The 56216-nt window shown below is 64.5% G+C and carries 51 protein-coding genes, 1 rRNA gene and 1 pseudogene (1 of these 53 running past the window's edge); 22 read left to right on the top strand and 31 right to left on the bottom strand.

Going from position 1 to position 56216, the window contains the following annotated elements:
• The 3 genes in view from AC0Z2B_RS10670 to AC0Z2B_RS10660 are tightly spaced (at most 17 nt apart) and all read left to right on the top strand, a layout consistent with a single transcriptional unit that may run on beyond the window.
• Positions 1-215 carry the 3' portion of a COX15/CtaA family protein gene (locus AC0Z2B_RS10670; protein ID WP_476296566.1) on the top strand. Its footprint begins 835 nt before the window's first position, so 215 of the gene's 1050 nt are visible here — the last part of the coding sequence; its start codon lies beyond the left edge, outside the window; the stop codon is at positions 213-215.
• A gap of 17 nt (positions 216-232) precedes the next feature.
• The gene (cyoE, locus tag AC0Z2B_RS10665; RefSeq protein ID WP_473005004.1) at positions 233-1129 is read left to right on the top strand and encodes a heme o synthase; all 897 of its coding nucleotides are present in this window, start codon (positions 233-235) and stop codon (positions 1127-1129) included.
• Entirely contained in the window at positions 1126-1758 is a 633-nt protein-coding gene (locus tag AC0Z2B_RS10660) for an SCO family protein (RefSeq protein WP_416421724.1), read from the top strand. Before cyoE ends, AC0Z2B_RS10660 begins: the two co-directional genes overlap by 4 nt.
• 85 nt (positions 1759-1843) lie before the next feature.
• Here AC0Z2B_RS10660 and AC0Z2B_RS10655 read toward each other — a convergent pair whose 3' ends face one another.
• From AC0Z2B_RS10655 to AC0Z2B_RS10645, 3 genes are all read right to left on the bottom strand, one after another.
• Complete coding sequence (locus tag AC0Z2B_RS10655; RefSeq protein ID WP_476296564.1) at positions 1844-2617, bottom strand: MetQ/NlpA family ABC transporter substrate-binding protein; 774 nt, start codon at positions 2615-2617, stop codon at positions 1844-1846.
• Positions 2618-2678: 61 nt separating this feature from the next.
• Positions 2679-3350 carry a methionine ABC transporter permease gene (locus AC0Z2B_RS10650; protein WP_416421726.1) on the bottom strand — a complete coding sequence of 224 codons (672 nt, stop codon included), beginning with the start codon at positions 3348-3350 and terminating at the stop codon, positions 2679-2681.
• Positions 3350-4357, bottom strand: a complete 1008-nt coding sequence (locus AC0Z2B_RS10645; RefSeq protein WP_416421727.1) for a methionine ABC transporter ATP-binding protein — start codon at positions 4355-4357, stop codon at positions 3350-3352. The genes AC0Z2B_RS10650 and AC0Z2B_RS10645 overlap by 1 nt, the downstream gene beginning before the upstream one ends.
• A gap of 258 nt (positions 4358-4615) precedes the next feature.
• On the opposite strand from AC0Z2B_RS10645, the gene katE reads away from it, so the two are divergent.
• Positions 4616-6754 carry a catalase HPII gene (gene katE / locus AC0Z2B_RS10640; RefSeq protein WP_476296561.1) on the top strand — a complete coding sequence of 713 codons (2139 nt, stop codon included), beginning with the start codon at positions 4616-4618 and terminating at the stop codon, positions 6752-6754.
• 80 nt (positions 6755-6834) lie between these two features.
• Here katE and AC0Z2B_RS10635 read toward each other — a convergent pair whose 3' ends face one another.
• From AC0Z2B_RS10635 to zur, 4 genes are all read right to left on the bottom strand, one after another.
• Positions 6835-7545, bottom strand: coding sequence for a PA5502 family lipoprotein (locus tag AC0Z2B_RS10635; RefSeq protein ID WP_416421729.1), 711 nt, complete (start codon positions 7543-7545; stop codon positions 6835-6837).
• An 85-nt stretch (positions 7546-7630) separates the two neighbouring features.
• Complete coding sequence (gene znuB / locus AC0Z2B_RS10630) at positions 7631-8413, bottom strand: zinc ABC transporter permease subunit ZnuB (RefSeq protein ID WP_416421730.1); 783 nt, start codon at positions 8411-8413, stop codon at positions 7631-7633.
• Positions 8406-9197, bottom strand: a complete 792-nt coding sequence (znuC, locus tag AC0Z2B_RS10625) for a zinc ABC transporter ATP-binding protein ZnuC (protein ID WP_476296559.1) — start codon at positions 9195-9197, stop codon at positions 8406-8408. The genes znuB and znuC overlap by 8 nt, the downstream gene beginning before the upstream one ends.
• Positions 9197-9679 carry a zinc uptake transcriptional repressor Zur gene (gene zur / locus AC0Z2B_RS10620; RefSeq protein WP_473005007.1) on the bottom strand — a complete coding sequence of 161 codons (483 nt, stop codon included), beginning with the start codon at positions 9677-9679 and terminating at the stop codon, positions 9197-9199. The genes znuC and zur overlap by 1 nt, the downstream gene beginning before the upstream one ends.
• Before the next feature lie 66 nt (positions 9680-9745).
• Here zur and AC0Z2B_RS10615 point away from each other — a divergent pair, with 66 nt between their 5' ends.
• Complete coding sequence (locus AC0Z2B_RS10615; protein WP_476296556.1) at positions 9746-10669, top strand: zinc ABC transporter substrate-binding protein; 924 nt, start codon at positions 9746-9748, stop codon at positions 10667-10669.
• A gap of 98 nt (positions 10670-10767) precedes the next feature.
• Here AC0Z2B_RS10615 and AC0Z2B_RS10610 read toward each other — a convergent pair whose 3' ends face one another.
• Together AC0Z2B_RS10610 and AC0Z2B_RS10605 are read right to left on the bottom strand one after the other, a co-directional pair.
• Positions 10768-11718 (bottom strand): homoserine kinase, encoded by a 951-nt coding sequence (locus AC0Z2B_RS10610; RefSeq protein ID WP_476296554.1) that lies wholly within the window; start codon positions 11716-11718, stop codon positions 10768-10770.
• Positions 11719-11776: 58 nt separating this feature from the next.
• Entirely contained in the window at positions 11777-12067 is a 291-nt protein-coding gene (locus AC0Z2B_RS10605) for a DUF2782 domain-containing protein (RefSeq protein WP_476296552.1), read from the bottom strand.
• A gap of 74 nt (positions 12068-12141) precedes the next feature.
• On the opposite strand from AC0Z2B_RS10605, the gene polA reads away from it, so the two are divergent.
• Positions 12142-14907 carry a DNA polymerase I gene (gene polA / locus AC0Z2B_RS10600; protein ID WP_476296550.1) on the top strand — a complete coding sequence of 922 codons (2766 nt, stop codon included), beginning with the start codon at positions 12142-12144 and terminating at the stop codon, positions 14905-14907.
• 319 nt (positions 14908-15226) lie between these two features.
• Here the strand turns inward: polA and yihA are convergent, their stop codons facing one another.
• The gene (gene yihA, locus AC0Z2B_RS10595) at positions 15227-15859 is read right to left on the bottom strand and encodes a ribosome biogenesis GTP-binding protein YihA/YsxC (protein WP_416421737.1); all 633 of its coding nucleotides are present in this window, start codon (positions 15857-15859) and stop codon (positions 15227-15229) included.
• Positions 15860-16090: 231 nt separating this feature from the next.
• On the opposite strand from yihA, the pseudogene AC0Z2B_RS10590 reads away from it, so the two are divergent.
• The 7 genes and pseudogenes from AC0Z2B_RS10590 to AC0Z2B_RS10560 all read left to right on the top strand — a co-directional run.
• Positions 16091-16234: pseudogene (locus tag AC0Z2B_RS10590) on the top strand (hypothetical protein); the annotation flags it as partial.
• The gene (locus AC0Z2B_RS10585; protein WP_476296548.1) at positions 16234-16842 is read left to right on the top strand and encodes a c-type cytochrome; all 609 of its coding nucleotides are present in this window, start codon (positions 16234-16236) and stop codon (positions 16840-16842) included. The pseudogene AC0Z2B_RS10590 and the gene AC0Z2B_RS10585, both read left to right, overlap by 1 nt.
• Before the next feature lie 156 nt (positions 16843-16998).
• Positions 16999-17649: a thiol:disulfide interchange protein DsbA/DsbL gene (locus AC0Z2B_RS10580; RefSeq protein ID WP_476296546.1), complete on the top strand. Its 651-nt coding sequence runs from the start codon at positions 16999-17001 to the stop codon at positions 17647-17649.
• Between the two features lie 13 nt (positions 17650-17662).
• The gene (locus AC0Z2B_RS10575) at positions 17663-18541 is read left to right on the top strand and encodes an endonuclease/exonuclease/phosphatase family protein (RefSeq protein ID WP_476296544.1); all 879 of its coding nucleotides are present in this window, start codon (positions 17663-17665) and stop codon (positions 18539-18541) included.
• A complete protein-coding gene (locus AC0Z2B_RS10570; RefSeq protein WP_476296542.1) occupies positions 18538-20595 on the top strand; it encodes a diguanylate cyclase in 2058 nt (685 codons plus the stop codon). The genes AC0Z2B_RS10575 and AC0Z2B_RS10570 overlap by 4 nt, the downstream gene beginning before the upstream one ends.
• A 223-nt stretch (positions 20596-20818) precedes the next feature.
• Positions 20819-21595 (top strand): N-acetylmuramoyl-L-alanine amidase, encoded by a 777-nt coding sequence (locus AC0Z2B_RS10565; RefSeq protein WP_416421742.1) that lies wholly within the window; start codon positions 20819-20821, stop codon positions 21593-21595.
• Positions 21596-21674: 79 nt separating this feature from the next.
• Positions 21675-23294 (top strand): EAL domain-containing protein, encoded by a 1620-nt coding sequence (locus AC0Z2B_RS10560; protein WP_476296540.1) that lies wholly within the window; start codon positions 21675-21677, stop codon positions 23292-23294.
• On the opposite strand, the gene AC0Z2B_RS10555 is transcribed toward AC0Z2B_RS10560, so the two are convergent.
• On the bottom strand, positions 23291-25078 hold the full coding sequence (locus tag AC0Z2B_RS10555; protein ID WP_476296538.1) for a KinB sensor domain-containing domain: 1788 nt from the start codon (positions 25076-25078) through the stop codon (positions 23291-23293). The genes AC0Z2B_RS10560 and AC0Z2B_RS10555 overlap by 4 nt on opposite strands.
• Positions 25075-26421 carry a sigma-54-dependent response regulator transcription factor AlgB gene (gene algB / locus AC0Z2B_RS10550; RefSeq protein WP_416421745.1) on the bottom strand — a complete coding sequence of 449 codons (1347 nt, stop codon included), beginning with the start codon at positions 26419-26421 and terminating at the stop codon, positions 25075-25077. Before algB ends, AC0Z2B_RS10555 begins: the two co-directional genes overlap by 4 nt.
• A gap of 211 nt (positions 26422-26632) precedes the next feature.
• Between algB and AC0Z2B_RS10545 the strand changes: the two genes are divergently transcribed.
• From AC0Z2B_RS10545 to AC0Z2B_RS10520, 6 genes are all read left to right on the top strand, one after another.
• Positions 26633-27484 (top strand): BON domain-containing protein, encoded by an 852-nt coding sequence (locus tag AC0Z2B_RS10545; protein WP_476296536.1) that lies wholly within the window; start codon positions 26633-26635, stop codon positions 27482-27484.
• Positions 27485-27727: 243 nt separating this feature from the next.
• Positions 27728-27946 carry a hypothetical protein gene (locus tag AC0Z2B_RS10540; RefSeq protein ID WP_476296534.1) on the top strand — a complete coding sequence of 73 codons (219 nt, stop codon included), beginning with the start codon at positions 27728-27730 and terminating at the stop codon, positions 27944-27946.
• 69 nt (positions 27947-28015) lie between these two features.
• Positions 28016-28180 carry a DUF1328 domain-containing protein gene (locus AC0Z2B_RS10535; protein ID WP_027981030.1) on the top strand — a complete coding sequence of 55 codons (165 nt, stop codon included), beginning with the start codon at positions 28016-28018 and terminating at the stop codon, positions 28178-28180.
• A 5-nt stretch (positions 28181-28185) separates the two neighbouring features.
• Complete coding sequence (locus AC0Z2B_RS10530) at positions 28186-28656, top strand: Ivy family c-type lysozyme inhibitor (protein WP_473005017.1); 471 nt, start codon at positions 28186-28188, stop codon at positions 28654-28656.
• 741 nt (positions 28657-29397) lie between these two features.
• On the top strand, positions 29398-30726 hold the full coding sequence (gene gltP / locus AC0Z2B_RS10525) for a glutamate/aspartate:proton symporter GltP (protein ID WP_476296531.1): 1329 nt from the start codon (positions 29398-29400) through the stop codon (positions 30724-30726).
• Between the two features lie 103 nt (positions 30727-30829).
• Complete coding sequence (locus tag AC0Z2B_RS10520) at positions 30830-32071, top strand: nucleoside recognition domain-containing protein (protein WP_476296529.1); 1242 nt, start codon at positions 30830-30832, stop codon at positions 32069-32071.
• Here AC0Z2B_RS10520 and AC0Z2B_RS10515 read toward each other — a convergent pair.
• The 19 genes from AC0Z2B_RS10515 to AC0Z2B_RS10425 all read right to left on the bottom strand — a co-directional run bounded on the left by AC0Z2B_RS10515 (position 32041) and on the right by AC0Z2B_RS10425 (position 52748).
• Positions 32041-32661 carry an ABC-type transport auxiliary lipoprotein family protein gene (locus AC0Z2B_RS10515; protein ID WP_476296527.1) on the bottom strand — a complete coding sequence of 207 codons (621 nt, stop codon included), beginning with the start codon at positions 32659-32661 and terminating at the stop codon, positions 32041-32043. The genes AC0Z2B_RS10520 and AC0Z2B_RS10515 overlap by 31 nt on opposite strands.
• Positions 32658-33575, bottom strand: a complete 918-nt coding sequence (locus tag AC0Z2B_RS10510) for an MlaD family protein (RefSeq protein WP_416421752.1) — start codon at positions 33573-33575, stop codon at positions 32658-32660. The genes AC0Z2B_RS10515 and AC0Z2B_RS10510 overlap by 4 nt, the downstream gene beginning before the upstream one ends.
• 1 nt (position 33576) lies before the next feature.
• Positions 33577-34347 carry an ABC transporter ATP-binding protein gene (locus tag AC0Z2B_RS10505; RefSeq protein WP_416427509.1) on the bottom strand — a complete coding sequence of 257 codons (771 nt, stop codon included), beginning with the start codon at positions 34345-34347 and terminating at the stop codon, positions 33577-33579.
• Positions 34348-34376: 29 nt separating this feature from the next.
• On the bottom strand, positions 34377-35522 hold the full coding sequence (locus tag AC0Z2B_RS10500) for an MlaE family lipid ABC transporter permease subunit (protein WP_476296525.1): 1146 nt from the start codon (positions 35520-35522) through the stop codon (positions 34377-34379).
• A gap of 483 nt (positions 35523-36005) precedes the next feature.
• Positions 36006-37025: a DUF5924 family protein gene (locus AC0Z2B_RS10495; protein WP_476296523.1), complete on the bottom strand. Its 1020-nt coding sequence runs from the start codon at positions 37023-37025 to the stop codon at positions 36006-36008.
• A 69-nt stretch (positions 37026-37094) separates the two neighbouring features.
• On the bottom strand, positions 37095-38483 hold the full coding sequence (locus AC0Z2B_RS10490; protein ID WP_416421755.1) for a M16 family metallopeptidase: 1389 nt from the start codon (positions 38481-38483) through the stop codon (positions 37095-37097).
• Between the two features lie 61 nt (positions 38484-38544).
• The gene (locus AC0Z2B_RS10485) at positions 38545-40203 is read right to left on the bottom strand and encodes a Na/Pi cotransporter family protein (protein ID WP_416421756.1); all 1659 of its coding nucleotides are present in this window, start codon (positions 40201-40203) and stop codon (positions 38545-38547) included.
• Positions 40204-40537: 334 nt separating this feature from the next.
• The gene (locus tag AC0Z2B_RS10480; RefSeq protein WP_476296520.1) at positions 40538-41287 is read right to left on the bottom strand and encodes a TerC family protein; all 750 of its coding nucleotides are present in this window, start codon (positions 41285-41287) and stop codon (positions 40538-40540) included.
• A gap of 64 nt (positions 41288-41351) precedes the next feature.
• Positions 41352-42659, bottom strand: coding sequence for a CitMHS family transporter (locus AC0Z2B_RS10475; RefSeq protein ID WP_476296518.1), 1308 nt, complete (start codon positions 42657-42659; stop codon positions 41352-41354).
• A 288-nt stretch (positions 42660-42947) separates the two neighbouring features.
• Positions 42948-44909, bottom strand: a complete 1962-nt coding sequence (locus tag AC0Z2B_RS10470) for a DUF7844 domain-containing protein (RefSeq protein ID WP_476296516.1) — start codon at positions 44907-44909, stop codon at positions 42948-42950.
• Entirely contained in the window at positions 44906-45226 is a 321-nt protein-coding gene (locus tag AC0Z2B_RS10465; protein WP_416421760.1) for a DUF2388 domain-containing protein, read from the bottom strand. Before AC0Z2B_RS10465 ends, AC0Z2B_RS10470 begins: the two co-directional genes overlap by 4 nt.
• 27 nt (positions 45227-45253) lie before the next feature.
• Positions 45254-45565, bottom strand: coding sequence for a DUF2388 domain-containing protein (locus tag AC0Z2B_RS10460; RefSeq protein WP_476296514.1), 312 nt, complete (start codon positions 45563-45565; stop codon positions 45254-45256).
• A gap of 30 nt (positions 45566-45595) precedes the next feature.
• Positions 45596-45913, bottom strand: a complete 318-nt coding sequence (locus tag AC0Z2B_RS10455; protein ID WP_416421762.1) for a DUF2388 domain-containing protein — start codon at positions 45911-45913, stop codon at positions 45596-45598.
• A 397-nt stretch (positions 45914-46310) separates the two neighbouring features.
• The gene (locus tag AC0Z2B_RS10450) at positions 46311-46526 is read right to left on the bottom strand and encodes a DUF1127 domain-containing protein (RefSeq protein ID WP_416421763.1); all 216 of its coding nucleotides are present in this window, start codon (positions 46524-46526) and stop codon (positions 46311-46313) included.
• Positions 46527-46848: 322 nt separating this feature from the next.
• Positions 46849-48342, bottom strand: a complete 1494-nt coding sequence (locus AC0Z2B_RS10445; protein WP_476296511.1) for an acetyl-CoA hydrolase/transferase family protein — start codon at positions 48340-48342, stop codon at positions 46849-46851.
• 180 nt (positions 48343-48522) lie between these two features.
• Entirely contained in the window at positions 48523-49959 is a 1437-nt protein-coding gene (locus tag AC0Z2B_RS10440; RefSeq protein ID WP_476296510.1) for an NAD(P)(+) transhydrogenase (Re/Si-specific) subunit beta, read from the bottom strand.
• Position 49960: 1 nt separating this feature from the next.
• Positions 49961-50284: an NAD(P) transhydrogenase subunit alpha part 2 gene (locus AC0Z2B_RS10435; RefSeq protein ID WP_008367291.1), complete on the bottom strand. Its 324-nt coding sequence runs from the start codon at positions 50282-50284 to the stop codon at positions 49961-49963.
• A gap of 11 nt (positions 50285-50295) precedes the next feature.
• Positions 50296-51417, bottom strand: coding sequence for a Re/Si-specific NAD(P)(+) transhydrogenase subunit alpha (locus AC0Z2B_RS10430; RefSeq protein ID WP_416421766.1), 1122 nt, complete (start codon positions 51415-51417; stop codon positions 50296-50298).
• Positions 51418-51821: 404 nt separating this feature from the next.
• The gene (locus AC0Z2B_RS10425; RefSeq protein WP_476296508.1) at positions 51822-52748 is read right to left on the bottom strand and encodes a LysR family transcriptional regulator; all 927 of its coding nucleotides are present in this window, start codon (positions 52746-52748) and stop codon (positions 51822-51824) included.
• A gap of 154 nt (positions 52749-52902) precedes the next feature.
• Between AC0Z2B_RS10425 and AC0Z2B_RS10420 the strand changes: the two genes are divergently transcribed.
• The 3 genes from AC0Z2B_RS10420 to AC0Z2B_RS10410 all read left to right on the top strand — a co-directional run.
• Positions 52903-54084, top strand: a complete 1182-nt coding sequence (locus AC0Z2B_RS10420) for an acyl-CoA dehydrogenase (RefSeq protein ID WP_476296506.1) — start codon at positions 52903-52905, stop codon at positions 54082-54084.
• A gap of 16 nt (positions 54085-54100) precedes the next feature.
• The gene (locus AC0Z2B_RS10415) at positions 54101-55321 is read left to right on the top strand and encodes a CaiB/BaiF CoA transferase family protein (RefSeq protein ID WP_476296504.1); all 1221 of its coding nucleotides are present in this window, start codon (positions 54101-54103) and stop codon (positions 55319-55321) included.
• 822 nt (positions 55322-56143) lie between these two features.
• Positions 56144-56216 (top strand): 16S ribosomal RNA (locus AC0Z2B_RS10410); the annotation flags it as partial.

Raw genomic sequence — 56216 nt, 5'->3', positions numbered from 1 at the left:
TGGCGGCCTTGGCCTTGCAGGTGGGGCTGGGCATCAGCAATGTGGTGTTGCATTTGCCCCTGGCCGTGGCAGTGGCCCATAACGCAGGTGGGGCCATACTGTTGATGACGCTGATTGTTGTGAATTACCGCCTGCGCTGGGCCACCGTGCCGCGCGCCGTTGCCCAGCGCCGGGCGTGGCGCCCGCACCTGCCGGTGATCTGGCCGGGTAAATGACATTCGAGGAGAAGCCAATGAGTACGGCAACGGGCGAGCATGCCCAGGCCGGCTGGCGTGACTACCTGGAGCTGACCAAGCCGCGGGTAGTGGTGCTGATGCTGATGACGTCGCTGGTCGGCATGTTCCTGGCCACGCGCAGCGGGGTGCCATGGACGGTGCTGATTTTCGGCAACCTGGGCATTGCCCTGTGTGCCGGCGGCGCGGCGGTGATCAACCACGTGGTGGACCGGCGCATCGACGCGCTCATGGCCCGCACCCACAAGCGCCCGGTGGCCGAGGGCCGGCTGGGGCCCACGGCGGCGCTGACGTTCGCCGCCGCGCTGGCGCTGGGCGGCATGGTGCTGTTGCTGGTATTCACCAACCCCTTGTGCGCCTGGCTGACCCTGGCCTCCCTGCTGGGCTATGCGGTGATCTACACCGGCTTCCTCAAGCGCGCCACGCCGCAGAACATCGTCATCGGCGGCCTGGCCGGCGCGGCCCCGCCTATGCTGGGCTGGGTGGCCGTCACCGGGCACATGAGCGCCGAGCCGCTGCTGCTGGTGCTGATCATCTTCGCCTGGACCCCGCCGCACTTCTGGGCCCTGGCCATTCACCGGCGCGATGAATACGCGCGGGCAGAAATTCCCATGCTGCCGGTGACCCACGGGGTGTACTACACCAAGGTGCATATCCTGCTGTACACCGGGCTGATGCTGGTGGCCACGCTGCTGCCCTACGTGATCCGCATGAGCGGGCTGCTCTACCTGCTGTGCGCCATTGGCCTGGGCGCGCGCTTCCTGCAATGGGCGGTGGTGCTGTACCGTGGCAGCAATCCGCACGCGGCCATGAGCCTGTTCAAGTACTCCATCTGGTACCTGTTGCTGCTGTTCATCGCCCTGCTCGTCGACCACTACCTGTTGCTGAGCCTATGACCCGAGTCCAGAAAACCGTCTTCATCCTCGCCGCCATCGTCGCGGTCATCATCGGCCTCACCGTGCACCGGGTGCTGCAGGACAACCGCGAGGGCGCCAACACCGGCTTCATCGACGCGGGCATCATCCTGCTGCCCGAGCACCGCAGCGTCCCGTCGGTGACCATGACCGACCAGGACGGCCAGCCCGTGGCGCTGGATAACCTCAAGGGCAAGTGGAGCGTGCTGTTCTTCGGCTACACCTTCTGCCCGGACATCTGCCCCACTACCCTGGCGCAGCTGCGCCAGGTGAAAAGCGAACTGCCGCCGGCCGTGGCGGCGCGCCTGCAGGTGATCCTGGTGAGCGTCGACCCCAACCGCGACACGCCGCAGCAGCTCAAGCAGTACCTGGGTTATTTCGACAAGGATTTCCGCGGTTTCACCGGCGATGGCAGCGGCCTGCAGAAGCTGGCCAACGGCCTGAGCATTCCCTATATACCGGCGGACACCAGCAAGCCCAACTACACCGTGGAGCACAGCGGCAACCTGGCGTTGCTGGGGCCGGATGGTACGCAGCGGGGCTTTATTCGCGCGCCGTTGAACGGCCAGAAGCTGGCGGCGCAGCTGCCGGCGCTGGTGCAGCGCGATTGAATACTTAGCGCCTGTGACGCGGCCTGCGGCCGCTGCTACGGGATTTCTTGTAGCAGCTGCCGCCAGGCGGCGTCAGGGGGGAGGCTTAGAACGCAGGCTGTACCGCGCCCTTGTACTTCTCCAGGATGAACGCTTTCAGCTCAGGGCTGTGCAGCGCTGCCGCCAGTTTTTGCATGGCCGGCGAATCCTTGTTGTCCGGGCGGGCGACCAGGATGTTCACGTAAGGCGAATCGTTGCCTTCGATGGCCAGGGCGTCCTTGGACGGGTCCAGCTTGGCTTCCAGCGCATAGTTGGTGTTGATCAGCGCCAGGTCGACCTGGGTCAGCACGCGCGGCAGGGTGGCGGCTTCCAGTTCGCGGATTTTCAGGTCCTTGCTGTTCTCGACGATGTCCTTCGGTGTGGACAGGATGTCAGTCGGGTTCTTCAGCTTGATCAGCCCCACTTTCTGCAGCAGCAACAGCGCGCGGCCGCCGTTGGTGGCGTCGTTGGGGATGACCACGTTGGCGCCGCCTGGCAGGTCGGCCAGTTTCTTCCATTTGCTGGAGTAGGCGCCCAGGGGCTCCAGGTGCACGCCGGTGACGGCGACAAGGTTAGTGCCCTTGCCCTTGTTGAACTCATCCAGGTACGGCTGGTGCTGGAAGAAGTTGGCGTCCAGGCGCTTCTCGGCGACCTGCACGTTGGGCTGGATGTAGTCGGTGAACACTTTCACGTTCAGGTCCACGCCTTCCTTGGCCAGTTGCGGCTTCACGAATTCGAGGATTTCGGCGTGGGGCACCGCGGTGGCGGCCACGTTCAGGGTGTCATTGGCGTGGGCCGACAGGGCGGCCACGGCGGCAAAGGCCGCCAGCAGTTTTTTCATTTTTTCAGCTCCTTGCGAAGGCCTGGGCCCTCGGCGCCGCGGCAGGGCCGCGGCACATGATTCATTTACGGGAGAAGTGCACCACCAGCTTGTCGCCGATGGTCTGCAGTACCTGGACCAGCACCACCAGGATGACCACGGTGACAATCATCACGTCAGTCTGGAAACGCTGGTAGCCGAAGCGGATGGCCAGGTCGCCCAGGCCGCCGGCACCGACCACGCCGGCCATGGCAGTGTAGGAAACCAGTGTAATCGCTGTAACCGTCGTTGCCGCGATGATACCCGGCAGGGCCTCGGGCAGCAGCGCGTTCATGATGATCTGGCGCGGGGTGGCACCCATGGACTGGGTGGCCTCGATGATGCCGCGGTCCACCTCACGCAGGGCGGTTTCCACCAGGCGCGCGAAGAACGGCGTGGTGCCGATGACCAGCGGCGGAATCGCCCCGGCGACGCCCAGCGAAGTGCCGGTGATCAGCACGGTAACCGGGATCAGCACGATCAGCAGGATGATGAACGGCAGCGAGCGCAGCACGTTCACGCAGAACGCCAGCAGCGCGTAGATGCCCTTGTTCTCGAACAGCTGGCGCGGGCCGCAGATGAACAGCAGCACGCCCAGGGGCAGGCCCAGCAACACGGTGAACACCAGCGAGGCGCCGAGCATGACCATGGTGTCGTTGGTGGCGTCGAGAATCTCGGACCAGTCGACGTTGGCGAAGTAGTTGAGGAAGTCCATTAGCGCAGCACCTCCATATGAACGTCTGCAGAGGTGAAGCGGGCGAAGGCAGCGTCCATGTCGCCACCGGTGATGGCCAGGGTCAGCTGCCCGTAGGGCGTGTCCTTGATGCGGTCGATGCGGCCGGCGAGGATGCTGTAGTCGACGCCCGTCTCACGGGCCACGGTACCCAGCAGCGGCGCGTAGGTGGATTCGCCCTGGAAGGTCAGGCGCACGATGCGGCCCGGCACGTGGGCGAAGGTGTCGCGCTGCTCGTTCTCGTCGATCTGCTCGTCTTCCTGCACGAAGCGCTTGGTGGTCGGGTGCTGCGGGTGCAGGAACACCTTGGCCACCGGGCCTTGCTCGACGATGACGCCGGCGTCCATCACGGCCACCTGGTCGCAGACGCGGCGGATCACGTCCATCTCGTGGGTGATCAGTACGATGGTCAGCTTCAGCTCGCGGTTGATCTCAGCCAGCAGTTGCAGCACCGACGCCGTGGTCTGCGGGTCGAGGGCACTGGTGGCCTCGTCGCACAGCAGCACCTTGGGGTTGGTGGACAGCGCGCGGGCAATGCCCACGCGCTGCTTCTGGCCGCCGGACAGCTGCGCCGGGTACTTCTTGGCGTGGTCGGACAGGCCGACGCGCTCCAGCAGCGCGGCAACGCGCTTGTTGATCTCGCTGGCCGGCAGCTCGCCCGCCAGGCGCAGTGGCAGCGCCACGTTGTCGGCGACGGTCTTGGAGGCCAGCAGGTTGAAGTGCTGGAAGATCATCCCGACCTGCTGGCGGAAGCGGCGCAGGCTGTTGGCATCGAACGCGGTGACGTCTTCACCGTCGACGATGATCCGGCCGCCGCTTGGCGCCTCCAGGCGGTTGATCAGGCGCAGCAGGGTACTTTTGCCGGCACCGGAATGGCCGATCAGGCCGAACACCTGCCCGTTCTCGACGCTCAGGTTGGTCGGGTGCAGGGCGGGGATTTCCCTACCGTTGACGCGGTAGGTCTTGTGGACATTTTGAAACTCGATCACGTAGCGAACCTTGTGGGGCGCATGGAATGGGGACAGCGTTTTTGCCGGTCGCGCATTTTAGCCTGTCCGTTTAGAGAGACTTAGCATTTATTTCCTGAACATCCTTTCATTTGGCGATAAGACGATGGAAGGCAGGCGAAATAAAAGGAACGGCGGCAAAACGGGCCAGTCACTAACTAGGTCATCCCTGCCCGTGACAGGGTTTTTCGCCTATGGATCGCCCGCAAAGGGCGGCTGCCGATGAGGAGTTTAGGACAGATGAAAAAGAACCCACCCCGTTCCGGTAAAAGCGAGGCAGCCGGTACCGACACCCCGGACCGCGCCAACACCAACGCCAAGCTCGACAGCCTGGAAACCTTCCGCTCCGACGCCACCGGGCAGGCCCTGCGCACCAACCAGGGGGTCAAGGTCAGCGACAACCAGAACACCCTGAAGGCCGGCGCACGCGGCCCGTCGCTGCTGGAAGACTTCATCATGCGCGAGAAAATCACGCATTTTGACCACGAACGCATTCCCGAGCGCATCGTCCACGCCCGCGGCACCGGCGCCCACGGCTATTTCCAGAGCTACGGCAACCATGCCGAGCTGACCAAGGCCGGCTTCCTGCAGGACCCGGCGAAAATTACCCCGGTGTTCGTGCGCTTTTCCACCGTGCAGGGCCCTCGCGGTTCGGGCGACACGGTGCGTGACGTGCGTGGCTTTGCCGTCAAGTTCTACACCGATGAAGGCAATTTCGACCTGGTTGGCAACAACATGCCAGTGTTCTTCATTCAAGACGCGATCAAGTTCCCGGATTTCGTCCACGCGGTGAAACCCGAGCCGCACAACGAGATCCCCACCGGCGGCTCCGCCCACGACACCTTCTGGGACTTCGTCTCGCTGGTGCCGGAGTCGGCGCACATGGTGATCTGGACCATGTCCGACCGCGCCATCCCGAAAAGCCTGCGCACCATGGAAGGCTTCGGCATTCATACCTTCCGGTTGATCAACGCCGAGGGCAAGGCCAGCTTCGTCAAGTTCCACTGGAAGCCCAAGGCCGGCGTGTGTTCGCTGGTATGGGACGAGGCCCAGAAGCTGGCGGGCAAGGACACCGATTTCCACCGCCGTGATCTGTGGGAAGCCATCGAGATGGGCGACTACCCCGAGTGGGAGTTCGGCGTGCAGATCGTCGCCGAAGAAGACGAGCACAAGTTCGACTTCGACCTGCTCGACCCCACCAAGATCATCCCCGAAGAGCTGGTGCCGGTGACGCCGCTGGGCAAGATGGTGCTCAACCGCAACCCGGACAACTATTTCGCCGAGACCGAGCAGGTAGCCTTCTGCCCCGGCCACATTGTGCCGGGCATCGACTTCTCCAACGACCCGCTGCTGCAGGGCCGGCTGTTTTCCTACACTGACACGCAGATCAGCCGCCTGGGCGGGCCGAACTTCCACGAAATACCGATCAACCGTCCGGTGGCGCCGAACCACAGCAGCCAGCGTGATGCGCAGCACCGGGTGACCATCGACAAGGGCCGTGCCTCCTACGAGCCCAATTCCATTGACGGCGGCTGGCCGCGGGAAACCCCGCCGGCGGCCCAGGACGGCGGTTTCGAGAGCTACCCCGAGCGCATCGAAGCGCACAAGGTGCGCCAGCGCAGCGAGTCGTTCGCCGACCACTTTTCCCAGGCGCGGCTGTTCTTCCACAGCCTGGCCAAGCCCGAGCAGGAGCACGTGATAGCCGCCTACAGTTTCGAGCTGGGCAAGGTGGAGCGTGAGTACATCCGCGCCCGCGAAGTGAACGAGATTCTCGCCAACATCGACCTCGACCTGGCCGCCCGCGTGGCTACCAACCTAGGCCTGCCGGCGCCCAAGGCCGGCACGGTGCAGGTCCCCGAGCTGTCGCTCAAAGCCTCGCCGGCGTTGAGCCAGCTGAACCTGCTGGCGGGCGATATCAAGGGCCGCAAGGTAGCGGTGCTGGTGGCTGATGGCGTCGATGGCGCGCAAGTGGCGGCGGTGAAGAAGGCGCTGGAAGCCGAAGGTGCCCACGCCAAGGTGCTGGGCCCGACTTCGGCGCCGGTGAAGACCGCCGATGGCAAGGCCTTGCCGGTGGATGCGTCGGCCGAAGGCCTGCCGTCGGTGGCGTTCGATGCGGTGTGGGTGCCGGGCGGCGAAGCTTCGGTGCAGGCGCTGAGCGGCGACGGCGTGGCCCTGCACTTCCTGCTGGAGGCCTACAAGCACCTGAAGGCAATCGGCGTGAACAGCGAGGCCAAGGCCATTATCGATGCGCTGAAGCTGGATGAGGATGCCGGGCTGCTGGTGGGTGACGACGCCAAGGCGCACAAGGCGTTCATTGCTGCCATTGCCAAGCACCGCGTCTGGGACCGCGAGCCAAAAGCCAAGGCAGTCCCCGCCTAACCGTCGTAGCAGCTGCCGCCAGGCGGCGTCAGGGCGCCACGCGGTGCCTGGGGACGCCGCCTGGCGGCAGCTGCTACGGGTTATTTCCTGGGCGTGAGGACCATCTGCGCCGCCTGGTTGCGCACCACCTTGTGGTCCAGCTTCCACTCAAGGTTCGGCGCCAGTCGGGTCACGCGCTTCTTGATCAGCGTCTGCAACCACGGCCAGTCCTGGGTACGTGGCACCACCACCAACACGTCACACTGGTAATTCACCACGTCAGTGGCAATGTCATCCAGCTGGCGCTGCAGCGCGCGGCTTTCGGTGATGTTCAGCGCCACCGGGGTGCTCTGCGCCGTGGGGTCGATGACCTTGGCCGCTGGCTTGGCTTCGGCTGCCTCCAGGGCGGCCTCGGCTTTCTCCAGCTCCGCCTTGCGCGCCTGGCGGATCGGGCCGTTGGCGCCGCCGGTCAGGGCCGGGGCCTTGGGCATCAGCGCGCGGGCGCGGGCCAGGGCGGTGGCGGCGGCGTTGACGTCACCCTTCTGCAGCACGATTTGGCTGCGCTGCAGGTAGGCCTCGGCCAACTGGCGCTGGTAAGGCTCCAGGCGTGGGTCGTCCGGGCTCTGCTTTTGCAGCGCGCCCAGTTGGTCCTCGGCGGTGGCCAACTCGCCGCTGTCGATGTTCTGTTGCAGCTGCAAAAACGCATCCGTCGCTGGCACCGGGGCGGCAGCGTCTGGCGTGTGGCTCTGGCAAGCGCCCAAGATGAGCGAAAATGCGGCAAGGAGCAGATAACGGGAGGCGAACGGCTTCATTCCTGCGACTCTCTAATTGCGCAAAAAGCGGCCAAGTCTACACCCTGTCTGAAGGCACGAAAACCTGTGAAATCCCACAGAGGCGTCAACGACGGGGCAATGCGAAGCTCAATAGGAACAGTGTAGCGGCGCAAACGACGATGGACGGACCGGCCGGCGTGTCCTTGAACCACGACATCGCCAGGCCCCCGCACACGGCGATGACGCCCAGGATACTGGCGCCCAGGGCCATCTGTTCTGGCGAGCGAGCGTGACGTTGTGCCGCGGCGGCCGGGATGATCAGCAACGAGGTGATCAGCAGCACGCCGACGATTTTCATCGCCACGGCAATGACGATGGCAATCAGCAGCATCAACGTCATGCGCAGGCCGGCCACCGGCAGGCCTTCGACCTTGGCCAGTTCCTCGTGCACGGTAACCGCCAGCAGCGGCCGCCATAGCGCCAGCACCAGCACCATGACCGCGGCGCTGCCGCCCAGGATCCAGGCAAGGTCGGTGGGGCTGATGGCCAGCAGGTCGCCGAACAGGTAGCTCATCAGGTCGATGCGCACGTCGTGCATGAAGCTCAGCACCACCAGGCCCAGGGACAGGGTGCTGGGCGCCAGGATGCCCAATAGCGTGTCGGACGCCAGCGGCTGGCGCTGCTGCAGGGTCACCAGCAGGATCGCCAGCAGCAGGCAGCCCACGGTTACCGCCAGCGCCGGGCTGACGTCCAGCAGGAAGCCCATGGCCACGCCCAGCAGGGCGGCGTGGGACAGCGTGTCGCCGAAATAGGCCATGCGCCGCCACACCACGAACGAGCCCAGGGGGCCGGCGACGACTGCCAGGGACAAGCCGGCCAGCAAGGCGTAGAGCAGAAAATCAGCCATGCTTGCAGCCGTCTCCATGTACGTGAGGGGTTTGAACGGGGTCGCATTCGCCGGCCACCACTTCGCCATGCAGGTCATGGGCGTGGTCGTGATGGTGGTGATACACCGCCAGGCTGGGCGCGTGGTCGCCGAACAACTCGACGAACGCCGGGTCGCCGCTGACCTGCTCGGGGTGGCCGGAGCAGCACACATGGCGGTTCAGGCACACTACCTGGTCGGTGGTGCTCATCACCAGGTGCAGGTCGTGGGACACCATCAGCACGCCGCAGCCATGGCGGTCGCGCAGGCGGGTGATCAGGCTGTACAGCTCGGCCTGGCCGGCCACGTCGACGCCCTGCACCGGCTCGTCCAGCACCAGCAGCTGGGGCTCGCGCAGCAGGGCGCGGGCCAGCAGCACGCGCTGCATCTCGCCGCCGGAGATGTTCTGCACCGGGCTGTCGATGACCTGTTCGGCGCCCACTTCGGCCAGCGCCGCCAGGGCGCGCTTGCGGTCGACGCCCGGCACCAGGCGCAGGAAGCGCAGCACCGACAGCGGTAGCGTCGGGTCGACGTGGAGTTTTTGCGGCATGTAGCCGATGCGCAGCTTGGGCTTGCGCCACACCACGCCGCTGTCGGGCTTCAGCAGGCCGAGCACGGCACGCACCAGGGTGGTCTTGCCGGCGCCGTTGGGGCCGATCAGGGTGACGATTTCGCCGCTGCGCACGCTCAGCTGGATGTTATCCAGCACGTTCTGGCCGGCGAACGTGACCGCCACCTGTTCCAGGCGGATCAGGGCATCGTTCATCAGGCGGCCTGGCAGGCCGAGCAGAGACCGACCACTTCCACGGTTTGGCCTTCGACCTTGAAGCCCACGTCGGCGGCGCTCTTGATGATGGCCTGGCTGATGGCGGGTTGTTCAAGCTCCAGCGCCACGTGGCACTCGCGGCAGATCAGGAACTGGCCCTGGTGCGCGTGCTCGGGGTGGTTGCAGCCGATGAAGGCGTTGAGCGAGGCGATGCGGTGCACCAGGCCGTTTTCCAGGAGGAAATCCAGCGCGCGGTACACGGTGGGCGGCGCCGCGCGGCGGCCGTCCTGGTCACTGAGCACGGCGAGGATATCGTAGGCGCCCAGCGGCTTGTGGCTCTGCCACACCAGTTCCAGCACCCGGCGGCGCAGGGCGGTCAGGCGCAGGCCCATGCGTGCGCACAGGGCATCGGCTTCCGACAGGGCGCTATGCACGCAGTGGGAGTGGTCGTGGGGGCGGTTGGCCAGCGGAGTATTGGGCATGAGCGGCGACGATATCAGCAAGAGACGTTATTATATTACCTGTTCTCGCCCAGTTGAGTGGTCATTGTGTCCCGCATTTTTACTCTTTTTGTCGGTTTCTGCCTTGCCGCTGTCGTGACCGTGCCCGCCCAGGCCGAGGTTCGCGTGCTCACCAGCATCAAGCCCCTGCAGCTGATTGCCGCCGCCGTGCAGGACGGCCTGGGCAAGCCTGAAGTGCTGCTGCCGCCGGGCGCCTCGCCGCACCACTACGCCCTGCGCCCCTCGGACGTGCGCCGGGTGGCCGATGCCGACCTGCTGTACTGGATCGGCCCGGACATGGAAGGCTTCCTGCCGCGCGTGGTGGCTACCCGTGGCAAGCCTACGGTGACGATCCAGGACATGGCTGGCCTCAAGCTGCGCCACTTTACCGCGGACAGCCAGTCCCACGAGGAAGCCGACCCGGACGAGCATGACCACGACCACCGCCCCGGCAGCCTGGACTCGCACCTGTGGCTGTCGACCTTCAATGCCCGGGTGATCGCGGCGCGCATGGCCGCCGACCTGAGCAAGGCCGACCCGGCCAACGCCGCACGTTATGCCGGCAACCTCAAGGCCTTCGACGGCCGCCTGGACGCGCTGGATGGCCGCCTGAAGTCGCGCCTGGCCGGCGTGGCCGGCAAGCCGTTCTTCGTGTTCCACGAGGGCTTCGACTACTTCGAGGATGAGTTCGGGGTCAAGCACACCGGTGTGTTCAGCGTGGCCGCCGAAGTGCAGCCGGGCGCCCAGCACGTGGCCGCCATGCGTGCGCGGTTGCAGGAAGTGGGCAAGTCGTGTGTGTTCAGCGAGCCGCCGGCACGGCCGCGCCTGGCCGAGACGCTGACGGCAGGATTGCCGGTGCGCCTGGCGGAGCTGGATGGCCTGGGCGGTTTTGCCGAGGCGTCGCCGCAGGGGTATGAGCAGTTGATGGAGAAGCTGGGCAACGATCTGGCGGGTTGCCTGGAGCAGCTCTGATTTTGTTGCACATGCACTGCGCGTGGCCGTGACGCAGCCTTCGGCAGCTGCTACGAACCCCGTAGCAGCGGCCGCCAGGCCGCGTCATGTGCGGGTGATCAAAGCGCGAACGGCAGCGCCACACTGACCTGCTGGCGCAACGCCAGGCGGTGTTCGAACTCCGCCGGGTCGTGGATCAACACGTCCATTCCCGCGAACGCCTGCGCCGCCACCAGGCGCGACAGCCAGAAGCGCACGCAGGCCACGCGCAGCATCACCGGCCACAACTCGGCCTCCGCCGCCGTGAACGGCCGCAGCGCCGCATAAGCCCCCAGCATGGCCCGCGCACGCGGCGCGTCCAGCGCGCCGGCGGCGTCCGAGCACCAGTCGTTCAGGCTGATGGCCAGGTCGTACAGCATCGGCCCGGAGCAGGCGTTGTAGAAGTCGATCACGCCCGTCAGGTGGGTGCCCTCGAACATGGCGTTGTCGCGGAACAGGTCGGCGTGCAGGTTGGCGCGTGGCAGGGCCAGGATCTGCGCCTTGTGCGCCTTGATCTCTTCCAGCGCGCTGCGCATCAGGGCCGCGGCCTCGCTACCCAGCTGGCCGATCTGGCGCTCGCCCTCTTCCAGCATCCAGTCCAGGCCACGGTCGGTCTTGCGCTCGAGCACGTGGTCGCGGGTGGCCAGGTGGATGTGGCTGATCAGCTCGCCCATCTGCACGCAGTGCTGGCTGTTGGGTTCCTTGATGTGCTTGCCCGGCAGGCGCGGTTGCAGCAGCGCCGGCTTGCCGGCCAGCTCGCGCAGGGCCACGCCGTCGATGGTGCGCAGTGCATACGGCACCGGCAGGTTGGCCTCGTGCAGCACGTCCAGCAGTTCCACGAAATACGGCAGGTCCTGCACCGGGCCGCGTTCCACCAGGGTCAGGACGTACTCGCCCTGTTCCAGGCTGATGAAGAAATTGCTGTTCTCGGTACCGGCGGCAATGCCCTGGAAGTCGCGAAGACGGCCCAGGCCGTAAGGTGCGAGAAAGGTTTCAAGCTCAGGCCGCGACAGGGGTGTAAACACTGACATGAAAAATTTGCCCATACTGGCACCCCGTCGGGGGTGCCCGGTTGAAGTTAAGGTTGAGTCATTTCCATTCGAAGATCTTCCATGCCGGAATCAGCATGTCCGGCTGATCAGACCGGATGTAGTTGGCATCGGTACCGTCGGCGCGAACCAGAAAGTACGGCTTGCCGTGTTTCGGGGTGATCTTGATCGCGTACAGGAAGCCATTCTGCCGGTATTCCTGGACTGTTTTGTCGCCTTCCTGGCGAATGGTGACATCCGGATCAGCCGTTACACCTTCATCCGCGGCCAGCACGGCCATCGGACAGGCGATCAACAGACTGGCCAGCAACAAGCGTTTAGCGGTTCGCATGATAACCTTGTCCCTTTGTCGTCAATGTTCCGGACATTCTAGCGCCGGACCCGCCGAAAAGGTTGATTCTGCTCATGAGCAAAGCTCCCCTCGTCCTGGTGGACGGTTCTTCCTACCTGTATCGGGCGTTCCATGCGCTGCCACCGCTGACCACATCCAAGGGAATGCCGACCGGCGCGGTCAAGGGCGTGCTGAACATGCTCAAGAGCCTGCGCAAGCAGTACCCCGACAGCCCGTTCGCCGTGGTGTTCGACGCCAAGGGCGGCACGTTCCGCGATGAAATGTTCGCCGACTACAAGGCCAACCGCCCGAGCATGCCCGACGACCTGCGCGTGCAGGTAGAGCCGCTGCACGCCAGCGTGCGGGCCCTGGGCTACCCGCTGCTGTGCGTGGACAACGTGGAGGCCGACGACGTGATCGGCACCCTGGCCCGCAGCAGCGCCGCCGCCGACCGCCCGGTTATCATCTCCACCGGCGACAAGGACATGGCCCAGTTGGTGGATGGCCACGTGACCCTGGTCAACACCATGACCGGCAGCGTCATGGACATCGAAGGCGTGAAGGAAAAATTCGGCGTGGGGCCGGAGCACATCATCGACTATCTCGCCCTGATGGGCGACAAAGTCGACAACATCCCTGGCGTTCCCGGCGTGGGCGAAAAAACCGCCGTGGGCCTGCTGGTGGGTATCGGTGGCGGCCTGAAGGAGCTGTACGAGAACCTCGACAAGGTCCCTGCCCTGCCGATCCGCGGCGCGAAGAACCTGCCGGCCAAGCTTGAAGAACACAAGGACATGGCGTTCCTGTCCTACCAGCTGGCCACCATCAAGATCGACGTCGCGCTCGACGTGGAAGTGGAAGCCCTGGTGTGCGGCGAGCCGGACCGCGAGGCCCTGGTGGAGCTGTACACCGAGCTGGAATTCAAGAGCTGGATCGACGAAGTGCAGCGCGACGCCAAGCGCGCCGGCCAGGAAGTGGTGGCCGAGGCCACCCCGGTGGCTGCGGTGGAAACCCGCTACGAAACCATCCTCGACCAGGCGCGTTTCGATGCGTGGCTGGAAAAACTGAACAAGGCCGAGCTGTTCGCCTTCGACACCGAGACCACCGGCCTGGACGCCCAGAAGGCGCAGCTGGTAGGCCTGTCGTTCGCCGTGCAGCCCCACGAAGCGGCCTACATCCCGCTGACCCATTCCTACATGGGCGCTCCCGAACAGTTGGACCGCGACACCGTGCTGCGCGCGCTCAAGCCGCTGTTGGAAGACCCGGCCAAGGCCAAGGTCGGCCAGAACGCCAAGTACGACATGAACATCCTGGCCAACTGCGCCATCGGCGGCGATCCGGCCCAGGGCATCAATGTGCAGGGCGTGAAGTTCGACACCATGCTCGAATCCTACGTGTTGGACTCCACCGCTACCCGCCATGACATGGACAGCCTGGCGGCCAAGTACCTGGGCCACACCACCATCACCTTCGAGCAGATCGCCGGCAAGGGCGCCAAGCAGCTGACCTTCGACCAGATTCCCCTGGAACAGGCCGGCCCCTATGCGGCGGAAGACGCCGACGTGACCCTGCGCCTGCACCAGCTGTTCCAGGCCAAGCTGGCCGCGGCGCCAAGCCTGATCAACGTGGTGGATAACATCGAGATGCCGCTGGTGCCGGTGCTGGCCAAGATCGAGCGACAGGGCGCGCTGGTCGATGCTGCGCTGCTGGGCGTGCAGAGCGGCGAGCTGGGCGGGAAACTGGCCGAGCTGGAGCGCCAGGCCTACGAAATCGCCGGTGAGGAGTTCAACCTCGGTTCGCCAAAGCAGCTGGGCGTGATTCTCTACGACAAGCTGGGCATGCCGGTGCTCAACAAGACCGCCAAGGGCCAGGCGTCCACCGCCGAAGCGGTGCTGGCGGAGCTGGCCGAGCAGGACTTCCCGCTGCCCAAGGTGCTGATGCAGTACCGCTCCCTGAGCAAGCTGAAGAGCACCTACACCGACCGCCTGCCGGAGCAGATCAACCCGCGCACCGGGCGTATCCACACCTCCTACCACCAGGCGGTGGCCGCCACCGGCCGCCTGTCGTCCAGCGACCCGAACCTGCAGAACATCCCCATCCGCACCGCCGAAGGTCGGCGCATCCGCCAGGCCTTCGTGGCGCCGGCGGGCTACAAGCTGCTGGCGGCGGACTACTCGCAGATCGAACTGCGCATCATGGCCCACCTGGCCAAGGACGAAGGCCTGCTGCACGCCTTCCAGAACAACCTCGACGTGCACCGTGCCACGGCTGCGGAAGTGTTCGGCGTGGCGCTGGAGCAGGTCACCATCGACCAGCGCCGCAGCGCCAAGGCCATCAACTTCGGCCTGATCTACGGCATGAGCGCCTTCGGCCTGGCCAAGCAGATCGGCGTCGATAACAAGCAGGCCAAGGAATACATCGACCGCTACTTCGCCCGCTACCCTGGCGTGCTGGCCTACATGGAGCGCACGCGCACCCAGGCCGCCGAGCAAGGCTACGTGGAAACCCTGTTTGGCCGCCGCCTGTACCTGGCCGACATCAACGCCAAGAACCCGGCCCTGCGCAAGGGCGCCGAGCGTACCGCCATCAACGCGCCGATGCAGGGCACGGCGGCGGACATCATCAAGCGCGCCATGGTGGCCGTGGATGGCTGGCTGGGCGAGTCGGGCCTGGATGCCCGGGTGATCCTGCAGGTACACGACGAACTGGTGCTGGAAGTGCGTGAAGACCTGGTCGAGCAGGTCAGCGAGCAGATCCGCCCGCACATGAGCGGTGCCGCCGAGCTGGACGTGCCGTTGCTGGTGGAAGTGGGCGTGGGTAACAACTGGGACGAGGCGCACTGATAGCGGTGCGTTTGGACGCGGCCGTTGGCCGCTACTACGGGGTTTGTGTTCGGACGGATGCGGATGCGACGGGACCTACGTAGCAGCGGCCGAAGGCCGCGTCTAAGCAGCCACCCGCTTAGGACAATAAGTTTTGAGCGCTGCGGGAACTAAACCTGTCAAACCCGACTCAGAGTACCTGAATGGCTGGTGAAGCCGTTCGATGCTCCTATGTTGTGTTAAGTGTTGGCAGATATCTGGACCCCGCCCTAGCGGTCCGGAACTTGGACCCCGAACTTCCCCTCCCCATACGAAGTCCGGGGTTTTTTTTGCCTGGAATTCAGCCTTCGACCTTGTCCGGCAGTTCCATCCAGCGCGCCAGCACGGCATACGCGTCTTCCAGGCCCATGCGCTTGGGCGCCGAGAACAGCTGGATGCTGACCGCATCACCCCAGCCCTTGCGAATTTCCGACTGCACCTTGAGCAAGGTGTTCTTGGCCGCGCCGTAGGTCAGCTTGTCGGCCTTGGTCAGCAGGATGTGCATGGGCATGTGGCTGGCCACCGACCAGTCGAGCATCAGCTGGTCGAAGTCGGTCATCGGGTGGCGGATGTCCATCATCAGGATCAGGCCCTTGAGGCTCTCGCGGCTGCCCAGGTACGCCTCGAGGTGGCGCTGCCAGTGCTGCTTGAGCGGGATCGGCACCTTGGCGTAGCCGTAGCCGGGCAAGTCCACCAGGCGGCGCTCCTCGTCCAGCTGGAAGAAGTTCAGCAGCTGCGTGCGCCCCGGGGTCTTGGATGTGCGCGCCAGGCTGGCGTGGGTCAGGGTGTTCAGGGCGCTGGACTTGCCGGCGTTGGAGCGGCCGGCGAAGGCCACTTCAAAGCCTTCGTCATCGGGGCACTGGTCGACCTTGGCGGCGCTGAGCGAGAAGGTAGCCTGTTGGCACAGACCGAGGATGGGGTTTTTGACTTGCATGTGATTTCCGCTGTGGGGCGACGCCGGGCAAGGGCCCTGGCAGGCGGGTCGTTTCCGCTTCGCTGACGTCGGTAGTATATAATGCCGTAGATTTCGTGTGTGCTTTGTCCCGTTGCCGGGGACACACCTTGGGGGCATCTCTGTCGTAGTTGCGCATTAGAACGCAAATTTCCCCAACCCTGAACCTCTCGTTTCAGGACGAAACAGCGGCTTGCTGCTAGCGTCTTTGATGTAATACAGGGTTTCAAGGCTATGCCGCCGCGTGGATTGTGCACGGACTGCAGTGCCGAAGACTACAAGACCGTAATCCACTGGATGAGCGGCCCAAGCCTGCGGCACAGATCTATCACCCTTAGCCGTAGTTGGATTAGCTGATGAAAAAAATAATAGTAAGTCTGCTTGTGACCGCAGCAGGGCTGACCGGCATGGCCCATGCGGCGGGTGACCCGGCTGCCGGGCAGGCCAAGGCGGCGGTCTGTGGTGCCTGCCACGGGCCGGACGGCAACAGCATGGCGCCCAACTTCCCGAAACTGGCCGGCCAGGGCCAGCGCTACCTGGAAAAACAGCTGCACGACATCAAGTCGGGCAAGCGCCAGGTGCCCGAGATGACTGGCCTGCTGACCAACCTCAGCGACCAGGACCTGGCTGACCTTGCCGCCTATTTCAACAGCCAGAACGGCAGCGTCGGCGCCGCCGACCCCAACCTGGTGGCCAAGGGCGAGGCGCTGTTCCGCGGCGGCAAGCTGGACAGCGGCATGCCGGCCTGCACCGGCTGCCACTCGCCCAACGGCGTCGGCAACCCCATGGCCGGCTTTCCGCACCTGGGCGGCCAGCATGCGCAGTACGTGACCAAGCAGCTCACTGACTTCCGCGAGGGCAACCGCACCAACGACGGTGACACCATGGTCATGCGCAGCATCGCCGCCAAGCTCAGCAACAAGGACATCGAGGCCCTGGCGTCCTATGTGCAGGGCCTGCACTGAAGCGCTTGTCTTGCCTTGAAATGAAACAATCAAAAAGGGCGGCCGTGGCTGCCCTTTTTCTTGAAGTCTGCCGTTACACTAGCGAACTGAACCCTTCGGCAACGGGTCTCACGGCCCGTCGCCGCATGGCGATCCCTTTTTGCTCAGGAGTAAAGCATGCGTAATCTGATCCTCGGCGCCGCGCTGGTCGCAGCCAGCCTGTTCGGCATGACCGCCCAAGCCGCCGATGCCCCGCTGGAAGCGGGCAAGCAATACGTGGAACTGACCAGCCCGGTGCCGGTCGCCCAGCCTGGCAAGATCGAAGTGGTCGAAATGTTCTGGTACGGCTGCCCGCATTGCTACGCCTTCGAGCCAACCATCAACCCATGGATCGAGAAGCTGCCGGCTGACGTGCACTTCATCCGCATCCCTGCCATGTTTGGCGGCCCGTGGGACCTGCACGGCCAACTGTTCATCACCCTGGACATGATGGGTGTGGAGCACAAGGTGCACTCCGCCGTGTTCGACGCCATCCAGAAACAAGGCAAGCGCCTGACCGACCCTGAGCAGATGGCCGACTTCGTCGCTACCCAGGGCGTGGATCGCGCCAAGTTCCTGGAAACCTACAATTCGTTCGCGGTGCAGGGCAAGGTCAAGCAGTACAAGGACCTGGCCGTGGCCTACGGTGTGCAGGGCGTGCCAACCATGATCGTCAACGGCAAGTACCGTTTTGACCTTGGCACTGCAGGTGGCCCTGAAGAAACGCTGAAAGTGGCCGATGCACTGATTGCCAAAGAACGTGCAGCCAACAAGAGCGCTGCCAACTAACCTCAGGTGACCTGTGCGCCGCTGGAGAACCGAACGTGTCGTTGGCCTGCGTGATCCGCGGGTCAACGAGCATCATGTAAACACCAGCGGCCTCCCCGAGGATGGCCGGCTGCGCCTGCTCAGTTTCAACATCCAGGTTGGCATCAGCACCGAACGCTACCGCCACTACCTGACGCGCAGCTGGCAACACCTGTTGCCGCACACCGGCCGCACCAACAACCTGCAGAAGATCGGCGGCCTGCTCGCTGACTTCGACCTGGTTGCCCTGCAGGAGGTGGACGGCGGCAGCATTCGCTCCGGTTACGTCAACCAGGTCGAATACCTGGCCCACCTGGGCGCCTTCCCCTACTGGTACCAGCAACTCAACCGCAACCTTGGCCGCCTGGCCCAGCACAGCAACGGCATTCTCAGCCGCTTGCGCCCCTGGAGCCTGGAAGACCACCCGTTGCCCGGCCCGGCCGGCCGCGGTGCCATCCTGGCGCGCTTTGGCGAGGGTGACGAAGCGCTGGTGGTGGTCATGATGCACCTGGCCCTGGGCACCCGTACCCGGGCGCGGCAACTGGCCTACATTCGCGAACTGATTGGCGGCTACAAGCACCAGATCCTCATGGGCGACATGAACACCCATGCCAGCGACCTGCTGCAGCATTCGCCCCTGCGCGACCTGGGCCTGCTGGCGCCCCAGGCCGAAGCCACGTTCCCCAGCTGGCAGCCCAAGCGTTGCCTTGATCATATTTTGCTCAGCCCCAGCCTGACCCTTGAACGGGTGCAGGTGCTGGCCCAACCCATTTCCGATCATCTGCCCGTGGCGGTAGAGATCCGCTTGCCCGACACCCTCGTGGCCGATGCGCTGCCGGCGCTTCGCCCCTCACCTCGCAGACCCTTGGCATGACCGAAGAAGCCCAGCGCTGGAAAGAAAAGTACCTCAAGAGTATTGAACAGCAGGAGAAACTGGAGCGTCGCTGGAACGCGCGGCTCGACCTGTTGCGCCGCGGCCTGGTGCGCAGCACCCTGGCTGCCGAGGGTACCGACAAGGCCGTGGACCAGTGCATGAAGGAAATGCGCGAGGTGGTGCGCACCGACGACATGGACGCCGGGCTGGCCGCACTGATTCCACGCCTGGAAAAGGCCGTGCTGGATTCCGAACAGCGCCGCGAGACCCGTGTCACCCAGATCAGCACTGCACTGACCGCGCTGGTCGACCAATTGCAGAAGCTGCCGCTGCCCCGCGATGTCAGCAAGCCGCTGAAGAAATTCGCCAAGCAGCTGGAGGAGCGCGCCGGCCAGGCGCGGGAGATTCCGCTGCTGCTCAGTGAACTCAGTGGCCTGCAAGGCCAGGCCCTGGCGGGCATTGAACATACCGCCGACTCGCAGCGCCAGGGGCTGTTCCAGCGCCTGTTCGGTGGCCGTGACGCCGAGCAGACGGAAGCCGTGCCAGAGCCCGCATCTGTGCAGCCCCAGCCCGTCGCTGCCGCCGCCCCGCCCGTGTTGGACGCCGCCCCGGCTGAGGTGCTCGATGTTTCGCCGCCAGCTGAAACCCCAGCCCTGGTGCCGCAACCTGCACCGACGCCTGTTGAAGTGGCTGCACCTGAGCCCGCGCCCCAGCTGGAGCCCCAACTGCAGCCGGCCCAGCCCCCGGAGCCCGACGAGGCAGTGGCGCAGCCGGTCGACGAGCAGCCGGCCGCGCAGGTGCAGCCCTTCGTACCCACGGTGCTGGCCCCCGCCAGCGAGCCGCCGGCCCCGGTGCCCGAATCGCCCGCCGCTGCCCCCGAGGTCGCGCCGCCGGTGTTCATCGACCGCCTGCCGCTGCCTTCGGTAATGGCCGAGGCCATCGCCGCCATTGATCCCCAGGAGCCAGGCGAGGACCTGCTGTACGCCCTGCCCCCCTCGCCAGAACCGTCCTACAGCTCGGTGGCCGCGCACATCGAAGAAACCCTGTTGGGGCTGCTCAACGACCTGACGTTGCCGGAACGTCATCGCCCGCAGGCCGAGGCCATGCAGGACCGGCTGCGCCACGGGCTGAACTGGTACGAACTGCTGCCGATCCTCGACGACCTGGCCACCCTGATGCTGGCCATCAACGACAGCGGCCAGCATGATTTCGAGCTGTACCTCAAGCAGTTGAACGAGCGCCTGGATACCTTCCAGAGCCATCTGCAGGCCGCCAGCGAAGGCCACGCCGACAGCCGCTCGGCCGCCCGCGAGCTGGACAACCAGCTGCGCGAGCACGTGGATGGCATGCAGACCAGCATGCAGGGCGCTACTGACGTGGCCAGCCTCAAGCAGGTCCTGGAGCAGCGCCTGGAAGGCCTGATCGGCACCATCGATGCCCACCAGCAGCAACGCGACCAGCGCGAGCAGGAAATTGCCACGCGCCTGCAAGGCCTGGCCGAACGCGTGGCCAGCATGGAAGGCGAAGCCCAGGGCTACCGCGAGCACCTGGAAGAGCAGCGCCAGAAGGCGCTGATCGACCCGCTCACCGGCCTGCCCAACCGCGCGGCCTGGACCGAGCGCCTGGAGCAGGCCGTGGCCCTGCGCCAGGAGGATGGCAGCGAGCTGCTGCTGGCGATGCTGGACCTGGATCACTTCAAGTCCATCAACGACAGCTACGGCCACCTGGCCGGCGACAAGGTGTTGAAGATCATCGCCAACGAACTGCGCAAGCGCCTGCGGCCCATGGACTTCATGGCGCGCTTTGGTGGTGAGGAGTTCGTCATGTTGATCCCGCACACCTCCATGGTCGAAGGCGTGCGCCTGGTGGAAACCCTGCGCGCGGCGGTGGAAGCCTGCCCGTTCCACTTCAAGGGGCAGCGCGTGACCATCACCATTTCCATCGGCGTCGCCGGTTTCCGTGGCGGCGAGCGCAGCGAGCTGGTGCTCAAGCGCGCCGACGAAGCCCTGTACCGCGCCAAGGCGGCTGGCCGCAACCGCGTGCTCCACGCCTGAAGCTGACGGCAAACTACATACGTCGCGTAGCAGCTGCCGAAGGCTGCGTCCGGCGGCGGTCCTGCGCCGCTCCGGGACGCGGCCTTGGGCCGCTGCTACAGGTGCGGTGAGCGCAGGATTTCGCGTAGCGGCAGCGGCTACGGTGCGGGTCGAGAAGACGCGGAGGTTGCGGGCTGTGTGTTATACTATTGCATTACTGCCCACCAAGTTGCCGCCCACCTTTATGAAATTCCTCGGCTGTGCCCTGCTGTTGCTCGCGTTGGCGGGCTGTACCAACGGTCTGCGTATCGACCACAGTCATCCCTCGGTCAACCATGACAGCCGGATTCAGTTCGTGGTGCTGCACTACACTTCGGCCTCGGACGAGCGCTCGCTGGCGCTGCTGACCCACGGCGAGGTCAGCGCCCATTACCTGGTGGGCCTCAACCCGCCCACGGTCTACCAGCTGGTGGATGAAGGCCAGCGCGCCTGGCACGCCGGCGAAAGCGAGTGGGATGGCCGCACCTGGCTCAACTCCAGCTCCATCGGCATCGAGATCGTCAACCCAGGCTTCACCGACGGCCCCAATGGCCGGCTCTGGTACCCCTACACCGAAGCCCAGATCCAGGCCGTGGAAGCGCTGCTCAAGGACATCGTCAAGCGCTACAACATCGAACCACGGCACATCATCGGCCACAGCGACATCGCCCCCTTGCGCAAGCAGGACCCGGGCCCGCTGTTCCCCTGGAAACGCCTGGCCGACGAAGGCCTGGGCATCTGGCCCGACGCCGGCGCCGTGGCGCGCAACAAGGCCCGCTTCGAGGTCAACCCGCCAAGTATGACCTGGTACCAGCAGCAGCTGTCGCGCCTGGGCTACATGACCGTGCAGACCGGCCAGCTGGACGTCACCACCCGCCACGTCATCGCCGCGTTCCAGATGCACTTCCGCCCGGCCCGCTTCGACGGCGAGCCCGACGCCGAAACCGCCGCCATCCTGCAGGCGCTCAACAGCCAGCGCTGAGTTGCCCAGCTCCGCCCAACGGCAAGGCTAAATCCCGTCCAGTTGCTATACCTCAAGGTGAGCAACTGGATATTCACCCATGTCTTCCGCCTACGTGCGTCTTCGCAGCGCCCTTTATCGTCCCTGGTTAATGGCGACGCTGGCGGCTGTCGCGTGCGCGGCGCTGTTGCTCAGCGCCAGTTTCGGGCTGGTGATGCACCAGGTCCAGCAGACTGAAATCGAGCAGATGAATGCCCGTGGCGACCGTTTCCTCGACCGCCTGGAGCAGATCTTCGGCCAGCTGCGCGAGAGCGTCGACCTGCTCAACGAACAGAACCTGCGCGGCTGCGGGCCGGCGATGACGGCGGCCCTGCAACAGGTGGGCTTCGACAACCGCTTCGTCTACGACGCGGTCTACAACGATGGCGAGCAAAGCTGCTCCAGCCGCCCGTCCGAGGCTGGCACCCTGGCCATGCGTGCCCCGGACATCAAGGGCCCGACCTACAGCTATTGGCTCAACACCACCACCCAGCCCGACGATAACCTCGCCGCCCTGCGCCTGGGCCGGGGGCCGTTCAGCGTGTCCACCTCCCGCGGGCACCTCACCGACGTGGTCGACCTGGCACCCGGCGGCAGCCTGCTGGTGGTGCTCGACAAGGGCAAGCGCGCAGTGCCGGTGCTGGGCCCGCCCCAGGCCTGGCCGCCAGCCAGCGATTGGCCGCCACCCTCGCAACAGCCGCTGCTGGTGACCCGCGACAGCCTGATCTACCGCATGTTCACCAAGTCGCCGGACTACCAGCTGGTGTTGATCGCCCCGCGCACCAACCTGCTGCCGAAAATGAACGCGGCCTTGTGGGCGCTGTTCCCCGGCAGCCTGCTGCTGGCCGGGTTCGTGGGCTGGATGGTGCTGGAACTGGTGCGCGAACGCCGCTCCCTGAGCAATGAACTGCAGGGCGCGCTGCGCCGTGGCGAGCTGAAGGTGCTGTACCAACCGATCTTCGACCTCAACAGCCGACGATGCGTGGGCGCCGAGGCGCTGGTGCGCTGGCGTCGCCCGGATGGCACGCTGACCAGCCCCGACCTGTTCATCCCCATGGCGGAAAACACCGGCCAGATTCGCGAAATCACCGATTTTGTCCTGCAACAGTTGTTGGAACAGTTAGGCCAGCTGCTTCGCGCCAACCCCCACCTGTATGTCTCGGTGAACCTGGCGGCCGTCGACGTGATGGTGCCGCGCATTGGCCGCGTGGTTGCACGGCTGCTGGCCCAGCACCGGGTGTCGGCGCACCAGATTGCCTTCGAAGTGACCGAGCGCGGCCTGATTGACGTGGTGGTGGCCCGTGACAACCTGCAAGCCTTGCGGGACGTGGGCCATCAGGTGCTGATCGACGACTTCGGCACCGGCTATTGCAGCCTGGCCTACCTGCAGACGCTGCCGGTGGACTGCCTGAAAATCGACAAGGCGTTCATCGACGCCCTGGGCCATGACGCCGCCAGCAGCGGCGTGGCCCCGCACATCATTCGCATGGCCCACGCGTTGCAGCTGCGGGTGATTGCCGAGGGCATCGAGTTGGAGGCCCAGGCGCTGCTGCTCAGCAGTGAAGGGGTGAACTACGGCCAGGGCTGGCTGTTCGCCCACCCGCTCAACGCGCGGCAGTTCAGCGAACTGGTGACCCGCGGCCGGCGCCTGGCCGGCCGGCGCATCGACGACGAGGCCTAGAGCGGCAGGGTCATGTAGAACTGCGTGCCCTGCCCCGGGCGTGAATACACGCCCATGCGCCCGCCGTGCAGCTGCACGATCTCCTTGCACAGCGCCAGGCCCAGGCCGGCGCCGCCTTTCTTGCGGCCCACCTGCACGAAGGGCTCGAAAATGCGCCCCTGCTGGCCGTAGGCAATGCCCTCGCCGTTGTCTTCCACGCTGATAATCACCCGTTCGGCATGGCGCCGCGCCTGCAGGCGAATGCGCCCGCTGTGTGGGGTGTGGCGCAGGGCGTTGTCCAGCAGGTTGTCGAGCACGCGGTCCAGCTGGGCCTCGTCGGCGTGCAGGCGCGGCAGGGCGTCCTGGTGTTCGATCACCAGGTCGATATCGTTCGCCCGCGCCTGCTCGGTGAAGCGCTGCTGGGCACGGCTGAGCAGGTCGTCGATGGCGCACGGCCCGCGGGTCAACTTCTGCAGGCCGTTCTGGTAGCGGGAGAAGTTCAGCAGGTCGTTAATCAGCTGCATCAGCCGCTGCATCTCTTCCTTCACCGTGTCGAAGAGGTCGGCCTCGCGGGAGTCGGGGGCGAAGTGCACGCGCTCCTGCAGCAGGCCGAAGGCCATGTGCATGCCGGTGACCGGGGTGCGCAGCTCGTGGGAGGCGCGCAGCACGAACTCGCTGCGCACCCGCTCGAAGGCGCGCTGCTCGGTGACGTCGTGCAGCACCATCACCGCGCCGAGGATATGCCCCTCGGTGTGGCTGACCGGGGTCAGGCTGTAGGCCAGCAGGCGGGTCTCGCCGTCCAGCTCGAAGCTCAGGTCTTCCAGCGCCCGCTCCAGGCTGCCGCCGCGCAGGATCAGCTTCAGCTGCGTGTCCATCTCCGGGCGCTGCAAGGCCTCGCCCAGGCCCATGCCCACGCGGTCGTTCTCCCAGCCCAATTGCCGCTGGGCGACCGGGTTGAGGTGCTCCAGGCGGCCGTCGCGGTCAATCATCAGCAGGCCGTCGTCGATGCTGTCGAGCACCGCCTGCAAGCGTTGCTGGCCGGCCAGCAGTTCGTCGATGTTGGTCTCCTGGTGCTTGCGCAGCACTTGGGCCATGGTGTCGAAGCGCTGGGTCAGCTGGTTGAGCTCGGCGGCCGAAGACTGTGGCAAGGCCACATCGAAATTGCCCTGGCTGATGTTGTCGGCCGCCGTGGCCAGCGCCTCGATGGGTTCGCCGAAGCGCCGGGCGATGTTGTGCGCGGTAAAGAAGCCGATCAGCAGCACCGCCAGGCCCACCAGCCCTAGCAGCGCCGAGACCATGACCGCACGTTCGTGGGTGCTTTCCTGGGCGCTATTGATGTTGTCCAGCGCCTGCTTGTGGGCGTCGAGCATGCCGTTGCGCAAGGCGTTGAGGGCGTCGCTGAAGGCGGGGTTGTCGCTGATGTCGCCGTCCTGGGCGATGGCCTGCTGGTAGGCGGCCAGGAAACGCTGGTAGTCGCGAGCGGTCTGGGTGAAACCGGCGGGCTGGTCGTGTTCCTGCTCATGGGCCAGGCCCTGGCTGATCAGGTCCTGGAACTGCTGCTGGGAGTTGGTCAGGGCGTTCTTGTCGGACTGCTCGTTGAGCATCATGATCAACTGGTCGCCCAGGTTCTGGCGCAGCTTGAGCCCCAGGTCCAGGGAGACGAAGTTGTAGTGCACCAGGCCTTCCTGGGACCTGGCCAGCTGCATCACGCTGACCAACCCCAGGGCAAGGCCCAGCAAGGCCACGGTGATCAGCGCCGAGAAGCTGAGAAACAGCCGGGTCCGCAACTTCATCGGCAACCTCACAGGTTGTACTGTTTGCGTTTGCGATACAGCGTCGAGGCGTCGATGCCCAGGGTCTTGGCCGCCTGGTCCAGGGTGTCGCTGGTGGCCAGCACGGCGCCGATGTGGGCTTTTTCCAGCTCATCCAGGCTCAGCGCCGCGCCAATGCGCGGGGCGTTGTTGGCCGGTTGCTCGGCCATGCCCAGGTGGCTGACTTCCACGCGTTCCTGGGCGCAGATGATGCTGGCGCGTTCCACCACGTTGCGCAGTTCGCGGATGTTGCCTGGCCAACGATAGTTGAGCAGCGCCGCGCGCGCCTCCTCGCTGAAGCCGCGGGCGGGGCGGGCGTATTCCTTGACGAAGCGCGCCAGGAAGCGGTCGGCCAGGGTCAGGATGTCTTCGCTGCGCTCGCGCAGGGGCGGCAGGTGCAGGGTGATGACGTTGAGGCGGTACAGCAGGTCTTCGCGGAAGCGCCCTTCGCGCACCATGTCCTCGAGGTTGAGGTTGGTGGCGGCGAGGATGCGCACGTCGGCGCGGCGGGTGACCGGGTCGCCCACGCGCTCGTATTCCTTGTCCTGGATGAAGCGCAGCAGCTTGGGCTGCAAGGTCAGCGGGAAGTCGCCGATCTCGTCGAGGAACAGGGTGCCTCCGTCGGCCTGGTTGACCCGGCCCAGGGTGCTTTCGCTGGCGCCGGTGAAGGCGCCGCGGCTGTGGCCGAACAGCTCGCTTTCCATCAGCTCGGCGGTCAGCGACGGACAGTTGATGGTCACGCAGGCTTTTTTCGCGCGCTTGCTCCAGCCGTGGATGGCACGGGCCAGCTCGCCTTTACCCGTGCCCGACTCACCCAGGATCAGGATGTTGGCGTCGGTATTGGCCACCTGGCGGGCGGTCTCCAGCACCACCATCATGGCCGGGCTATGGGAGTCCAGCCCGTCCTTGGGTTTGCGCACCTCGCCTTCCAGCGCTTCCAGGCGTGCCGACAGCTGGCGCACTTCCAGCTGCTTGGCGGTGGCCAGGCGCAGTTGGTCTGGGCTGCAGGGCTTGACCAGGTAATCGGCGGCGCCGGCCTGGATGGCGTCCACGGCGGTGTCCACCGCCGAGTGGGCGGTGACGATCACCACGCGCATCCAGGGCGCCTGGATGCGCATCTGCGCCAGCACGTCCAGGCCGTTGTCCTCGCCCAGGCGCAAGTCCAGGAAGCACAAGTCGAACACCTGGCGCTGCATCAGCGCGTCGGCCTGCGCCGCACTGTTGGCGGTGGCGACGCTGTAGCCTTCGTCTTCCAGGCAGTAACGGAAGGTGCGAAGGATGGCGGACTCATCATCCACCAAGAGGATTCGGCCTTGGTGTTCCGTGCCAGCTTCCATTTTCCTACGCTCCTTTAAGAATTGTCTTGGGTTAGTGTCAGAATAATCGGGCAAGTTGCATGGTCAATTCTGATTCATTCGGCGACCTGCATGGTAACTATCTGTTGATAACTGCACTAACCCACTGGTTCCCAAAGAAAAAATAGAAAATTAAGCCCTTGGCATGGCCGTTGCGGGTCTCACCCGACCGTCTGTAATAAGGAGCTTTGTCATGAATGCCCTCAAACGCCTGGCCCTGGCCTGTTCACTGGGCGCCGTGCTGGCGCCCGCCATGAGCCACGCCGCGACCCTCGACACCAACCAGGTCAGCAGCCAACTGCAAGCCGCCCGGCAGGAAGGTTCGATCTGGACGGCCTTCGCCCTCAACCGTCACCTGAGCCCGTTCAAGATCGACGTCAGCGTCGCCAACGGGGTGGCGACGCTCAAGGGTCAGGTAGAGAACGAGGTGGACCGCGACCTGGCAGAGCAGATTGCCGCGCAGACCTCCGGCATCACCAAGGTCGACAACCTGCTGACCGTGGACCCGACCCTGGCCAACCAGCCGCCCGTGCAGAAGCGCATCGCCCAGCGTTTCGATGACGCCACCCTGACCGCCACCATCAAGTCCAAGCTGCTGTGGAACAGCGCCACCCAGGCGCTGGACACCGAGGTGGACACCCAGAACGGCGTGGTGACCCTGAAGGGCCAGGCGCAGACCGCCGACGCCAAGCAGATGGCCGGCGACCTGGCGCGCAACACCGAGGGCGTGACCCAGGTGAACAACCTGATCAGCCTGGGCGCCGCCGACACCCAGACCACCCAGGCCGAAGCCCAGGCCAAGACCACCGAGGCTTCTATCAGCGACGCGTGGATCACCAGCAAGGTCAAGGCCAGCCTTCTATATAGCCGCGACGTGGATGGCATCAACATCAAGGTCGACACCAAAAGCGGCATGGTCACCCTGGGCGGCGTGGTGGCCAGCACCGAAGAGAAGGCCCAGGCGGTGGAAATCGCCCGCAACATCCGCGGCGTGCGCGGGGTGGACGCCGACCTGCTCAAGGTAGCTGGCAAGACCACTGGCTGAGCGCATCGTGCAAAACGCCCGAGCAACCTGTGGCCATCGTGCAGGTTGCTCGCCACAGGGTCTTGTTTCTACGCCGCAACCACCTGATTTCATTGGATTTTTTCTTAATTTAAAACTGGCACGCTGTCTGCAATATCCCTATCAAGCAGTGATGATCATCAAACCAAGAGGAGTTACAGGATGAGCCGCCAATGTCTAGCCCATTTGCCGATCTCTTCCCAGCAGATCCAACAGGGTCTGTCCGTGACCCTTGCTTTGATGATCACCCTGCTTGCCGGCCAGCTTTATCAACACTGGCACGAAGGCCAAGAGGCGCAACTGGCCCAGGCCCATCCGGCAATCAGCTACCCGCATTTCAATGCCGTCAGCGCCGGCGCCGCCCACCCGTCCCAAGACACGGCCTTGCTGCAACGGGCCGAGAGCAACGACCAGGTGGAGCGGCACCAGAGCTGGGTGTTCTAGATGAAGCCTCGCCCCTGGCGAGATCGCAGTAGGCAGCACCCCATTTAAAAAACGGTAAGGAGAGTCACCATGTTGAGTTGGGCAGTCACATTCCTGATCATCGCCATCATCGCTGCAGTACTGGGCTTCGGTGGTATCGCTGGCGCCGCGACCGGGATCGCCAAGATCCTGTTCATCGTCTTCCTGGTGCTGTTCGTGGCCTCCTTCATCTTTGGCCGTCGTGGCCGAGGCTGACGCCAATGAAAGGCATGACCTTCAAGGCTGCCACCGTGGCCCTGCTGTTGGGCTGCGGTGGCATGGCGGTGGCGGCCAATGACGGCCAGGTGCAGGTCAACGGCTTGTTGAGCAGCGACCCGCAGTACCGCGACACATGGCAAGGCGTCGTAAGGAAAGAGGAACGGGTGCCCGATTGGGTGCTGAACCTCACGGGCGTCTCCGAGCAGCAGATGTCGGCCGTGGAAGAAGGTGGCGACAAGTACCTGGTGGGCCCGCTGTGCGAAAGCCAGCAGGTCTGCAAGAACCACCGGCTGATTGTTGCCTTCAGTTGGAACAAGAAGCACGCGTACGGCATGTTGGTGGACGTCCCCGAGGGGCTGCCTGCCGACAAGTCGCCGACCCGCCACGCCGACTACCGTTGGCTGGGCAAGCCGGACCAGGGCATGCAAGCCCTGTTGATGGAGCAACTTAAAAAGGACCCGAACTGGTACTGACCAGTGGTTTCCAAAGAAGCTGAACCTTTTCAACGATTTAGCTTCTACTAACTGCGCCCGCCCGAGGAGGGCCGACGCATGACCAAGGGGCCGGGACGCTTTGATTGCCGCATGATCGGAGTGACCTAGGGGTACAGGGAGTGCCTCCAGCCGTGGGCCAGGTCAGGAGAAAGCTGCGACGGAAGTCCGCGTGCCAGCAATGGCCGGACTTCCGGAGAGCTTGAAACTTGAAAGAACCGCCAGGTGAGCTTCGGCGGTTTTTTTGCGTTTGGTCGGCTGGTAAGGGCTTCAGGCAGGGACTTTTTGTCGCAGCACCCTTGACCATCTATCGCGATTTTTTTCCCTCTTGCGCCACCGTCGCCGCGCGAAAAGCGCGTTCGGATTGTCGAACAATGCTCGGCCGACCCCCCGTTTAAAGGGACGTATCGGCTGATTGGGTGCCGTTTCGGCCACCGTCGATAATCCGAACGGGTGTAGAGCAACCCGTTGTGACGTCCGTTCGACACAAAAAATATCATGCCGATTCGGCATAGGGTAGGCGTTTACGGCATTAGACGTCGCGAGCCTGCATCGGAATAGTTGCGCCTTTTTTCGATGGCCAGAGCCGCATGGGTTCGGTCGCGAAAACCTTCTACGGGGGCATCCGCAGACCTGCCTGAACGAGCTTGCAAGGCTCAAGCCTGCGGGTTACGGCGGATCTAACGCAGATGTCCCGGATTCACTTGAAGCAAGGGTAATAATATGAAGAAGGCAAAACTCAGCCTCGCCTGGCAGATCCTCATCGGTCTGGTACTGGGCATTGCATTGGGCGCGTTTCTCAACCACTTCAGTGCCGAAAAGGCCTGGTGGATCAGTAACGTCCTGCAACCGGCTGGTGACATCTTCATTCGCCTGATCAAGATGATCGTTATCCCGATCGTGATTTCGTCACTGGTCGTCGGTATCGCCGGAGTGGGCGACGCGAAGAAGCTGGGCCGCATCGGCCTCAAGACCATCCTGTATTTCGAGGTGGTGACCACCATCGCGATCGTCGTGGGCCTGCTGCTGGCCAACGTGTTCCACCCTGGAACCGGCATCGACATGAGCACCCTGGGTACCGTGGACATCTCGCAATACGAGAAGACCACCTCCGAGGTTTCCCATGACCACGCGTTCATCGCCACCATCCTCAACCTGATCCCGTCGAATATCTTCGCGGCCATCGCCCGTGGCGACATGCTGCCGATCATCTTCTTCTCGGTGTTCTTCGGCCTGGGCCTGTCGAGCCTGCCGGGTGAAACCCGCGAGCCGCTGGTGAAGATCTTCCAGGGCGTGTCGGAGACCATGTTCAAGGTCACCCACATGATCATGAACTACGCGCCGATCGGTGTGTTCGCCCTGATCGCCGTGACCGTGGCCAACTTCGGCTTCGGCTCGCTGCTGCCGCTGGCCAAGCTGGTGATCCTGGTCTACGTCGCCATCCTGTTCTTCGCCATTGCCGTGCTGGGCCTGGTGGCCAAGCTGTTCGGCTTCTCGGTATTCAAGCTGTTCCGCATCTTCAAGGATGAACTGGTACTGGCCTACTCCACCGCCAGCTCCGAGACCGTGCTGCCGCGCGTGATCGAGAAGATGGAAGCTTACGGCGCGCCGAAGGCCATCAGCAGCTTCGTGGTGCCGACCGGCTACTCGTTCAACCTCGACGGTTCGACCCTGTACCAGAGCATCGCGGCCATCTTCATCGCCCAGCTGTACGGCATCGACCTGTCGATCAGCCAGCAGGTGATGCTGGTGCTGACCCTGATGGTCACCTCCAAGGGTATCGCCGGCGTGCCTGGCGTGTCCTTCGTGGTACTGCTGGCCACCCTGGGCAGTGTGGGCATCCCGCTCGAAGGCCTGGCCTTCATCGCCGGTGTCGACCGCATCATGGACATGGCCCGTACCGCACTGAACGTGATCGGCAACGCCCTGGCCGTGCTGGTCATCTCGCGCTGGGAAGGCATGTACGACGACGCCAAGGGCGCGCGCTACTGGAACTCGCTGCCGCACTGGCGCAGCAAGGCAGCCGCTGCCGGCAAGGCTGTCGCCGAGTAACCGCGTTTCGGAAACATCTGCAAACCCCGACCCCCGTGTCGGGGTTTGTCGTTTCTGGACGGGGGCCGCTATCATTCGCGGCAACTTCCTTGGGGTATGACTGATGCTTAACGGCCTTTGGCTCGGCTTTTTCGTGGTGGCGGCGATCTCCGCCCTGGCCCAATGGCTGGTAGGTGGCAACGCCGGCATCTTCGCGGCCATGGTGGAAAGCATCTTCGCCATGGCCAAGCTGTCGGTCGAGGTGATGGTGCTGCTGTTCGGCACCCTGACCCTGTGGCTGGGCTTCCTGCGCATTGCCGAAAAGGCCGGCATCGTCGACTGGCTGGCCAAGGTGCTGGGCCCGCTGTTCGCCCGGCTGATGCCCGAAGTGCCCCGTGGCCACCCTGCCCTGGGCTTGATTACCCTGAATTTTGCCGCCAACGCCCTGGGCCTGGACAACGCCGCCACGCCCATTGGCCTGAAGGCCATGCGCTCGCTGCAGGAGCTCAACCCCAGCACCACCACCGCCAGCAACGCGCAGATCCTGTTCCTGGTGCTCAACGCCTCGTCGCTGACCCTGCTGCCGGTGACCATCTTCATGTACCGCGCCCAGCAGGGCGCGCTGGACCCGACCCTGGTGTTCCTGCCCATCCTGCTGGCCACCAGCGCCTCCACCCTGGTGGGCCTGCTGTCGGTGGCGGTGATGCAGCGCCTGCGCCTGTGGGACCCGGTGGTGCTGGCCTACCTGATTCCCGGCGCGCTGCTGCTGGGCGCGTTCATGGCCCTGCTGGCGGGCATGTCGGCGGCGGCGCTGGCCAGCCTGTCGTCGATCCTGGGCAACCTGACGCTGTTCGGCCTGATCATGCTGTTCCTGGTCATCGGTGCGCTACGCAAGGTCAAGGTCTATGAAACCTTCGTGGAAGGCGCCAAGGAAGGCTTCGACGTGGCCAAGAACCTGCTGCCGTACCTGGTGGCCATGCTCTGCGCCATCGGCGTGCTGCGTGCTTCCGGTGCCCTGGAGTTCGGCCTCGACGGCATTCGCCATGTGGTGCAGTGGCTGGGCCTGGACACCCGCTTCGTCGACGCCCTGCCCACCGCCATGGTCAAGCCGTTCTCCGGCAGTGCCGCGCGGGCCATGCTGATCGAGACCATGCAGAGCAAGGGAGTGGACAGCTTCCCGGCGCTGGTGGCCGCCACCATCCAGGGCAGCACCGAGACCACCTTCTACGTGCTGGCCGTGTACTTCGGCGCCGTGGGCATCCAGCGGGCCCGCCACGCCGTGGGCTGCGCGCTGCTGGCAGAGTTCTCCGGCGTGGTGGCGGCCATTGCCGTGTGCTATTGGTTCTTCGGCGCCACGGCGGCCTGAGCCAGGGTCCATTCGATCACCTGGGCGCTGAGCCGGTCGCTGGCCTGGCCGAAGGCGGCGACCACGTTCGGCACTGCGGCGCCGGCCACCGCCTGGCTGACCTCGAAGCGGCGGCTGGCGAGGATGCGCTGGCTACGGCCATCCACCAGCCGTGCGTCCAGGCGCACGCGCACGCTGACGCCACCGGCGGCGTATTCACTCTGGAACGCCTGCAACTGGCCACCCAGTTCAAAATCGGCCTGCACGGTGCTGTCGTCGTTGCTCAGGCCGCGCAGGCGGCCGTCGCTGATGAAGGCGTCGAGCAGGCGGTTGCGCAGCAGCACTGGCGCCGGGTCGCTCCAGCGCGCGCCTTTGTAGCTGCTCACCACGTCGCCCTGGGGCAGCACAGCGATGCGCGGGCTGTTCAGGGCATCACCGGCCTGGGGTTTGCCGATGCGCAGCGTCCAGGGCAGGCTGGGGCCGCCGTGGGCCGTGGTTGCCCCAGTGGGCAGGCGGTAGACGTCGGCCGGCTCGGCCTTGGGCAGGATCGAGCAGGCGGCCAGCAGGCCGATGACCAGGCCCAGGGCCACCCCACGCAGCACGGCACTCATGGTTCAAACTCCTTGTTCTGGTCGCGGCCCAGCAGGTAGCCGCCGGGGTTGGCCTGCAGCCGTTGGGTGATGGCCTTCAGCGCAGTGAGGGTGTCGCGCAGCTCGCGAATCGCTGGCGCGAGCTGGTTCAGGCCTTGCAGGCCGCCGTTGACGGCGTCGCGGTTGTTCGCCAGAAGCCCGTTGAGCGTGGCGGCGCTCTGCTGCAGCGACTGCATCGCCTGTTGGGCGCTGCCCATGGCCTGGCGGCCCTGCTGGTTGAGCAGGCCGTTGGCGTTGTGCACCAGCTGGCCGGCCTGGTTCAGGGTGCCCGCTGCCTGGCTGATGGCCTGGCGGATGTCGTCGCGCTGGGCGGCGATGCTGCCGGTCACCTGTTCCATGTGTTCCAGGGTGGCGCTGAAGCGGTCGACGTTTTCCGCCGACAGCAGGCGGTTGGCGTTGGCCAGCAGCTGGTTGACGCTGGCCATCAGGTCGTTGCTGTTGGTCAGCAGGCGGGCGATGGGCGACGGCGAGGCGACGATCACCGGCAGGCGGCCTTTGTCGCCCGTAAGCGTCGGGCTTTGCGGGGTGCCGCCGCTGAGCTGGATGATCGAGGTGCCGGTGATGCCGTTGAGCGCCAGCTTGGCCAGGGTGTCCTGCTTGACCGGGGTTTCGCCGGTCAGGCGGATGCGGGCCAGCACCCGGCGCGGGTCTTGCGGGTCCAGGCGCAGCTGGGTGACGTCGCCTACCTTGATGCCGCTGTACTGCACCGAGCTGCCGCGGGACAGGCCGGTGACGGCTTCGTTGAACACCACTTCATAGTCATTGAAGGCGCTGTCGACGCTGGATTTCGCCAGCCACAGGCCGAACAGCAAGGCGCCGACCACCACCAGCACGGTGAACAGGCCGATCAACACGTGATGGGCGCGGGTTTCCATGTCACACCTCGCTGTGCGTCGAAGCAGCCTGCCACGCTGCCCGGCCGCGGGGGCCGTGAAAGTATTCGTGAATCCACGGGTCTGGCGTGGCGGCCACCTTGGCGATGGGCGCGGCCACCAGCACGCGCTTCTGCGACAGCACGGCCACCCGGTCGGTGATGGTGTAGAGGGTGTCCAGGTCGTGGGTGACCAGGAACACACTCAGGCCCAAGGCGTCGCGCAGGGTCAGGATCAGTTGGTCGAAGGCGGCGGCGCCAATGGGGTCGAGGCCGGCGGTGGGCTCGTCGAGGAACAGGATGTCCGGGTCCAGCGCCAAGGCCCGGGCCAGTGCGGCGCGCTTGATCATGCCACCCGACAGCGACGCCGGGTATTTGTTGGCCGCCGACAACGGCAAGCCGGCCAGGGCCAGCTTCACGCAGGCCAGGTGCTCGGCGTCGGCGCGGCTCAGGCCGGCGTGCTCGATCAGTGGCAGGGCGACGTTCTCGGTCACCGTCAGCGAGGAAAACAGCGCGCCTTTCTGGAACAGCACGCCGAAGCGCCGTTCCACCTGCGAGCGGCCCTGGTCGTCGAGGCTGGCGAGGTCCTGGCCCAGCACCTGGATGTTGCCTTCGTCGGGGCGGCGCAGGCCGACGATGCTGCGCAGCAGCACCGACTTGCCGCTGCCCGAGCCACCCACCACCGCAAGGATCTCGCCGCGGTTGAGGTCCAGGTCCAGGTGTTCATGCACCACCTGGCGGCCGAAGCGGTTGCACAGGCCGCGCACTTTGATCACCGGGACGTTGGGCGCCGCTACAGTCCAGTTCACCAGCGTATCTCCATGAAAAACAGCGCGGCCACGGCGTCCAGCACGATCACCACGAAAATCGACTGCACCACGCTGGAGGTGGTGTGCGCGCCCACCGACTCGGCGCTGCCGCTGACCTTGAAGCCTTCCAGGCAGCCAATGGCGGCGATGATGAAGGCGAACACCGGGGCCTTCACCAAACCGACCAGGAAATGCTGCACGCTGATGTCGGCCTGTAGCTTGGACAGGAACATGGCCGGGGAAATCCCCAACGACAGCGCGCACACCACGCCCCCACCGACGATGCCACAGAGCATGGCCAGGAAGGTCAGCGCCGGCAGTGCCACCAGCAACGCCAGCACTCGGGGCACCACCAGCAGCTCCATGGGGTCGAGGCCCAGGGTGCGGATGGCGTCGATTTCCTCGTTGGCCTTCATCGAGCCGATCTGCGCAGTGAAGGCGCTGGCGGTGCGGCCGGCCATGAGGATGGCGGTCAGCAGCACGCCGAATTCGCGCAGGAACGAGAACGCCACCAGGTTGACCGTGAAGATGCTGGCGCCGAAGTTGGCCAGGATGGTGGCGCCGAGGAAGGCCACCACGGCGCCCACCAGGAAGGTCAGCAGGGCGACGATGGGCGCGGCATCCAGGCCGGTCTGCTCGATGTGCGCGACCACTGCCGTGGTACGCCAGCGGCGCGGGCGGAAAAGGCCGCGGGCCAGGGTCTCGAGGATCAGGCCGATGAAGCCCAGCAGCTGCAGGGTGTCCTGCCACACGGTGTACACCGCGGTGCCGATGCGGCTGAGCAGCTGCACGGTGATGTTGCGTTCGGGCTCCTTCAGCGGTTCGCAGAAGTCCTGCATCGAGCGGTACACCGTCTGCAGCAGGGCGCGGCTTGCGCCCGGCAGGTGCACGGCCGTCTCGGCCAGGCGGCCCAGGCGCTCGGCGCCCAGCAATTCCACCAGCAGCGAAGCACCGGCGGTGTCGATGGCGCCCAGTTGGTCGAGGTTGATGGGAGTGCTGGCGTCGTACTGGCCGGCGAGCTGGCGGGTCAGCTGGCGCAAGTGTGCATAGTGGCGAAGCGTCCAGTCACCGCTGATGCGCAGGCGCGGTGGCTGCGTGCTGGTGTCCAGGAAGGCTTGGCCGCCGGCTGCAAGAATAGTCATGCAAACGAGCGTAGCAGCTGCCGCCAGGCTGCGTCGGGGCGGCGCGGTGTGCCAGGAAGTGGGCGGCGGCTGGGGACGCGGCCTGCGGCCGCTGCTACAGGGGTTCTTGCGTAGCAGCTGCCGCCAGGCTGCGTCGGGGGCGGCGCGGTGTGCCAGGAAGTGCGCGGCGGCTGGGGACGCGGCCTGCGGCCGCTGCTACAGGGGTTCTTGCGTGGCAGCTGCCGCCAGGCTGCGTCGGGGCGGCGCGGTGTGCCAGGAAGTGGGCGGCGGCTGGGGACGCGGCCTGCGGCCGCTGCTACAGGGGTTCTTGCGTAGCAGCAACTGTCTTGAAATGGCGTCGTCTGCATCGCGACTAAAGTCGGCTCCTACACTATTCGTGGTAGGAGCCGGCCTTGGCCGCGATGCAGGCGACGCGGTCCATGGGGTATCCGCATCCGCGTAGCAGCTGCCGCCAGGCTGCGTCTACATGGGACGCGCAGCCGCTCAGGGACTTTGAGTGTCGTCGGTGACCTTGAAGCGCAGCATGCCGATCATCTGGCCGTCTTCGGTGAGGATTTGCACCTGCCACTTGCCCACCGGGTTGGCCGGCAGGTTCATCTTGTGGGTCCAGGCGCGGTAGCCTTCGTCGCGGCCGCCGTGGATGTCGAGGGGGATGCGGTCGACTTCCTGGCCGTTGAATTTCCACACGTGGTAGATGCGCTCTTCCAGCCCGCGCGGGGCGTTGATGGCGGTGTAGGCGTACAGGCCATTGGCGCGCACCTGGCTGGCCGAGACGTTCTTGATGCTGTCGCCGTGGGTGCGGTTGGCGTTGTCCATTTCCAGGGTTACCGCCGACTCGGTGATCCACAGGGTGGCCGGCGGCACCCAGGAGCGCATCATCCAGCCGCAACCGCCCACCGCCAGGGTCGCCAGCACCAGGGCCACGCCGCGGCGCCAGTGGTTGATGGGGAAGCTGGCGGCCAGGCTCGGGAACGACAGCAGCATGGCGGTGCCCAGCGCCCATTCGTAGCTTTGCGAGGTGGTGAGGTGCAGGATAATCGGCAGCGCGGTCAGCATCGAAGCGAACAGCGTCAGCGTGTGCATGGCCAGGAACAGCCAGCGCCGCGGGGCCACGAACCTGTAGTACAGCGGGTCGGTGATCGACGCCAGGCCGGCCAGGGTCAGCAGCCCGGTGAACACCAGCTGGCCGCTGTTCCACGTGGTCGTGGTGTAGAAAAACGGCAGCACGAAGAACAGGCTTTCCTGGTGGATCATCTGCGTGGCGTAGCGCAGCAGCGGCTCCGGAATTTCGCGCTTGAAACGCCGGCTGAACCAGCGCGTGGCGCTCTGCTCGACCATCAGCCACACCCAGCTCACCAGCATCAGCACGGCGATCCAGCTGGCCAGTTTGGCCTGGCGGTCCACCAGGATGAAGCTGCCGATGCCCGTGATGAAGCCGCCCAGGGCGATCACCCCGGGGTAGCGCTTGATGAGTTCGATGATGCGCAGGATCAGTAAGGGCATTTCGGCGGTCTTGGCAGGTGCTGGAAAAAACGCCGCCAAGGATACCCCCTTGCCTCCTTGATTGCGCAACTAGTGCCTTTTGTTGTGCCGCAATGCGCCCCAGCCGAGCACGGCCAAGCCAGCCAACACCAGTACGACAACGCCCAGGCTGTAGAGTTGGTCGTAGCTGAGCAGCGGTTGTTCGATGCGCACGTAGCCGGGGCCCTTGAACACCTGGCGCATGGCCGCGTCGGCCTGGGCCAGGGTGACCTTGCGCAGGTCGCGGGCCGGGTCTTCGAAGCGGCCGTTGGCGTAGCTGGACAAGGCGTTCCAGTAGAAGTCGGCCAGCTGGCTGTTGCCCTGCACGCTCCAGGCCTGGCGGGAAATGGTGGCCTGGCGCAGGCGTTCGAAGGTGGCGGCGTCGAGGCCGTCTTTCTTCAGCCGGGCGATCATCTCGGCCACCAACTGGCGGGCGCGGTCGACGTCGGCGCGGTCCAGGTCGGCGTTCAGGCTCAGCAGGCCGGTGTCGCCCATGGCTTCGCGCTGGCTCCAGGGGCCGTAGGACAATTCGTGGTCAAGCCGCAGTTCCTTGTACAGCGCCCATTCCATGTACACCTGCACCAGGTCAAGGGCGGCGTCGGGCACGTCATCGTTCAGCTCCGGCTCGGGGAAAAACCAGTGCAGCTTGGCGCCATCGCCCAGCCAGCCGAGGCTGAGGGTGCGTTGCTGGGCTGCGCTGTGCAGGGTGACGGGGATGTCCGGGTGGTCGGTGGGCTTGACCGCGTCCAGGCTTGCCCAGGTGCGCTCAAGGTAGGCCGGCAGCACCTTGTCCAGGCCGCCGACCACGATCAGGGTCATGTTGTTGGGCGCGTACCAGTGCTTGCGCACAGCCTCCACCTGGGCCAGGGTCATGTCGCGCACCGGCGAGCGCTCGGTGCACTTGAGGCCCAGCTCCATGGCCAGCTGGTCGCTGGCGGCATGGCCCACGCCCTGCTTGTCCAGCCAGCGCTGCAGGTGCGAGTAGTGGCCGCCGTCCTCGCGCTCGACGATGCGCCGGGAAATGTCCAGGGCCTTCTCGTCGATGGTGGTCTTGGTCACCACCTCCAGCAGCAGGTCCAGCACCTTGCGCTGGTTGGCGGCGGGCGCCTCGATGACGAAGGTGGTGTCGTTGTCGCTGGTGAAGGCGTTCCACTCGCCGCCCAGCGCCTGCATGCGCTCTTCCAGGCCGCCTTCGCCGCTGCCGTCGATGCCGCTGAACAGCAGGTGTTCGAGCAGGTGCGGCAGCTCGCGTTCGTTGCAGGCGAAGTCATCGAAGCCCACGCCCACCACCAGGCGGATGGCCACGTGGCTGCGGTCATCGCCGGGCTTCATCAGCACCTGCAGGCCGTTGGGCAGCAGGTAGCCTTCTACCTTGTAGCGATCCAGGGCCTGGCTTTGGGTGCAGCTGAACAAAAGGCAAAGCAACAGCAGACAACGCATGGGAAGCTTCCTGCGGGAACCGGCTCAGACTGTGAAACAGACTGCCGGGGGCAGCGGACGTTCAAGGCGAATGCGCATCGTCGGGAACAGCATCGGTTTGCAGGGCTCCGGTATCAATGTTTTCCAGCACCACGTAGGCGCTGCCACAGAACAGCGAGTTCAGCCGCTTCATGTCGGCGATCAGCTCCAGGTGCAGCGAGCTGGTTTCAATGCTTTGTACCACTTTGCGCTGCAGGCGGCTCACGTGGGCATGGGCCAGGCGACGCTCCTGGGCACGGAAACGGCGTTTTTCCCGCAACAGCTGGCGCGCGCTTTCCGGGTCGCCGCTGAGGAACACCGACAGGCCCAGGCGCAGGTTGGCCATGAGCTGGTTGTGCAGCCCGGCCAGCTCTTCCAGGCCCACCTCGGAAAACTCGCGGCGCTGGGAGGTCTTCTGCTGCTGGATCTTGCGCAGCATGCGTTCGATCAGGTCGCTGGCCAGCTTGAGGTTGATGGCCAGTTCGATGATTTCCGCCCAGCGCCGGCTGTCCTGCTCGCTGAGGTCTTCGCGGGGCATCTGCGCCAGGTACAGCTTGATGGCGCTGTACAGCACCTCGACGTCCTCGCCCTGGCTGCGCACCGCCTGGGTCACGGCAGTCTGGCTGCCGCGCAGCACGTTGAGGGCGGCGCCGAGCATGCTTTCCACCAGGTCGCCGATGCGCAGGGTTTCGCGCACCGCGTTGGCCAGCGCCAGGCTGGGGGTTTCCAGGGCGGTGAGGTCCAGGTGCCGTGGCTTGGCGGTGCCGTTGGCGTCTTCGCGCTGGGGCAGCAGCCAGCTGCACAGCCGCGACATGGGGCCGACGGTGCCGAGCATCAGCAGGCAGCGCACAGTGTTGTAGAGCAGGTGGAAGCCGATGACCAGGCTGGTGGGGTCGTAGGTCAGGCTGTCCATCCAGTGCGCCAGCGGGTTGAGCACCGGCACGATCAGCAACAGGCCGATCAGCTTGTACAGCAGGCTGCCCAACGCTACCTGCCGGCCGGCGGTGTTCTGCATGCTGGTGGAAAGGAAGGCCAGCAGGCCGCTGCCGATGTTGGCGCCAATCACCAGGCCAATCGCGACGGGCAGGCTGATCACCCCGGCTTCCGCCAGGGTGGCGGTGAGCAGCACGGCCGCCAGGCTGGAATAGGAGATCATGGCGAACAGCGCGCCGACGATGGCGTCGAGCAGGATGTCGCCGGTCAGCGAGGCAAACAGCACCTTCACGCCCTGGGCGTGAGTGATGGGCGCCGCGGCTTCGACGATCAGCTGCAAGGCCAGCACAATCAGGCCCAGGCCGATGCCCACGCGGCCCATCTGGCCGACGCGGGTCTGCTTGCGCGAGAGGAAGAAAATCACCCCGAGGAAGATCAGCAGCGGCGACAGCCACGACAGGTCGAACGTCAGCACCCGCGACATCAGCGCGGTACCGACGTCGGCGCCCAGCATGATCGCCAGCGCCGGGGTCAGGGTCATCAGGCCCTGGCCGACGAACGAGGTGGTGAGCATGGCGGTGGCGTTGCTGCTCTGCACCACGGCGGTCACCAGGATGCCGGCGATGAACGCCAGCGGTCGCTTGGACATGTTCTGGCTCAACAGGCGGCGCAGGTTTGAACCGTACACGCGCAGGATGCCCGTACGCACAATGTGCGTGCCCCAGATCAGCAGTGCCACTGCCGAAAGCAGATTGAGCAGGGTCAGCATGGAAAAGGCCCCCTGTGGAAGGCCCCCGAACACGGGGGTAGATGAATGTGCGGCAGCGTCAGTGTTAGTAAAAAACTTTTATGTGACGCTTGTTTAAGCTGTAGTCGGCCATGGGCCGTAGCGCCAGCATCGCACAAGAAATGCGCCGCTGAAACAAAACTGTAACATTTGCTCGGACGTATTCGTAGCCGCTGCCGCCAGGCTGCGCTGGCCCTGATGATCACTGGGGATCTCCAGCGAGGCAGAGGGCCAGCGCAGCCTGCGGCAGCGGCTACGGGTTGCATCGGCAACAAAAAAGGGGCCCTGAAGGCCCCTTTCCGTGCAGCAGGCTTTGCTATTGACCTGCGTCCTGCTCGCGAAGTTTCTTCTTTTTCGCCATTGCGGTGCGCATCTTGATGTTGATCGCCTCCACCGCCAGCGAGAACGCCATGGCGAAATACACGTAGCCCTTGGGCACATGCACGTCGAAGGCCTCGGCGATCAGCACGGTGCCCACCACCAGCAGGAAGGACAGCGCCAGCATCTTCAGCGACGGGTGCTTGTCGATGAAATTGCTGATGGTGCCCGAGGCCAGCATCATCACCAGCACCGCGACGATGATCGCCGCGACCATCACCGGCACGTTGGAGACCATGCCCACGGCGGTGATCACCGAGTCCAGCGAGAACACGATGTCGATGATGGCGATCTGGATGATGGTGTAGAGGAAGTTGCCACCCTTGCCTTTCGGCTCGTCGCCCTCTTCTTCCTCGCCTTCCATGCCCTGGTAGATCTCCTGGGAGCTTTTCCATAGCAGGAACAGGCCGCCGAAGAACAGGATCAGGTCACGGCCGGAAATGCCCTGGCCGAAGACCGTGAACAGGTCGCTGGTCAGGCGCATGACCCAGGTGATGGACAGCAGCAACAGGATCCGCGTGATCATCGCCAGCGCCAGGCCGAAGATCCGCGTGCGCGGCTGCATGGCCTTGGGCATGCGGCTGACCAGGATCGAGATCATGATGATATTGTCGATGCCCAGCACGATTTCCAGTGCGGTCAGGGTGAAAAAGGCAACCCAGAGTTCCGGGTTGGTCAGCCATTCCATGTGTTTTCCTTCGAGCGTTGTGAGGCGCACCGTGCAGTGCGGTGCGCCTTCGGTAGATAAAGCGTCAGGCGTTGCCGAACAGCGGGAACGTGCCCAGCAGCAGCGCGGCGAACATTATGCACAGGCATACCAGCACTGCCCACTTGAGGGTAAAGCGCTGGTGGTCACCGAATTCGATGCCTGCCAGGGCGACCAGCAGGTAGGTGGAGGGTACCAGCGGGCTCAGCAAATGCACGGGCTGGCCGACGATCGAGGCCCTGGCCATGTCCACCGCGCTGATGCCGTAATGGCTGGCGGCTTCGGCCAGAACCGGTAACACCCCGTAATAAAATGCATCGTTGGACATGAAGAAGGTGAACGGCATGCTCACCAGCGCGGTGATCACTGCCAGGTACGGGCCCAGCGCATCCGGGATCACTGCCAGCAGGCTCTTGGACATGGCGTCGACCATGCCGGTGCCGCTGAGGATGCCGGTGAAAATGCCCGCGGCGAAAATCAGCCCCACCACCGCCAGCACGCTGCCGCTGTGGGCGGCGATGCGTTCTTTCTGCATCTGCAGGCACGGGTAGTTGACGATCATGGCGATGCTGAAGGCGATCATGAACAGCACCGGCAGCGGCAGCAGGCCGGCGATCAGCGCGGCCATCAGCGCCAGGGTCAGGGCGCCGTTGAACCACAGCAGCTTCGGCCTACGGGCGTCCGGGTATTGCGACACGCTGATGTCGCCGTGATCGGGCTCATCGCCCGGCAGGTGCAGCTCACCCAGGCGTGCGCGTTCTTTCTTGCCGTAGCCGTAGGCGATGGCCAGGATCGCCAGCACGCCGGCGAGCATGGCCGGGATCATCGGCACGAAGATCGCCGACGGGTCGACGTGCAAGGCGCTGGCGGCGCGCGCGGTGGGGCCGCCCCAGGGGGTCATGTTCATCACCCCGCCGGCGAGGATGATCAGCCCCGCCATGATCCGCGGGCTCATGCCCAGGCGGCTGTACAGCGGCAGCATGGCGGCCACGCAGATCATGTAGGTGGTGGCGCCGTCGCCGTCCAGCGACACCACCAGCGCGAGTACGGCGGTGCCTACCGAGACCTTCAGCGGGTCACCTTTGACCAGCTTGAGGATTTTGCGCACGGCCGGGTCGAACAGGCCGGAGTCGATCATCAGGGCGAAGTACAGGATGGCGAACATCAGCATCACGCCCGTGGGCGCCAGCTTGGTGATGCCTTCGAGCATCATCGGCCCGATCTTCGGCCCGAAGCCGCCGAACAGGGCGAACAGGATGGGGATGATGATCAGCGCGATCAGCGCGGACAGGCGTTTGGTCATGATCAGGCACATGAACGTGATGACCATGGCGAAGCCAAGGAAAGTCAGCATGGGGGGTACTCCAGATGGGCTTCAGCGCAAGGCGCGCAGGCGATGGAGTACGAGCGAGCGGACAGCGTGGGGGTAAGGCATGCAGGGCATCAGGATCACCATTGTTGTTTTTGGTAGCGCCGGTCTGTGCCGGTGGTGATGGCGATGCTAGTGGTTGAAGCTTTCGGCAACCTTTCGAGGACACGCGCCGTAGCCGCTGCCGCCAGGCTGCGCTGGCCCTGATGGTCACTGCAAATCTTCAGCGAGGCATAGGGCCAGCGCAGCCTTCGGCAGCGGCTACAGGGGCTATCAGGGCAGGATCAGGCCGCCGGCGGCTTTGTGCAGGGTGCGCAGGTGGTCGGCCACCACCTTGATGTTGGCCTCGGTGGCGGCGATCTCGGCGGCGCGCTGGGGTTCGAGCAGCGCGCGTACTTCCTTGTCCAGGTCCACGCTCAGGGTCTGCAGCTGTTTCTGGCGCTGGGCGCTTTCCGATTCCAGGCGCTTGAACTCGGCCTTCTGCGGCAGGCCGTAGCCGCCACTGTCCAGCAATTCCGCCGGGCGGCTGAGGAAGCCGCTGTTGGCGAGCATGGCCTGCAAGGTCTTGTTGGCGTTGACCAGGCTGGTGTCGTTGGCGGCGCGGCCGTTCAGGTAGCGTTGCTTGACCTCGTCCTGGGCCAGCAGCAGTTGCCGGCGCAGGCTGGCCTGTTCCAGCAGCAGCAAGGCGGCGCTGGTGCGCAGGTCGGCCTTGGCGAACCAGGGTTCACGCTGCTTGGGCTCCAGGCCCATCCAGTCCTCGACCTTGTCTTGCGGGATGGGCAGCTGCTTTTTGAGGATGTCGAACATCGCCTGGTAGCGGTCGCGGTAGGAATCGAAGCGGTAGCCCAGGCGCAGGGCTTCGCGCGGGTCCTTGAGCACGCTGGTGTCGGCGATGCCGCGGGCTTCCATCACCTGCAGCAGGCCGTTGGGCACGATGCTGTCGAGGTCGTCGAACTTGGCGTTGTGGGTGCCGGCGCGCAGCAGTTTCAGGGTTTCCACCGCGCAGTTGTTGGACACGAAGTAATAGTTGCCGTCGTAGCTCCAGTGCATCTCGGCGGCGTGGCGCACCAGCGACTCGATCTCGTTGCGGGTGAGCTTGAGCGGCACCGAGGCCAGGCTGCGCAGTTCGGTCTTGGTGTACTCGTCGATCACCTGGCCCAGGGGCAGCACGAACAGCCGCGACGGGTAGCCGCCGGTGAGGCCGCTCCAGGTGGACAGTTGCACGTCGTTGACGAAGGCGCGGTACGACAGCACCAGGCTGCGGTCCAGGTCCAGGCGGCAGTCCGGGCCGCGCGGGCGGCCGGGGGCGCAGATCACCAGGCGGATCATGCTGTGGCCCCAGCGGCTTACCCAGTTCTGGTTGGCTTCGGCCAGCAGGTAGTCCACCTCGTACACGCGCTCGGGGTCGATGCTGCCAAGGGGCGTGCGGCCGAAGTCATTGCCGGCGTTGAGGAACGGCAAGGCGGCCTGGCACGGGGTGGGGTTGGCCGGGGCCCAGCCGAAGTGATTCTTGTAGTACTCGTACAGCTCCGGGCGGCGGCAGCCGTATTCGGGGTCCAGCAGGAAGTACTCCATGTTCACCGCCACGAATTCCAGCGGGTTGGTGACTTCATAAATGTCGGGGCTGCGCACGACCTGGCGGTTGGGGTCGTCGCGTTCGCCGCGCTTGCCGACCGATTGCGGCCAGCCGGCCAGGTCCAGCAGGCGCGGGTCGTCGCTGAGGGTGAAGCGGCGCTCGGTCTGGCCGCGGCATTCGCCCGGCAGGCCCACTTGGCCGAGGCTGGCGCTGTAGCGCTGGCAGCGGTTGAACAGAATGCGGTCGGACTCGGGCCACAGGCGGGCGCGGTCGTAGATGTGGGTCAGCTCGTGCAGCACGGTCGCCAGCAGCTCTTCGCGCACGGTGCCGTGGGGGCGGTGAGTCTGGGTAGTGGCGGCGGTGCCATCCGTCAGGCTGGGCAGCAGCTTGACGTTGAGGTCGAGGCTGGAAACTGCCGCAGCCTGCCCGTAGGCGTTGTCGGGCATGTGCGCCGACCAGTCGACGTCGATACGCCGGTCCAGCCGCTGCACGAAGCTGGGCGGCAGGTCGCGCATCGCTTCATCAAGCAACGCCTGGCTGGCCTGCTGTTGTTGCGCCGTCAGCCCTTCGGTCTGCAGGTGCAACTGCAAGGCGGCCTGCGCGCCCGTGCCAGTGAGCAACAGGGCGCAGGTCAGCAGCCAGGCGTTGAGGTACCTCACAGTGCGAGGATGGCCTGCGCGAGTTCCTGGTCGCTGGCGTCCTTGGCTTCCGGCACCTGGGCGCGCACGGCCACCAGGGCGGCTTCCAGTTGGGCGCCACGGATGGTGCCGTTGCTGGCCACGTAGCTGGCGGCGTCGTCCTGGGCGTCGCGTACCACTTTCGAGTCACGGATCGAGGTGGTGGTGTCGGAGGTGAAGTTGATGGTGCGGTTGGATGCACGCACGATCATGTTGCTGGTTTGCTGCAGGGTATGCGCCGAAGCCACATCGGCCAGCAACAGCAGGCCCAGGGTGGCGGCAATCAACGGGGTACGCATGGGGGTGTCTCCAAGGACAGGGAGTAATTATTGGACGAGAATTGCCTGCGCCAGTTCAAGGTCGCTGGCATGAACGCCAGCGTGGTGCTGGCGCAGGTAACTGATCGCTGATTCCAGCCGCGCGCCGGCCAGTTGGCCGTCGGTGGCAACATAGGCCGCGGCGTCGTCCTGGGCGGCGCGCACCAGTTTGCGGTCGAACGGCGCAGTGGTCACCTGGCTGGTGATGTAGCCGCTGGCGACCACGCCCTGGGTGGTGGTGTCGAAGGCCAGGGCCTGGCACGACCAGGCGTTGGCGATCAGCGATGCAAGAGCAAGGAAACGGGAAAACGGAACACGCATAAGTCTAGAAAATACCTGACTGGCACTCGATCAGATGGCAACGATGGCCTGGGCCAGTTGCGCGTCGGTGGCCTGCAGCGCCGGGTTCTGCTGGCGAATGTAGGCAAACGCGCATTCCAGGCGCGCACCGCGCACGGCGCCCTGGCTGGCGACGAAGCTGGCGGCGTCGTCACGGGCTTCGAGCACGACCTTCTTGTCGCGCAGCGACGCGGTGGCGTCGGAGGTGGCGTCGCTGGTGGCCTTGGTGGCGCCCACGATGGCATCAGTGGTGACGATGAAGCTTGAGGCATGCGCGCCGCAGGACAGGGCCAGCAGCAGCGAGGCGCCAAGCAGACGGGAACGGATCATGGTCAATCTCCTGAGCGGACTAGGGCAAAAGTGCAGCACTTTACATCAGACGCACGTTGTACCGGCCGCGTTACGTCGCGGGTGCACGCGCATGTCAGACAATTGTTGCCGATTTAGTTCAGTGGGTGGAGATCTGAAACAGGAAGTTTCATAAAATTTGAACTGTACTGGTATTGTTATGTGATTCGAAGACTGTATCTGTAGCCGCTGCCGCCAGGCTGCGCTGGCCCTCCCCCACGCTAAAGATTTTCAGTGCACGCGAAGGCCAGCGCAGCCTTCGGCAGCGGCTACGAACCATTTGCCAGGCGACGGAAACGACAAAGCCCGTCACTGTTGCCAGTGACGGGCTTCGATCGAATTCAGGTTGCTGGCGAAAACGGGCCAGCGGGGTGTTGCATCAACGCCAGAAAGGCTTGCTCAGCTCTTCGCAACGCTGTGCTTCGCTGATACCAGCGTCGGCCAGCAGGCGGGCGTCCAGACGGGCCAGTTGATGGCGGCTGGCGATGCGGCGCTGCCACAGCATCAGGTTGCTGATAACGCGCAGTGGGAACGAAGTGCGGGTTTCTTCGGAGCTGTTCTGGAAAAGCAGGTCGGAACTGAGTGTACGTTCCATGGTTGACATCCTTCCGCTTGTGGCGGGCTTGGCTAGTTGGTTTCTACTGGTGCCTATGATCCTCCTGTGCAGTCAAGAAATGCAGGCACAGTTCATTTGTATTGTGAGGGTTCAGTTAACTGTTTAAGGCGACTGTTTGACCCAAAATCAGGCCAACTGTATCGGTCAGCACCTGAATGGTGCATTTTTGATCAATATCGAGGTTTTGGAGGGGATCGAGGCGGGGTTTTTACCGGTACAGCAGTACAGATTTAGAAAGTATCTTTGAACAGTTGGGCAACTGATACGCTATTGCCTTGCATCAGCTGCCAACTGTGTTGCCTCACACGGCCAGCATGCGCCCGGTTTCTTCCAGGTTGCTGTGCCATTGCAGGGCGTCGCGCAGGATGTGCGGGGTGTGGCCGCCACGGGCGCAAGCTGCTTCGAAGTACTCGTTCAGCGCCGCGCGGTAGCTTGGGTGCACGCAGTTGTCGATGATCGCCCGGGCGCGCTCGCGCGGCGCCAGGCCACGCAGGTCGGCCAGGCCCACCTCGGTGACGAGGATGTCCACGTCATGCTCGGTGTGGTCCACGTGGCTGACCATGGGCACCACGCTGGAAATGGCGCCGCCCTTGGCAATCGACTTGGTGACGAAGATGGCCAGGTGGGCGTTGCGGGCAAAGTCGCCCGAGCCGCCGATGCCGTTCATCATTTTGGTGCCGCACACGTGGGTGGAGTTGACGTTGCCGTACAGGTCGAACTCCAGCGCGGTGTTGATGCCGATGATGCCCAGGCGACGGATCACCTCCGGGTGGTTGGAGATTTCCTGCGGGCGCAGCACCAGGCGCGACTTGTAGCGGTTGAAGTCGCTGAACACCTCGGCGTGTTTCTTGGCCGAGAGGGTCATGGAGCTGCCCGAGGCGAATTCCAGCTTGCCGGCGTCGAACAGGTCGAAGGTCGAGTCCTGCAGTACTTCGGAGTACATGGTCAGGTTCTCGAACGGCGAGTCCACCAGGCCGCACATCACGGCGTTGGCGATGGTGCCGATGCCTGCTTGCAACGGCATCAGGCTGTTGGTCAGGCGCCCTTCGGCCACTTCGCTCTTGAAGAAGTCCACCAGGTGGTCGGCGATGGCCTGGGTCTCGTCGTCCGGCGGCAGCACGGTGGACGGCGAGTCGGGCTGGTTGCTGATGACGATGCCGACGATCTTCGCCGGGTCGATCTTCACCGCGCCGCTGCCGATGCGGCTGTCAGCCTTCAGCACCGGGATAGGCAGGCGCGTCGGGCGGTAGCTGGGGATGTAGACGTCGTGCAGGCCTTCGAGCTCCAGGGGCTGCGACAGGTTGATTTCGACGATCACTTCCTTGGCCAGGATGGCGAAGCTGGCGGAGTTGCCCACCGAGGTGCTGAGCACCAGGTGGCCTTCCTCGGTGATAGCCACGCACTCGATCACGGCCAGGTCCACCGGCTTGATCTGGCTGTTGCGCAGCTGCTCGACGGTGTCGGACAGGTGCTGGTCGATGAACATCACCTTGCCGTCGTTGATGGCCTTGCGCAGGGTGCTGTCGACCTGGAACGGCATGCGCCGGGCCAGCACGCCGGCCTCGGTCAGCTGCTTGTCCAGGTCGTTGCCCAGGCTCGCGCCGGTCATCAGGGTGATCTGCAGCGGTGTCTGCTTGGCGCGCTCGGCCAGTGCGTGGGGCACGGCCTTGGCTTCGCCTGCGCGGGTAAAGCCGCTCATGCCGACGGTCATGCCGTCCTTGATCAGGGCAGCGGCATCAGCCGCACTCATCACCTTGCTCTGCAAGGCGTCCAAGCGGATACGGTCACGGTACATGTTTTGTTATCTCGGGTAGCGGAGCTGTTGCGCAGTCTAGTGATTTGAAAAAAATTCGTCCCACGACTTAGGTCGTAAACCCAGGCCGGCGGGGGCGTTTCTAAGACCAAGGTATATCGGAAATAAAAAACCCCAGCCTAACCAGCGCCGGGGTTTTGGGTATTGCCGTGGATCAAGCCGTCATTCGACAGCCTTGACCATGTCTTCGATGACCTTCTTCGCGTCACCGAACACCATCATGGTCTTGTCCAGGTAGAACAGTTCGTTGTCCAGGCCGGCGTAGCCGCTGGCCATCGAGCGCTTGTTGACGATGATGGTCTTGGCCTTGAAGGCTTCCAGGATCGGCATGCCGGCGATCGGCGACTTCGGATCGTTCTTGGCGGCAGGGTTGACCACGTCGTTGGCACCCAGCACCAGCACCACGTCGGCCTGGCCGAACTCGGAGTTGATGTCGTCCATCTCGAACACCTGGTCGTACGGCACCTCGGCCTCGGCCAGCAGTACGTTCATGTGGCCGGGCATACGGCCGGCAACCGGGTGGATCGCGTACTTCACGGTCACGCCGTTGTGGGTCAGCTTCTCGGTCAGCTCTTTCAGCGCGTGCTGGGCACGGGCCACTGCCAGGCCGTAGCCGGGAACGATGATCACGGTGTCGGCGTTGGTCAGCAGGAAGGTGGCGTCGTCAGCCGAACCGGATTTCACCGGGCGGGCTTCTTTTGCACCCGCTGGGCCGCCAACGTCGGTCGCGCCGCCGAAGCCGCCGCCGATCACGTTGAAGAACGAGCGGTTCATGGCCTTGCACATGATGTACGACAGGATCGCACCCGACGAACCCACCAGGGAGCCTGCGATGATCAGCATCGAGTTGTTCAGCGAGAAGCCGATACCGGCGGCTGCCCAACCCGAGTAGCTGTTGAGCATCGACACGACTACCGGCATGTCGGCGCCGCCGATCGGGATGATGATCAGCACGCCCATCACGAACGCCAGGGCCAGCATCAGCGCGAAGGCGCCGTAGCTGCCGGTGAACATGAAGGTCAGGCCCAGGGCCAGGGTAGCCAGGCCCAATACCAGGTTCAGCTTGTGCTGGCCGGCGAACTGTACCGGTGCGCCCTGGAACAGGCGGAACTTGTACTTGCCCGACAGCTTGCCGAAGGCAATCACCGAACCGGAGAAGGTGATGGCACCGATGGCCGCGCCCAGGAACAGCTCCAGGCGGTTACCGGTAGGGATGGCGTCGCCCAGGGCCGGGACGATGCCCAGCGACTGTGGCTCGACCACGGCGGCAATGGCGATGAACACCGCGGCCAGGCCGATCATGCTGTGCATGAAGGCGACCAGCTCGGGCATCTTGGTCATTTCCACGCGCTTGGCCATGATCGAACCGGCGGTGCCGCCGACCAACAGGCCGACGATCACGTAGGCGATGCCGCCGGTGGCCAGCTCGGCGCCCAGCTTGTAGATCAGGCCGACGGTGGTCAGCACGGCCAGGGTCATGCCCAGCATGCCGAACATATTGCCGCGACGCGACGTGGTCGGGTGCGACAGGCCCTTGAGCGCCTGGATGAAGCAGATCGAGGCTACAAGGTACAGAAGAGTGACGAGGTTCATGCTCATGTTACTTTTTCACCTCGGCGGACGCTTTCGGCGCCTTCTTCTTGAACATTTCCAGCATGCGGCGCGTCACCAGGAAGCCACCGAATACGTTGACCGCGGCCAGGGCCACGGCCAGGGTGCCCATGATCTTGCCCAGCGGGGTCACGGTCAGGGCGGCAGCCAGCATGGCGCCAACGATGACGATGGCCGAGATGGCGTTGGTAACGGCCATCAGCGGGGTGTGCAGGGCAGGTGTGACGTTCCAGACCACGTGGTAGCCGACGTAGATCGCCAGCACGAAGATGATCAGGTTATAGACGCCGTGGGAGATCAGCATGTCTTCCATTGTTATTGTCCTCAGCCGTTCTTGCGGATGACTTGGCCGTCGCGGCACATCAGGCACGCAGCGACGATGTCGTCTTCAAGGTTGATCGTGAACTGGCCGTCCTTGTCGAACACCAGCTTCATGAAGTCCAGCAGGTTGCGTGCGTACAGCGCCGAGGCATCGGCACCGACCATGGCAGCCAGGTTGGTAGGGCCACAGATGATCACGCCGTTCTCGACCACTACCTGGTCGGCCACGGTCAGCGGGCAGTTGCCGCCTTGTGCGGCAGCCAGGTCGATGACCACCGAGCCTGGTTTCATCTGCGCGACGGTTTCGGCGCTCAGCAGGGTCGGCGCCTTGCGGCCCGGGATCAGCGCGGTGGTGATGACGATGTCGGAGGCCTTGGCGCGTTCGTGCACGGCCTGGGCCTGGCGCTGCATCCAGCTGGCCGGCATCGGGCGGGCGTAACCGCCGACGCCTTCGGCGCACTCGCGCTCTTCGTCAGTCTCGTACGGCACATCGATGAACTTGGCGCCCAGCGACTCGATCTGCTCCTTCACCGCAGGACGCACGTCCGACGCCTCGATCACCGCACCCAGGCGCTTGGCCGTGGCGATGGCCTGCAGGCCGGCAACACCGGCGCCCAGGATCAGCACGCGGGCAGCCTTCACGGTGCCGGCGGCGGTCATCAGCATAGGCATGAAGCGCGGGTAGTGATGGGCGGCCAGCAGCACGGCTTTGTAGCCGGCGATGTTGGCCTGCGAGCTCAGCACGTCCAGGCTCTGCGCGCGGGAAGTACGCGGGGCGGCTTCCAGGGCAAAGGCGGTAATGCCGCGTTCGGCCATCTTGGCGATGGTTTCGTTGTTGAACGGGTTGAGCATGCCGACCAGAACGGTGCCGCTCTTGATCTGCGCCAGTTCTGCGTCGTTGGGGGCAACCACCTTCAGGATCAGCTCGGCACCGAAGGCATCGGCAGCGCTGCCAATGACTGCGCCGGCGGCTTCATAGGCGCTGTCGGTCACGCTGGCATTGACGCCGGCGCCACTCTGGACAGTGACCTTGTGGCCTTGGCCAATCAGTTTCTTGATGGTTTCCGGGGTTGCAGCAACCCGTGTTTCGCCCGTCTGCGTTTCGAGAGGAACACCAATGTGCACGTCAAATCTCCTGCTTGATCTTATTGAGTTAACCAGCGCACTACGGATGGCGCATCTGGGGCGGCCGATCAGCACGATCCCGCCTGATTGCGGCGGGGCGCGGCATTTTGCAGGCGTTATTGCAGGCCTTCAACCAGTTATGAAGGGTGACGGACGAAACACTACAAGTCACCCTGTGACCGATTGCCGCAACATACCCGGTCGAGCCCCGGTGGCTCGGGCTTTCCAGCTTTTCTGTAGGGTTTTAATATTTTTTTACATTGTTCCGATGAATAGCGCGAAATGACCCGGAAAAAGGGCTGTAGGCCATGTAGAACGGGGTGTTCAGCAAATTTTACAGGCAGCCATAACAGTCTTCGTAAAAACGACATTTCCTTACATCTGTAGGTTTCCATATTTATGGACTACATAGTTACTTTTGCGCCATTTCCTTGATGATCAACTACATAGCGAATTGACTCGGCCGCCAGCCAATCACGAAACGCCTTCATCGAGGCGGATTCGACCTTGCGCTCGGCAATCATCAGGTAATAGGCCTTGTGGCTAGCCAGTGCGTGGGCGTTGGCGACCACCAGCCTGCTTTCCTCCAGCTCGCGCTGGATCAGGAATGGCGGGATCAGCGCAATACCCATGTCGTGCATGGCGGCCTGGGAAAGCATGGAGAATAGTTCATAGCGCGGGCCTGTCATGTCTCGGCTCAGGTTCATTCCCAGGCTGTTGAACCACTGGCGCCAGGCGTAGGGGCGCGTGGTCTGTTGCAGCAGCGGCAGCTGGGCGATGGCCTGGGCGTCAAGCTGTGCCCTGCCCGCCAGCAGCGCTGGGCTGCACACTGGCACCGGGTTCTCGCCCATCAGCCGGTGGGCCTGGGTGCCGGGCCAGTCGGCATCGCCGAAATAAATGGCGGCGTCGAAGGGGGTGTCGGCGAACAGGAATGGCCGGGTGCGGTTGGTGAGGTTCACCGTGATGTCCGGGTGCTCGCGCTGGAAGCCCTTGAGCCTGGGCAGCAGCCACTGGGTGCCGAAAGTGGGCACCACCGCCAGTTCGATGGTATTGCTGCCCTGCTGGCCCATCACCAACAACGTGTCGCGTTCCACGGCGTCCAGCTGGGTGGCGACCTGGCGGCTGTAGGAAAGACCGGCCTCGGTCAGTTTCACGCCGCGGCGCGAACGCTGGAACAGTTCGACATTGAGGAACGCTTCCAGGCCGCCTATCTGCCGGCACACGGCTCCCTGGGTGAGGGAAAGCTCCTGGGCGGCCTTGGTAAAGCTCTCGTGGCGCGCAGCGGCTTCGAAGCAGATGAGCGCGGTGGTGCTGGGGATTTTGCGGCGCATGTACGGCAACCTCACAAGTGGAGGCGCTTATTGGGCTTTTATCGCCTCTCGGAGTGAGAAATTAGCACAAGGCTATGCGAAATCCTCGTTTGTCCCCTGCCCTTTCGGCGCCTAGCATCAAGGTATTCCTATTCATTTGCGACGAGGACACACCATGGGCGCCAAGGCCAGCTTCAACTGGATCGATCCGCTGCTGCTCGACCAGCAGCTCAGCGAAGAAGAACGCATGGTGCGCGCCAGCGCCCAGCAGTTCGCCCAGGGCAAATTGGCGCCGCGGGTGCTGGAAGCGTTTCGTCACGAAAAGACCGACCCGGCCATCTTCCGCGAGATGGGCGAAATCGGCCTGCTGGGCGCGACCATTCCCGAGCAGTACGGCGGCAGCGGCCTCAACTACGTGTGCTACGGCCTGATTGCCCGTGAGGTAGAGCGTGTGGACTCTGGCTACCGCTCGATGATGAGCGTGCAGAGCTCACTGGTGATGGTGCCGATCAACGAATTCGGCACCGAGGCGCAGAAGCAGAAATACCTGCCCAAGCTGGCCAGTGGCGAGTGGATCGGCTGCTTCGGCCTGACCGAGCCCAACCATGGCTCCGACCCGGGCGCCATGATCACCCGTGCGCGCTCGGTGGAAGGTGGCTACCGCCTGACCGGCAACAAGATGTGGATCACCAACAGCCCCATCGCCGATGTGTTCGTGGTGTGGGCCAAGGACGATGCCGGCGATATTCGTGGCTTCGTGCTGGAAAAGGGCTGGCAGGGCCTCAGCGCCCCTGCCATTCATGGCAAGGTCGGCCTGCGTGCGTCCATCACCGGCGAGATCGTCATGGATAACGTGTTCGTCCCTGAAGAAAACATCTTCCCCGACGTGCGCGGCCTCAAGGGCCCGTTCACCTGCCTGAACTCGGCGCGTTACGGTATCTCATGGGGTGCGCTGGGTGCGGCAGAGTTCTGCTGGCACACCGCGCGCCAGTACACCCTGGATCGCCAGCAGTTCGGGCGCCCGTTGGCGGCCAACCAGCTGATCCAGAAGAAGCTGGCCGATATGCAGACCGAGATCACCCTGGCCCTGCAGGGTTGCCTGCGCCTGGGGCGCATGAAGGACGAAGGCACCGCGGCGGTGGAAATTACCTCGATCATGAAGCGCAACTCCTGCGGCAAGTCCCTGGACATCGCGCGCATGGCCCGCGACATGATGGGCGGCAACGGCATCTCCGATGAGTTCGGCGTGGCCCGCCACCTGGTCAACCTCGAGGTGGTCAACACCTATGAGGGCACCCATGACGTGCATGCACTGATCCTTGGGCGTGCGCAGACCGGCATCCAGGCGTTCTATTAATAGAAGGAGCCGGGCCATGGGTGCGCTATCACATCTTAGGGTGCTGGATTTGTCGCGTGTGCTGGCCGGCCCTTGGGCCGGGCAGATCCTCGCCGACCTGGGGGCCGAGGTCATCAAGGTCGAGCGCCCAGGCAACGGCGACGACACGCGCGCCTGGGGCCCGCCCTTCCTGCGCGATATAGAAGGCGAGAACACCAGCGAGGCTGCTTACTACCTGTCCGCCAACCGCAACAAGCAATCGGTGACCATCGACTTTACCCAGCCCGAGGGCCAGCGCCTGGTGCGCGAGCTGGCAGCGAAGTCGGATATCGTCATCGAGAACTTCAAGGTGGGTGGCCTGGCAGCGTATGGGTTGGACTATGCCTCGTTGAAGGCGGTGAACCCGCAGCTTATCTATTGCTCGATCACCGGCTTCGGCCAGACCGGCCCCTACGCCAAGCGCGCGGGCTATGACTTCATGATTCAGGGGCTGGGCGGGCTGATGAGCCTGACCGGCCGCCCCGAGGGAGATGAGGGAGCCGGGCCGGTGAAAGTCGGCGTGGCCTTGACCGACATCCTCACCGGCCTCTATTCCACTGTCGCCATCCTGGCCGCCCTCGCCCACCGTGACCAGCATGGCGGCGGCCAGCACATCGACATGGCGTTGCTGGACGTGCAGGTAGCCTGCCTGGCCAACCAGGCCATGAACTACCTCACCACTGGCGTGGCACCGAAACGGCTGGGCAATGCGCACCCTAATATAGTGCCGTATCAGGACTTTCCTACGGCCGATGGGGATTTCATCCTTACCGTGGGGAACGACAGCCAGTTCCGCAAGTTCGCCGAGGTGGCCGGGCAGCCGCAGTGGGCTGATGATCCGCGCTTCCTGACCAACAAGCTGCGGGTGGCCAACCGTGCCGAATTGATCCCGCTGATTCGCCAGGCCACGGTGTTCAAGACCACGGCGCAGTGGGTGGCACAGCTGGAGCAGGCAGGCGTGCCTTGCGGGCCTATCAATGACCTCGCCCAGGTGTTTGCCGATCCCCAGGTGCAGGCCCGCGGGCTGGCAGTGGAGCTGCCCCATGCGTTGGCGGGCATCGTCCCACAGGTGGCGTCCCCAATTCGGCTGTCGGAGACGCCGGTGGAGTACAGGCGTGCCCCGCCGCTGTTGGGGGAGCATACGGCGGAGGTGTTGTTGAGGGTGTTGGGGGTTTGTGGAGGGGAGGTGGAGAGGTTGCGGGGGGAAGGGGTGGTTTGAGGGGCTTCTATATATAGGTGGGGGATTGGGGGGCGGCCGCCAGGTGTCAGTCGTTGTTTTTCTTGCGTTCTTGAGATCGAGCGCCGCCCGCGCGGCGCATCGCGGGCAAGCCCGGCTCCTACATCTGTTTCGGGCCAGTCATGGCAGTGGCGGCCCCGGGAGATGCCACTGACATAATTGGCCCGAAACAAACGGGTAGCACCGGCCGCAGGCCGGGTCGCGCCGCGCGGGCGGCGCTCGATGTCGTGAGGCCTGAAATCCTCAAGGCATGCACCTGGTGGCCTTCATATGGTGGCCCGCAGGGATGCTTTTGATCTATATGGCATTTGTGTGAAATTAACCCTTGACCCGCCCCCAAATCTCTCTATAATTCGCCCCACTTCCGGCGCAACCGAAACGGAAAACTCCTTGAAATTCAACGAGTTAACCGAAGTAAGCAGCTCCGAAAGGTTTCGATCTTAACGTCGAAAGCGGTGAAAAAGGCAGTTGACAGCAACGCAAGTTGCTGTAGAATTCGCCTCCCGCTAACGAGAGATCGAAGCGAGCCAAGTGGTTGAAGTTGTTAGAGATTCTCTGAAAAACTTCAAAATAAACGCTTGACAGGCTCTGAGGAAAGCGTAGAATGCGCGCCTCGGTTGAGACGAAAGAATCAACCAACCGCTCTTTAACAATTGAATCAAGCAATTCGTGTGGGTGCTTGTGACTCAGACTGATAGTCAAAAAGATTATCAGCATCATAAGTTACTCCGCGAGAAATCATGGTTTAACCAACGATTGCTGAGCCAAGTTTATAGGGTTTTCTCAAAACCCGATTGCAGTATTGAACTGAAGAGTTTGATCATGGCTCAGATTGAACGCTGGCGGCAGGCCTAACACATGCAAGTCGAGCGGATGA

This window comes from Pseudomonas sp. GYB4201 (assembly GCF_056312595.1).
This window is presented reverse-complemented; position numbering and strand designations above follow the sequence as displayed.

What these genes read in the sequence shown, in the direction of transcription:
- cyoE (WP_473005004.1), top strand. Translation starts at nt 233, where the DNA reads ATGAGTACGGCAACGGGCGAGCATGCCCAGGCCGGCTGGCGTGACTAC.
- AC0Z2B_RS10660 (WP_416421724.1), top strand. Translation starts at nt 1,126, where the DNA reads ATGACCCGAGTCCAGAAAACCGTCTTCATCCTCGCCGCCATCGTCGCG.
- AC0Z2B_RS10655 (WP_476296564.1), bottom strand. Translation starts at nt 2,617, where the DNA reads ATGAAAAAACTGCTGGCGGCCTTTGCCGCCGTGGCCGCCCTGTCGGCC.
- AC0Z2B_RS10650 (WP_416421726.1), bottom strand. Translation starts at nt 3,350, where the DNA reads ATGGACTTCCTCAACTACTTCGCCAACGTCGACTGGTCCGAGATTCTC.
- katE (WP_476296561.1), top strand. Translation starts at nt 4,616, where the DNA reads ATGAAAAAGAACCCACCCCGTTCCGGTAAAAGCGAGGCAGCCGGTACC.
- AC0Z2B_RS10635 (WP_416421729.1), bottom strand. Translation starts at nt 7,545, where the DNA reads ATGAAGCCGTTCGCCTCCCGTTATCTGCTCCTTGCCGCATTTTCGCTC.
- znuB (WP_416421730.1), bottom strand. Translation starts at nt 8,413, where the DNA reads ATGGCTGATTTTCTGCTCTACGCCTTGCTGGCCGGCTTGTCCCTGGCA.
- znuC (WP_476296559.1), bottom strand. Translation starts at nt 9,197, where the DNA reads ATGAACGATGCCCTGATCCGCCTGGAACAGGTGGCGGTCACGTTCGCC.
- zur (WP_473005007.1), bottom strand. Translation starts at nt 9,679, where the DNA reads ATGCCCAATACTCCGCTGGCCAACCGCCCCCACGACCACTCCCACTGC.
- AC0Z2B_RS10610 (WP_476296554.1), bottom strand. Translation starts at nt 11,718, where the DNA reads ATGTCAGTGTTTACACCCCTGTCGCGGCCTGAGCTTGAAACCTTTCTC.
- AC0Z2B_RS10605 (WP_476296552.1), bottom strand. Translation starts at nt 12,067, where the DNA reads ATGCGAACCGCTAAACGCTTGTTGCTGGCCAGTCTGTTGATCGCCTGT.
- polA (WP_476296550.1), top strand. Translation starts at nt 12,142, where the DNA reads ATGAGCAAAGCTCCCCTCGTCCTGGTGGACGGTTCTTCCTACCTGTAT.
- yihA (WP_416421737.1), bottom strand. Translation starts at nt 15,859, where the DNA reads ATGCAAGTCAAAAACCCCATCCTCGGTCTGTGCCAACAGGCTACCTTC.
- AC0Z2B_RS10585 (WP_476296548.1), top strand. Translation starts at nt 16,234, where the DNA reads ATGAAAAAAATAATAGTAAGTCTGCTTGTGACCGCAGCAGGGCTGACC.
- AC0Z2B_RS10580 (WP_476296546.1), top strand. Translation starts at nt 16,999, where the DNA reads ATGCGTAATCTGATCCTCGGCGCCGCGCTGGTCGCAGCCAGCCTGTTC.
- AC0Z2B_RS10570 (WP_476296542.1), top strand. Translation starts at nt 18,538, where the DNA reads ATGACCGAAGAAGCCCAGCGCTGGAAAGAAAAGTACCTCAAGAGTATT.
- AC0Z2B_RS10565 (WP_416421742.1), top strand. Translation starts at nt 20,819, where the DNA reads ATGAAATTCCTCGGCTGTGCCCTGCTGTTGCTCGCGTTGGCGGGCTGT.
- AC0Z2B_RS10560 (WP_476296540.1), top strand. Translation starts at nt 21,675, where the DNA reads ATGTCTTCCGCCTACGTGCGTCTTCGCAGCGCCCTTTATCGTCCCTGG.
- algB (WP_416421745.1), bottom strand. Translation starts at nt 26,421, where the DNA reads ATGGAAGCTGGCACGGAACACCAAGGCCGAATCCTCTTGGTGGATGAT.
- AC0Z2B_RS10545 (WP_476296536.1), top strand. Translation starts at nt 26,633, where the DNA reads ATGAATGCCCTCAAACGCCTGGCCCTGGCCTGTTCACTGGGCGCCGTG.
- AC0Z2B_RS10535 (WP_027981030.1), top strand. Translation starts at nt 28,016, where the DNA reads ATGTTGAGTTGGGCAGTCACATTCCTGATCATCGCCATCATCGCTGCA.
- AC0Z2B_RS10530 (WP_473005017.1), top strand. Translation starts at nt 28,186, where the DNA reads ATGAAAGGCATGACCTTCAAGGCTGCCACCGTGGCCCTGCTGTTGGGC.
- gltP (WP_476296531.1), top strand. Translation starts at nt 29,398, where the DNA reads ATGAAGAAGGCAAAACTCAGCCTCGCCTGGCAGATCCTCATCGGTCTG.
- AC0Z2B_RS10520 (WP_476296529.1), top strand. Translation starts at nt 30,830, where the DNA reads ATGCTTAACGGCCTTTGGCTCGGCTTTTTCGTGGTGGCGGCGATCTCC.
- AC0Z2B_RS10515 (WP_476296527.1), bottom strand. Translation starts at nt 32,661, where the DNA reads ATGAGTGCCGTGCTGCGTGGGGTGGCCCTGGGCCTGGTCATCGGCCTG.
- AC0Z2B_RS10510 (WP_416421752.1), bottom strand. Translation starts at nt 33,575, where the DNA reads ATGGAAACCCGCGCCCATCACGTGTTGATCGGCCTGTTCACCGTGCTG.
- AC0Z2B_RS10500 (WP_476296525.1), bottom strand. Translation starts at nt 35,522, where the DNA reads ATGACTATTCTTGCAGCCGGCGGCCAAGCCTTCCTGGACACCAGCACG.
- AC0Z2B_RS10495 (WP_476296523.1), bottom strand. Translation starts at nt 37,025, where the DNA reads ATGCCCTTACTGATCCTGCGCATCATCGAACTCATCAAGCGCTACCCC.
- AC0Z2B_RS10490 (WP_416421755.1), bottom strand. Translation starts at nt 38,483, where the DNA reads ATGCGTTGTCTGCTGTTGCTTTGCCTTTTGTTCAGCTGCACCCAAAGC.
- AC0Z2B_RS10485 (WP_416421756.1), bottom strand. Translation starts at nt 40,203, where the DNA reads ATGCTGACCCTGCTCAATCTGCTTTCGGCAGTGGCACTGCTGATCTGG.
- AC0Z2B_RS10480 (WP_476296520.1), bottom strand. Translation starts at nt 41,287, where the DNA reads ATGGAATGGCTGACCAACCCGGAACTCTGGGTTGCCTTTTTCACCCTG.
- AC0Z2B_RS10475 (WP_476296518.1), bottom strand. Translation starts at nt 42,659, where the DNA reads ATGCTGACTTTCCTTGGCTTCGCCATGGTCATCACGTTCATGTGCCTG.
- AC0Z2B_RS10465 (WP_416421760.1), bottom strand. Translation starts at nt 45,226, where the DNA reads ATGCGTACCCCGTTGATTGCCGCCACCCTGGGCCTGCTGTTGCTGGCC.
- AC0Z2B_RS10460 (WP_476296514.1), bottom strand. Translation starts at nt 45,565, where the DNA reads ATGCGTGTTCCGTTTTCCCGTTTCCTTGCTCTTGCATCGCTGATCGCC.
- AC0Z2B_RS10455 (WP_416421762.1), bottom strand. Translation starts at nt 45,913, where the DNA reads ATGATCCGTTCCCGTCTGCTTGGCGCCTCGCTGCTGCTGGCCCTGTCC.
- AC0Z2B_RS10450 (WP_416421763.1), bottom strand. Translation starts at nt 46,526, where the DNA reads ATGGAACGTACACTCAGTTCCGACCTGCTTTTCCAGAACAGCTCCGAA.
- AC0Z2B_RS10445 (WP_476296511.1), bottom strand. Translation starts at nt 48,342, where the DNA reads ATGTACCGTGACCGTATCCGCTTGGACGCCTTGCAGAGCAAGGTGATG.
- AC0Z2B_RS10440 (WP_476296510.1), bottom strand. Translation starts at nt 49,959, where the DNA reads ATGAGCATGAACCTCGTCACTCTTCTGTACCTTGTAGCCTCGATCTGC.
- AC0Z2B_RS10435 (WP_008367291.1), bottom strand. Translation starts at nt 50,284, where the DNA reads ATGGAAGACATGCTGATCTCCCACGGCGTCTATAACCTGATCATCTTC.
- AC0Z2B_RS10425 (WP_476296508.1), bottom strand. Translation starts at nt 52,748, where the DNA reads ATGCGCCGCAAAATCCCCAGCACCACCGCGCTCATCTGCTTCGAAGCC.
- AC0Z2B_RS10420 (WP_476296506.1), top strand. Translation starts at nt 52,903, where the DNA reads ATGGGCGCCAAGGCCAGCTTCAACTGGATCGATCCGCTGCTGCTCGAC.
- AC0Z2B_RS10415 (WP_476296504.1), top strand. Translation starts at nt 54,101, where the DNA reads ATGGGTGCGCTATCACATCTTAGGGTGCTGGATTTGTCGCGTGTGCTG.